General features: G+C 73.8%; 57 protein-coding genes and 1 pseudogene (1 of these 58 cut by a window edge). 31 read left to right on the top strand and 27 right to left on the bottom strand.

The genetic code is table 11. The features are described from left to right. The 3 genes from ACFSHS_RS04655 to ACFSHS_RS04645 all read left to right on the top strand — a co-directional run. A protein-coding gene (locus tag ACFSHS_RS04655) for a class I SAM-dependent methyltransferase (protein WP_376872371.1) crosses the window boundary here: on the top strand, window positions 1-234 show its final stretch. Its footprint begins 891 nt before the window's first position; 234 of the gene's 1,125 nt are visible here — the last part of the coding sequence; the start codon falls outside the window, past its left edge; the stop codon is at window positions 232-234. A gap of 42 nt (window positions 235-276) precedes the next feature. Further along, window positions 277-1,377, top strand: coding sequence for a class I SAM-dependent methyltransferase (locus tag ACFSHS_RS04650; RefSeq protein ID WP_376872368.1), 1,101 nt, complete (start codon window positions 277-279; stop codon window positions 1,375-1,377). 321 nt (window positions 1,378-1,698) lie between these two features. Further along, complete coding sequence (locus tag ACFSHS_RS04645; protein WP_376872473.1) at window positions 1,699-3,246, top strand: methyl-accepting chemotaxis protein; 1,548 nt, start codon at window positions 1,699-1,701, stop codon at window positions 3,244-3,246. A 430-nt stretch (window positions 3,247-3,676) separates the two neighbouring features. Here ACFSHS_RS04645 and ACFSHS_RS04640 read toward each other — a convergent pair whose 3' ends face one another. Next, entirely contained in the window at window positions 3,677-3,835 is a 159-nt protein-coding gene (locus ACFSHS_RS04640) for a hypothetical protein (RefSeq protein WP_376872365.1), read from the bottom strand. Between the two features lie 68 nt (window positions 3,836-3,903). Here ACFSHS_RS04640 and ACFSHS_RS04635 point away from each other — a divergent pair, with 68 nt between their 5' ends. After that, the gene (locus tag ACFSHS_RS04635; RefSeq protein ID WP_376872362.1) at window positions 3,904-4,362 is read left to right on the top strand and encodes a hypothetical protein; all 459 of its coding nucleotides are present in this window, start codon (window positions 3,904-3,906) and stop codon (window positions 4,360-4,362) included. 2 nt (window positions 4,363-4,364) lie between these two features. Here the strand turns inward: ACFSHS_RS04635 and pucL are convergent, their stop codons facing one another. Genes pucL through uraD form a run of 3 tightly spaced genes read right to left on the bottom strand, consistent with a single transcriptional unit; the run spans window position 4,365 to window position 6,127 of the window. Further along, window positions 4,365-5,270, bottom strand: coding sequence for a factor-independent urate hydroxylase (gene pucL / locus ACFSHS_RS04630; protein WP_376872359.1), 906 nt, complete (start codon window positions 5,268-5,270; stop codon window positions 4,365-4,367). A gap of 45 nt (window positions 5,271-5,315) precedes the next feature. Continuing rightward, entirely contained in the window at window positions 5,316-5,633 is a 318-nt protein-coding gene (uraH, locus tag ACFSHS_RS04625; RefSeq protein WP_376872356.1) for a hydroxyisourate hydrolase, read from the bottom strand. Next, the gene (uraD, locus tag ACFSHS_RS04620; RefSeq protein ID WP_376872353.1) at window positions 5,630-6,127 is read right to left on the bottom strand and encodes a 2-oxo-4-hydroxy-4-carboxy-5-ureidoimidazoline decarboxylase; all 498 of its coding nucleotides are present in this window, start codon (window positions 6,125-6,127) and stop codon (window positions 5,630-5,632) included. The genes uraH and uraD overlap by 4 nt, the downstream gene beginning before the upstream one ends. Window positions 6,128-6,199: 72 nt before the next feature. Here uraD and ACFSHS_RS04615 point away from each other — a divergent pair, with 72 nt between their 5' ends. The 5 genes and pseudogenes from ACFSHS_RS04615 (at window position 6,200) to ACFSHS_RS04595 (ending at window position 10,712) form a co-directional block, all read left to right on the top strand. Then, window positions 6,200-7,468, top strand: coding sequence for a DUF6986 family protein (locus ACFSHS_RS04615; RefSeq protein ID WP_376872350.1), 1,269 nt, complete (start codon window positions 6,200-6,202; stop codon window positions 7,466-7,468). Window positions 7,469-7,533: 65 nt separating this feature from the next. After that, a pseudogene (locus ACFSHS_RS04610) lies at window positions 7,534-8,180 on the top strand (DUF5701 family protein). Window positions 8,181-8,277: 97 nt separating this feature from the next. Further along, window positions 8,278-9,285, top strand: a complete 1,008-nt coding sequence (locus tag ACFSHS_RS04605) for an anti-sigma factor RsbA family regulatory protein (RefSeq protein WP_376872347.1) — start codon at window positions 8,278-8,280, stop codon at window positions 9,283-9,285. Window positions 9,286-9,336: 51 nt separating this feature from the next. Next, window positions 9,337-10,194 carry an SDR family oxidoreductase gene (locus tag ACFSHS_RS04600; RefSeq protein WP_376872345.1) on the top strand — a complete coding sequence of 286 codons (858 nt, stop codon included), beginning with the start codon at window positions 9,337-9,339 and terminating at the stop codon, window positions 10,192-10,194. Window positions 10,195-10,199: 5 nt separating this feature from the next. Beyond that, the gene (locus ACFSHS_RS04595) at window positions 10,200-10,712 is read left to right on the top strand and encodes a MarR family winged helix-turn-helix transcriptional regulator (protein WP_376872343.1); all 513 of its coding nucleotides are present in this window, start codon (window positions 10,200-10,202) and stop codon (window positions 10,710-10,712) included. Here the strand turns inward: ACFSHS_RS04595 and ACFSHS_RS04590 are convergent. From ACFSHS_RS04590 to ACFSHS_RS04570, 5 genes are all read right to left on the bottom strand, one after another. Then, window positions 10,709-12,577 carry a diguanylate cyclase domain-containing protein gene (locus tag ACFSHS_RS04590; protein ID WP_376872340.1) on the bottom strand — a complete coding sequence of 623 codons (1,869 nt, stop codon included), beginning with the start codon at window positions 12,575-12,577 and terminating at the stop codon, window positions 10,709-10,711. The genes ACFSHS_RS04595 and ACFSHS_RS04590 overlap by 4 nt on opposite strands. Before the next feature lie 75 nt (window positions 12,578-12,652). Beyond that, window positions 12,653-13,666, bottom strand: a complete 1,014-nt coding sequence (locus ACFSHS_RS04585; RefSeq protein WP_376872338.1) for an ATP-dependent DNA ligase — start codon at window positions 13,664-13,666, stop codon at window positions 12,653-12,655. Between the two features lie 72 nt (window positions 13,667-13,738). After that, window positions 13,739-14,137: a MerR family transcriptional regulator gene (locus tag ACFSHS_RS04580; RefSeq protein ID WP_376872336.1), complete on the bottom strand. Its 399-nt coding sequence runs from the start codon at window positions 14,135-14,137 to the stop codon at window positions 13,739-13,741. Further along, entirely contained in the window at window positions 14,137-15,615 is a 1,479-nt protein-coding gene (locus ACFSHS_RS04575; protein ID WP_376872334.1) for a SulP family inorganic anion transporter, read from the bottom strand. The genes ACFSHS_RS04580 and ACFSHS_RS04575 overlap by 1 nt, the downstream gene beginning before the upstream one ends. Window positions 15,616-15,753: 138 nt before the next feature. After that, on the bottom strand, window positions 15,754-16,299 hold the full coding sequence (locus ACFSHS_RS04570) for an NUDIX domain-containing protein (RefSeq protein ID WP_376872332.1): 546 nt from the start codon (window positions 16,297-16,299) through the stop codon (window positions 15,754-15,756). 38 nt (window positions 16,300-16,337) lie between these two features. On the opposite strand from ACFSHS_RS04570, the gene ACFSHS_RS04565 reads away from it, so the two are divergent. The 3 genes from ACFSHS_RS04565 (at window position 16,338) to ACFSHS_RS04555 (ending at window position 18,927) form a co-directional block, all read left to right on the top strand. Continuing rightward, window positions 16,338-16,823, top strand: coding sequence for a DnaJ family domain-containing protein (locus ACFSHS_RS04565; RefSeq protein ID WP_376872329.1), 486 nt, complete (start codon window positions 16,338-16,340; stop codon window positions 16,821-16,823). A 185-nt stretch (window positions 16,824-17,008) separates the two neighbouring features. Next, window positions 17,009-17,869 carry a hypothetical protein gene (locus ACFSHS_RS04560; protein WP_376872327.1) on the top strand — a complete coding sequence of 287 codons (861 nt, stop codon included), beginning with the start codon at window positions 17,009-17,011 and terminating at the stop codon, window positions 17,867-17,869. A 41-nt stretch (window positions 17,870-17,910) separates the two neighbouring features. Then, window positions 17,911-18,927: a hypothetical protein gene (locus ACFSHS_RS04555; protein ID WP_376872325.1), complete on the top strand. Its 1,017-nt coding sequence runs from the start codon at window positions 17,911-17,913 to the stop codon at window positions 18,925-18,927. A 33-nt stretch (window positions 18,928-18,960) separates the two neighbouring features. Here the strand turns inward: ACFSHS_RS04555 and ACFSHS_RS04550 are convergent, their stop codons facing one another. Both ACFSHS_RS04550 and ACFSHS_RS04545 read right to left on the bottom strand, forming a co-directional pair. Further along, a complete protein-coding gene (locus tag ACFSHS_RS04550; protein ID WP_376872322.1) occupies window positions 18,961-19,329 on the bottom strand; it encodes a nuclear transport factor 2 family protein in 369 nt (122 codons plus the stop codon). Between the two features lie 29 nt (window positions 19,330-19,358). After that, a complete protein-coding gene (locus tag ACFSHS_RS04545) occupies window positions 19,359-19,757 on the bottom strand; it encodes a hypothetical protein (RefSeq protein WP_376872320.1) in 399 nt (132 codons plus the stop codon). A gap of 87 nt (window positions 19,758-19,844) precedes the next feature. Here ACFSHS_RS04545 and ACFSHS_RS04540 point away from each other — a divergent pair, with 87 nt between their 5' ends. After that, the gene (locus ACFSHS_RS04540) at window positions 19,845-20,624 is read left to right on the top strand and encodes a helix-turn-helix domain-containing protein (RefSeq protein ID WP_376872318.1); all 780 of its coding nucleotides are present in this window, start codon (window positions 19,845-19,847) and stop codon (window positions 20,622-20,624) included. Between the two features lie 88 nt (window positions 20,625-20,712). Next, complete coding sequence (locus tag ACFSHS_RS04535) at window positions 20,713-20,889, top strand: hypothetical protein (RefSeq protein WP_376872316.1); 177 nt, start codon at window positions 20,713-20,715, stop codon at window positions 20,887-20,889. 62 nt (window positions 20,890-20,951) lie between these two features. Here ACFSHS_RS04535 and ACFSHS_RS04530 read toward each other — a convergent pair whose 3' ends face one another. From ACFSHS_RS04530 to ACFSHS_RS04515, 4 genes are all read right to left on the bottom strand, one after another. Beyond that, the gene (locus ACFSHS_RS04530; protein ID WP_376872314.1) at window positions 20,952-22,847 is read right to left on the bottom strand and encodes a hydantoinase B/oxoprolinase family protein; all 1,896 of its coding nucleotides are present in this window, start codon (window positions 22,845-22,847) and stop codon (window positions 20,952-20,954) included. Further along, window positions 22,844-24,916 (bottom strand): hydantoinase/oxoprolinase family protein, encoded by a 2,073-nt coding sequence (locus ACFSHS_RS04525; protein ID WP_376872312.1) that lies wholly within the window; start codon window positions 24,914-24,916, stop codon window positions 22,844-22,846. The genes ACFSHS_RS04530 and ACFSHS_RS04525 overlap by 4 nt, the downstream gene beginning before the upstream one ends. Window positions 24,917-24,962: 46 nt before the next feature. Beyond that, complete coding sequence (locus ACFSHS_RS04520) at window positions 24,963-25,394, bottom strand: DUF1707 SHOCT-like domain-containing protein (RefSeq protein ID WP_376872310.1); 432 nt, start codon at window positions 25,392-25,394, stop codon at window positions 24,963-24,965. A gap of 110 nt (window positions 25,395-25,504) precedes the next feature. Then, window positions 25,505-27,838, bottom strand: coding sequence for a transketolase-like TK C-terminal-containing protein (locus ACFSHS_RS04515; RefSeq protein ID WP_376872308.1), 2,334 nt, complete (start codon window positions 27,836-27,838; stop codon window positions 25,505-25,507). 151 nt (window positions 27,839-27,989) lie between these two features. On the opposite strand from ACFSHS_RS04515, the gene ACFSHS_RS04510 reads away from it, so the two are divergent. Further along, window positions 27,990-28,484, top strand: coding sequence for an Lrp/AsnC family transcriptional regulator (locus ACFSHS_RS04510; RefSeq protein WP_376872305.1), 495 nt, complete (start codon window positions 27,990-27,992; stop codon window positions 28,482-28,484). A 140-nt stretch (window positions 28,485-28,624) separates the two neighbouring features. Here the strand turns inward: ACFSHS_RS04510 and ACFSHS_RS04505 are convergent, their stop codons facing one another. Genes ACFSHS_RS04505 through ACFSHS_RS04475 form a run of 7 tightly spaced genes read right to left on the bottom strand, consistent with a single transcriptional unit; the run spans window position 28,625 to window position 34,308 of the window. Continuing rightward, window positions 28,625-29,992 (bottom strand): FAD-binding oxidoreductase, encoded by a 1,368-nt coding sequence (locus ACFSHS_RS04505; protein ID WP_376872303.1) that lies wholly within the window; start codon window positions 29,990-29,992, stop codon window positions 28,625-28,627. Beyond that, window positions 29,989-31,008: a glycerate kinase family protein gene (locus ACFSHS_RS04500; protein ID WP_376872300.1), complete on the bottom strand. Its 1,020-nt coding sequence runs from the start codon at window positions 31,006-31,008 to the stop codon at window positions 29,989-29,991. The genes ACFSHS_RS04505 and ACFSHS_RS04500 overlap by 4 nt, the downstream gene beginning before the upstream one ends. 13 nt (window positions 31,009-31,021) lie before the next feature. Continuing rightward, window positions 31,022-31,789: a dihydrodipicolinate synthase family protein gene (locus tag ACFSHS_RS04495; protein WP_376872298.1), complete on the bottom strand. Its 768-nt coding sequence runs from the start codon at window positions 31,787-31,789 to the stop codon at window positions 31,022-31,024. Window positions 31,790-31,822: 33 nt separating this feature from the next. Continuing rightward, the gene (locus ACFSHS_RS04490) at window positions 31,823-32,728 is read right to left on the bottom strand and encodes a U32 family peptidase (RefSeq protein ID WP_376872296.1); all 906 of its coding nucleotides are present in this window, start codon (window positions 32,726-32,728) and stop codon (window positions 31,823-31,825) included. After that, entirely contained in the window at window positions 32,725-33,129 is a 405-nt protein-coding gene (locus ACFSHS_RS04485; RefSeq protein WP_376872294.1) for a MaoC/PaaZ C-terminal domain-containing protein, read from the bottom strand. Before ACFSHS_RS04485 ends, ACFSHS_RS04490 begins: the two co-directional genes overlap by 4 nt. Next, window positions 33,126-33,551: an FAS1-like dehydratase domain-containing protein gene (locus tag ACFSHS_RS04480; RefSeq protein WP_376872292.1), complete on the bottom strand. Its 426-nt coding sequence runs from the start codon at window positions 33,549-33,551 to the stop codon at window positions 33,126-33,128. The genes ACFSHS_RS04485 and ACFSHS_RS04480 overlap by 4 nt, the downstream gene beginning before the upstream one ends. After that, window positions 33,535-34,308 carry a GntR family transcriptional regulator gene (locus ACFSHS_RS04475; protein WP_376872290.1) on the bottom strand — a complete coding sequence of 258 codons (774 nt, stop codon included), beginning with the start codon at window positions 34,306-34,308 and terminating at the stop codon, window positions 33,535-33,537. Before ACFSHS_RS04475 ends, ACFSHS_RS04480 begins: the two co-directional genes overlap by 17 nt. 182 nt (window positions 34,309-34,490) lie before the next feature. Here ACFSHS_RS04475 and ACFSHS_RS04470 point away from each other — a divergent pair, with 182 nt between their 5' ends. Genes ACFSHS_RS04470 through ACFSHS_RS04435 form a run of 8 tightly spaced genes read left to right on the top strand, consistent with a single transcriptional unit; the run spans window position 34,491 to window position 42,236 of the window. Further along, the gene (locus ACFSHS_RS04470; RefSeq protein ID WP_376872288.1) at window positions 34,491-35,756 is read left to right on the top strand and encodes a CaiB/BaiF CoA transferase family protein; all 1,266 of its coding nucleotides are present in this window, start codon (window positions 34,491-34,493) and stop codon (window positions 35,754-35,756) included. Window positions 35,757-35,767: 11 nt separating this feature from the next. Next, window positions 35,768-36,163 carry a thioesterase family protein gene (locus ACFSHS_RS04465; protein WP_376872286.1) on the top strand — a complete coding sequence of 132 codons (396 nt, stop codon included), beginning with the start codon at window positions 35,768-35,770 and terminating at the stop codon, window positions 36,161-36,163. A 41-nt stretch (window positions 36,164-36,204) separates the two neighbouring features. After that, a complete protein-coding gene (locus ACFSHS_RS04460; RefSeq protein ID WP_376872283.1) occupies window positions 36,205-37,191 on the top strand; it encodes a Bug family tripartite tricarboxylate transporter substrate binding protein in 987 nt (328 codons plus the stop codon). Next, window positions 37,188-37,853, top strand: coding sequence for a tripartite tricarboxylate transporter TctB family protein (locus ACFSHS_RS04455; protein WP_376872281.1), 666 nt, complete (start codon window positions 37,188-37,190; stop codon window positions 37,851-37,853). Before ACFSHS_RS04460 ends, ACFSHS_RS04455 begins: the two co-directional genes overlap by 4 nt. A gap of 1 nt (window position 37,854) precedes the next feature. Beyond that, complete coding sequence (locus tag ACFSHS_RS04450) at window positions 37,855-39,393, top strand: tripartite tricarboxylate transporter permease (RefSeq protein ID WP_376872279.1); 1,539 nt, start codon at window positions 37,855-37,857, stop codon at window positions 39,391-39,393. Further along, entirely contained in the window at window positions 39,386-40,162 is a 777-nt protein-coding gene (locus ACFSHS_RS04445; protein ID WP_376872277.1) for an enoyl-CoA hydratase/isomerase family protein, read from the top strand. The genes ACFSHS_RS04450 and ACFSHS_RS04445 overlap by 8 nt, the downstream gene beginning before the upstream one ends. After that, the gene (locus ACFSHS_RS04440; RefSeq protein ID WP_376872274.1) at window positions 40,159-41,352 is read left to right on the top strand and encodes a CaiB/BaiF CoA transferase family protein; all 1,194 of its coding nucleotides are present in this window, start codon (window positions 40,159-40,161) and stop codon (window positions 41,350-41,352) included. The genes ACFSHS_RS04445 and ACFSHS_RS04440 overlap by 4 nt, the downstream gene beginning before the upstream one ends. Further along, window positions 41,349-42,236: a fumarylacetoacetate hydrolase family protein gene (locus tag ACFSHS_RS04435; RefSeq protein ID WP_376872272.1), complete on the top strand. Its 888-nt coding sequence runs from the start codon at window positions 41,349-41,351 to the stop codon at window positions 42,234-42,236. The genes ACFSHS_RS04440 and ACFSHS_RS04435 overlap by 4 nt, the downstream gene beginning before the upstream one ends. Window positions 42,237-42,352: 116 nt before the next feature. Here ACFSHS_RS04435 and ACFSHS_RS04430 read toward each other — a convergent pair whose 3' ends face one another. Continuing rightward, complete coding sequence (locus ACFSHS_RS04430; protein WP_376872270.1) at window positions 42,353-42,583, bottom strand: hypothetical protein; 231 nt, start codon at window positions 42,581-42,583, stop codon at window positions 42,353-42,355. A gap of 425 nt (window positions 42,584-43,008) precedes the next feature. Here ACFSHS_RS04430 and ACFSHS_RS04425 point away from each other — a divergent pair, with 425 nt between their 5' ends. The 6 genes from ACFSHS_RS04425 to ACFSHS_RS04400 all read left to right on the top strand — a co-directional run bounded on the left by ACFSHS_RS04425 (window position 43,009) and on the right by ACFSHS_RS04400 (window position 49,628). Beyond that, complete coding sequence (locus tag ACFSHS_RS04425) at window positions 43,009-44,091, top strand: alkene reductase (RefSeq protein ID WP_376872268.1); 1,083 nt, start codon at window positions 43,009-43,011, stop codon at window positions 44,089-44,091. A gap of 146 nt (window positions 44,092-44,237) precedes the next feature. Further along, window positions 44,238-45,137: a GGDEF domain-containing protein gene (locus ACFSHS_RS04420; RefSeq protein WP_376872265.1), complete on the top strand. Its 900-nt coding sequence runs from the start codon at window positions 44,238-44,240 to the stop codon at window positions 45,135-45,137. A gap of 262 nt (window positions 45,138-45,399) precedes the next feature. Next, entirely contained in the window at window positions 45,400-46,020 is a 621-nt protein-coding gene (locus ACFSHS_RS04415; RefSeq protein WP_376872263.1) for a dihydrofolate reductase family protein, read from the top strand. Window positions 46,021-46,264: 244 nt separating this feature from the next. Next, window positions 46,265-46,984, top strand: coding sequence for a DUF4386 family protein (locus ACFSHS_RS04410; protein WP_376872261.1), 720 nt, complete (start codon window positions 46,265-46,267; stop codon window positions 46,982-46,984). Between the two features lie 284 nt (window positions 46,985-47,268). Next, window positions 47,269-48,990 (top strand): sensor histidine kinase, encoded by a 1,722-nt coding sequence (locus ACFSHS_RS04405; protein WP_376872258.1) that lies wholly within the window; start codon window positions 47,269-47,271, stop codon window positions 48,988-48,990. Next, on the top strand, window positions 48,981-49,628 hold the full coding sequence (locus ACFSHS_RS04400) for a response regulator transcription factor (protein ID WP_376872255.1): 648 nt from the start codon (window positions 48,981-48,983) through the stop codon (window positions 49,626-49,628). The genes ACFSHS_RS04405 and ACFSHS_RS04400 overlap by 10 nt, the downstream gene beginning before the upstream one ends. 59 nt (window positions 49,629-49,687) lie before the next feature. On the opposite strand, the gene ACFSHS_RS04395 is transcribed toward ACFSHS_RS04400, so the two are convergent. Together ACFSHS_RS04395 and ACFSHS_RS04390 are read right to left on the bottom strand one after the other, a co-directional pair. Beyond that, on the bottom strand, window positions 49,688-50,347 hold the full coding sequence (locus ACFSHS_RS04395) for a response regulator transcription factor (RefSeq protein WP_376872252.1): 660 nt from the start codon (window positions 50,345-50,347) through the stop codon (window positions 49,688-49,690). Continuing rightward, window positions 50,344-51,477 carry a sensor histidine kinase gene (locus ACFSHS_RS04390; protein WP_376872249.1) on the bottom strand — a complete coding sequence of 378 codons (1,134 nt, stop codon included), beginning with the start codon at window positions 51,475-51,477 and terminating at the stop codon, window positions 50,344-50,346. Before ACFSHS_RS04390 ends, ACFSHS_RS04395 begins: the two co-directional genes overlap by 4 nt. Window positions 51,478-51,668: 191 nt before the next feature. Here ACFSHS_RS04390 and ACFSHS_RS04385 point away from each other — a divergent pair, with 191 nt between their 5' ends. Together ACFSHS_RS04385 and ACFSHS_RS04380 are read left to right on the top strand one after the other, a co-directional pair. Next, entirely contained in the window at window positions 51,669-52,544 is an 876-nt protein-coding gene (locus ACFSHS_RS04385) for an ABC transporter ATP-binding protein (RefSeq protein WP_376872247.1), read from the top strand. A 53-nt stretch (window positions 52,545-52,597) separates the two neighbouring features. Further along, on the top strand, window positions 52,598-53,374 hold the full coding sequence (locus tag ACFSHS_RS04380; protein ID WP_376872245.1) for an ABC transporter permease subunit: 777 nt from the start codon (window positions 52,598-52,600) through the stop codon (window positions 53,372-53,374). On the opposite strand, the gene ACFSHS_RS04375 is transcribed toward ACFSHS_RS04380, so the two are convergent. Further along, on the bottom strand, window positions 53,349-53,612 hold the full coding sequence (locus ACFSHS_RS04375; protein ID WP_376872471.1) for a hypothetical protein: 264 nt from the start codon (window positions 53,610-53,612) through the stop codon (window positions 53,349-53,351). The genes ACFSHS_RS04380 and ACFSHS_RS04375 overlap by 26 nt on opposite strands. Before the next feature lie 29 nt (window positions 53,613-53,641). Further along, window positions 53,642-53,923 (bottom strand): DUF3291 domain-containing protein, encoded by a 282-nt coding sequence (locus tag ACFSHS_RS04370; protein ID WP_376872243.1) that lies wholly within the window; start codon window positions 53,921-53,923, stop codon window positions 53,642-53,644. Between the last annotated feature and the right edge of the window lie 186 nt (window positions 53,924-54,109).

Here is a 54,109-nt window from a genome sequence, read left to right as displayed (position 1 = left end):
AGCGTCGACCTGGTCGTCTGCAACCCGCCCTTCCACGTGGGGGCGGCGGTGGCGACCACCGCGGCCGACCGGTTGTTCGTCGCCGCTGGGCGGGTGCTGCGCTCCGGCGGGGAGCTGTGGACCGTCTACAACAGCGCGCTGCGCTACAAGCCGACGCTGTCGCGGCTGGTGGGCCCGACCCGCGTGGTCGCGCGCAACCCGAAGTTCACCGTCACGGTGTCGACCCGCCGCTGAAACCCTTGCCGGTCACTTCCCGCCGGGCCACGGTCAGGGGGCATGACCGACACCATCCCCCCTCCTCTGGCGGATCGGCTCCTGGCGGCCGTGATCGGCGCCTTCGAGGCGGCGGCGGTCGACCTGGGGGACCGGCTGGGCTGGTACCGCGCCCTCTCGGAGCGGCCGGCCACGCCGTCCGAGCTGGCGTCACGTACCGGGACCGACGCGCGGTACGCCCGCGAGTGGCTGGAGCAGCAGGCCGTCGCGGGCTATCTCACGGTGGATGACGCGGACGCCGCTGCCGACGAGCGGTGCTACGCCCTCCCGGCCGAGCACCGCGCCGTCCTCGTCGACGAGGTCGACCCGATGTACACGACGCCGCTGGCCCGGATGGCCATGGTGCTCACCCGCAACGTCCCCCGCCTCGCCGAGGTCTACCGCAGCGGCGGAGGGCTGAGCTGGGCGGAGCTGGGACCCGACGCGCGTGCAGCCCAGGCGGCCGCGAACCGGCCCTTCTTCGTGGGCCCGCTCGTCACCGAGGTCCTGCCCTCCCTGCCCGACGTGCACGCCGCCCTCCGCGCGGGTGGGCGGGTGGCCGACGTCGGCTGCGGGATGGGCTGGTCCTCGATCGGCATGGCCTCGGGGTACCCGACCGCCCAGGTGGACGGGTTCGACGTCGACGTCCCGTCGGTCGACCAGGCCCGGCTCAACGCGGAGGAGTCCGGCGTCGCCGACCGCGTCCGGTTCGAGGTGGCCGATGTGGGCGACCTGGCCGAGGACCGCGGGTACCACCTGGTGACGGCGTTCGAGTGCGTGCACGACATGCCCGACCCGGTCGCCGTCCTCTCGGCGATGCGCCGGATGGTCCGGCCGGAGGGGACGGTCCTGGTGGTCGACGAGAAGGTGGCCGAGACCTTCACCGCACCCGGCGACGAGATCGAGCGGCTGATGTACGGCTACAGCATCACCTGTTGCCTGGCCGATTCGCTGTCCACCCGGCCCTCGGTCGCCACCGGCACGGTGATGCGACCGTCGACCCTCGAGTCCTACGCCCGGGCGGCCGGGTTCGACGGCGTCGACGTCCTGCCGGTGGCACACGACTTCTTCCGCTTCTACCGCCTGCGCCACCGCCCTCAGGCGCACCCCGCAGCGGCTCCGTGACGGCGTTCCTCGAGTCGGTGCGGGGTCCCCGGTGGACTCCCCGCGATCGGTGGCACCGCCCGGTCTCGTTCCTCTGCCGTTTCCGGCTCGGTCTGCGCCTCCTCGGTCTGTGCCTCGGCGCAGCGTTCGGGGCGGTTCTGGTGCTCTTGGCTTCCGTGCTGCGGAACGGGTGACGGCAGCGGTGGATGTGGCCGGTTTCGGACGATTTGAGCCTCTTAAGTTGATGCTCGTGCGATCAGGCCGAAAGAACAGCGCCCTACCCGGTCGCTCACCACAGAGGTTCCCGTGTCATCTGCACTCTGGTCGGATCGCCCCTTGGGCGTGAAGCTCGCCGCGCTGGTCGGCGCCGGGGCGCTCAGCCTCGGCGTCTTCGGCGTCATCGCCGTGGGGGAGATCGTCGACACCGGCGGTTCCGAGGGAGTCCTGCTGGCGTCCACGACGGCGACGGCGGCGGCGCTGGAGGCCGACATGATGCACGACGCCGTCCGGGCCGACGTCCTGCAGGCATTGCTGGAGGGGCAGGGGTCCCAGTACGACTCCGCCGTCACGGACCTGGCCGAGCACGCCGAGAACCTGCACGCCACCCTTGCTGCCGTCACCGAGTCCGGCCTGGGTCCCGACGTGGCCGCGGCCGTGGACGGCGTCAAGCCCGCCGTCGACGGCTATCTGTCCTCGGCCGAGCAGATCGTCGCGGCCGCCGGGCGCGACGCCACGTCGGCCCGCATCGCCTACCCGGATTTCTTGCAGGCGTTCAAAGCCCTGGAAGAGGAACTGCCCGCTGTGGGCGACGCGATCGCCGCGGTGGCCGAGCGGGCGGACCAGGAGAGCGCTGCGGAGCGGAACTCGGCGGTCACCGCGCTGGTCCTGGTGGCCGGCACGGGGATCCTGCTGCTGTCCGCTCTGGGCTGGGTGATCACCCGCTCGGTGGTCGGTCCGTTGCGGGCCGTCGAGTCGGTGGTAGGCCTTCTGGCCGGCGGCGACCTGCGGGGGACCACCGGGGTCACCAGCAAGGACGAGGTCGGTCGCATCGCCGCGGCACTCGAGGCCTCGATGTCGGACATGCGCTCGGTGATGGCCGGCATCGGCCACACCACGACGACGTTGGCCTCGGCGACCGAGGAGCTGACCGCGACGGCGGAGGACCTGGCGCGGCTGGCGGTGGAGTCGTCGGCACAGAGCGAGGTGGTGGCCAGTGCGGCCGGGCAGGTCTCGACGAACGTGCAGACGGTGTCGGCGGGGTCGGAGCAGATGGGCTCGTCGATCCGGGAGATCGCGCAGAACGCCACCGAGGTGGCCCGGGTGGCCGCGCAGGCGGTGACCGTCGCAGACCACACCAACTCGCAGGTCGCAAAGCTGGGTGAGTCCTCGCTGGAGATCGCCAGTGTCGTCAAGGTGATCACCAGCATCGCCGAGCAGACCAACCTGCTGGCGCTCAACGCCACCATCGAGGCCGCGCGGGCCGGGGAGGCCGGCAAGGGCTTCGCCGTCGTCGCCAACGAGGTCAAGGAGCTGGCTCAGGAGACCGCCAAGGCGACGCAGGACATCACCGCCCGGGTGGAGGCCATCCAGTCCGACACCGACGGGGCGGTGCAGGCCATCACGGAGATCTCCTCCATCATCGGCCTGATCAACGACTCGCAGAGCACCATCGCCGCCGCCGTGGAGGAGCAGACCGCGACCACCACGGAGATGAATCGCAACGTGTCCGAGGCGGCGCTGTCCGCCGGCCAGATCGCCGAGAACATCGAGTCGGTGGCGAGAGCCACGGCTTCCACCACGCGGGCGATGTCCGAGGCCCGCGGTGCGATCGACGACGCCGCCCGGATGGCCGCCAGCCTGCACAGCGCGGTGGCGAAGTTCCGGTACTGACCCGCTACCGGAGCGGCCCGAGGAGGCGGCGGCGGTGGGGCCTCCACCGCCGCCGCGCTCCCGGGAGCTCCACAGCGGCAGGGCGTGGGCGTCCTCCTCGCCGTCGATGGCCTCGCCCGTGGCGACGGGACCCGGTGACTCGGAGAACGGCCCGGTGCGCCCTCGCCCCGGTGGGCGCTGACCTTCAGCTGCGTCGCGCGCGGCCGGGCGTGGGCGTACTCGGCGACCCGCTGCACCACCTGGCGACCGAAGCCCTCCGCCCTGAGACCGCGCGTCGGTCATGAGCCGCGAGGGCATGCAGCCCGGATCGTCCCCGAGTCGTGCAGCATCACGGACCACACGAGCTCTGGTCCTCGTATACGGCCCGGTTCGGGCACCGCGTGGACGTAGGCCTCGGCCAGCGAGATCGCGTTCGGTGCCCGAAGGACGCCTACGGGGGCGCCACCCGCAGGTCGCACACCGCACGCACGTCCTCGGGAGTCACCGGCTCGAGGCGGACGGTGTGGTCGTGCGTCACCAGTGGACCGGCCGGCTCGCGGTCCGCCGTCCCGAACAGCTCGTGGGTCGGCGTCTCGCGCTCGTCGGTCACGGTGGCCTCTGGTGTCAGGACGACGAGCGCCCTGGCCGTCGGCCCCTGGGCCGGGCAAGCTCGGCGTCATGAGGACGTCCCCCGCGTTCCGGAGGCTGGTGCCGTGGCTGGTCGGCTGGATCGCGTTCCAAGCCGTGGTGGCGCTGACCGGCCTGGCGGCGCGGCGGAAGAACCTCGGCGACGAGAGCTCGACCAGTATCCGGCGCGTACTCACCCACAACGGCCTGGAGCTGCACCCGAGGAACCCGGCGCTGTCCCGGGTCCGCGTCGACCTCGCCATGGCGGGGGCGGAGGTCGACCTGACCGCCATCCCGCGGCCGGAGAAGGGGATCGACCTGACGGTGCGAGCCCTGATGGCAGGGATGGCGGTCCGCGTACCCCCGGACTGGCGGGTGTGGTGGCGCTTCCGCGGTGTCGGCGGCATAGGCGCGGACGGAGTCGTCCAGCGAACCCATGACGAGCACGCCGCCGACCTGCGGGTGCACGCCCGGGTGCTCTTCGGCGGCATCGGCATCGAGGCCGGCTGACCTCAGCAGAAGCCCGGAGTGCCCTGCCAGGCGATGTCGGCGGGCGCCGCGTCGTCGCGCAGCACCGTGCCCTCGATGAGCCCGTAGGGACGGTCGTCGGCGTGGTAGACGACCGGGCCGGATCCATCGGGGGCGTTGTCCAGCCCGAAGGCGGACAGATCCTGCAGGAAGTGGTGCCTGTTCGGCATCGACATCCGGATCTCCGCCACGCAGGGGTTCTGCTCGAGCACCGCCTCGCCCATGGCGTAGAGGGACTGCTGGAGGGCGAGCGAGTGGGTCGCGGCGAACGTCTCGAGCAGCGCCGTCCGGACGCGGGCGAACGTGGCGTCGAAGTCGACGTCGGTGGCCGTGTACCGCCAGCGCGCGGTGACGGCCGTGGCCAGGATCCGGTCCCGCGTCTCGGCCAGGGTCGTGTATCGGTCGCGGGGGAAGCCGCGGAACTCCGAGCCCGTGGTCTTGAGGACGACGAGGTCGCCGAGCCCGGCCAGCACGTGCGCGTGGTCGCCGTCGACGGTGACCACCGCCGTTCGCACCTCGCTCCCCGCCCGGCGGAAGGAGTGGTCGTGCTCGGCACCCCCGACGGAGATCCGCTCCCAGCCGTAGGACTCGACCGCCACCCGGGCACCGGTGATCCAGTCGTAGGAGCCGGCGAAGTGGCGGGCCAGTCGCAGGCCGAAGTCCTCCGGGGATCCCACGCCCTGCCGCGCGAAGGCGAACACGGTGTTCTTCTGGGTGTCCGTCGTCAGGACGTGGCCGTTGTCACCGGCCGTGTGCGCGGCGGTGAAGTCGCCCCGCAGGCTGGAGCTGACATTGAGGTCGACCAGGGAGTGCCGGGAGGACCTGCGGTCGACCGCGACGACCCGGACCTCCGCCTTCCCGTACTGGTTGGGCCCGAGCAGGATCGCCATGCGGGGCACTGTTGCACGTGGAACCTTGCGGGAGTGGGTCCTTCTTCAGCTCCCGCGGTACGTCGAGTACGCGAAGGGCGCCAGCAGCAGCGGCACGTGGTGGTGCTCGGCGGGCTCCTGCACCACGAAGGCGACCACCACCTCCGGGTAGAAGGCCTCCCGCCCCTGCTCGGCGAACCATGGCCCGGTGGCGAACACCAGCCGGTGGGTGCCCACGCCGGTCGCGGCCTCCACCAGCCGGCAACGGCCGTCCCGGTCGGTGACGCCGTCGGCGAGCAGGTCCTCGCCGGCGAACAGCCGGACGGCGATGCCCGCGGCCGGCCGGCCGAGCACGGCGTCCAGCACGTGGGTGCTGACGCTCATGACACCAGCTCCCGCACCCGGATCGCCGAGATCTGCGCCAGCTGCTCGGTGACCTCGGCCCGCTCGGCGTCCTCGTCGTTGCCCAGCCGGCGCCGCAGCTCGGCCAGCATCTCGTCGGGTGTGCGGCCCGAGGCGCGGATCAGGAACACGTGGTCGAAGCGCTCCTCGTAGCGGCGGTTGCCCTCCAGCAGGGCCGCACGGGTGCCGGCGTCGGCGTTCGCCATCGAGCTCTGCTCCCGGCGCGAGGACTCAGCCTCCGCCGACGTCCCCTCCACGCGGTCGCCGATCCGCGGATGCGCGGCGAGGGCGACCACGACGTCGTCCCACGGCAGCGCGCGGGCGACCTCCTCGGCGCGGGCCACGAGCGTCTCGACGTCCCGGTAGGGCCGGCCGGCCACGATCTCCGCGGCGAAGCGCGGCGCGGCGTTGCACGTGCGCAGTGCCTGGACGGCCCGGTCGGCGGGCTCGTCGTTGAACTCGTCGAGTGCGGCCACGGTGAGAGGATGCCAATCCGGCGGAGCAACGGCGAGGGACGGCGGAATGGCTGACGTGCGGGTGGCGGGGCCGTGACCGTGCCCGAGGAGGTCTACGCCGAGCTGGACCGGCGGCTGGGGCCCGTCGACGACGCCCGGCTGGCCGCGTATCCGGGGGAGCGGCCGGACCGGCAGCCGGTGCACACCTGCTACGTGCCCGCCGACGCCGTCGTCCCCGGGCTCGCGGGGGAGTGGGGCGCGGCCGCCCTGGCCGCCCTCGAGGAGCACGGCCTGCCCGACCTCGGGCTCGACCCGGCGCTGGTCGAGGAGGTCCTCCCACGGGTGCGGGCCAAGCTGGCCACCGAACCGGTGGAGGACCTGCGGGTCGACGCCGAGGACGGCTACCGCCGCGGCCCCGAGTCCGAGGACGACGACGTCCGTCGCGCGGCGGAGGCGCTGCGTGGCGACCTGCGCGCGGGCACGGCCCCGCCCTCCGTGGGCATCCGGGCCAAGTCCCTGGAGGGCCCGACCCGGCGGCGCGGCGTCCGGACCCTGGACCTCTTCCTGGCGACCCTGGCGCCGCTTCCTGTACCGGAGGCTGCGCGGGGGCCCGCCGCTTCCGGTACGGGAAGCGGGACGTCGGTCGCCGTGACGCTGCCGAAGGTGACCGCCGTCGAGCAGGTGCGCGCCTTCCTGCCCGTGCTCGACGCCCTGGAGGACGCCCACGGGGTCCGGCTGGCGCTGGAGCTGCAGGTGGAGACGCCGCAGGCGGTCCTCGGCCCGGACGGCGCGGCCACCCTGGCGCGGATGGTGCACGCCGCGGGCAGCCGGCTGACCGGCCTGCACTACGGCACCTACGACTACAGCGCGTCGCTCGGGATCGCCGCGGCCCACCAGTCCTCCGACCATCCGGCCGCCGACCACGCCAAGCAGCTCATGCAGGTCGCCGTCGCGGGAACCGGCGCGCGGGCCGTCGACGGCTCGACGAACGTGCTGCCGGTCGGCCCCCGGGCGGAGGTGCACGCCGCCTGGCGACGGCACGCCGGCCTGGTGCGCCGAGCCCTGGAGCGCGGCTTCTACCAGGGGTGGGACCTGCACCCCGCCCAGCTGGTCACGCGGTACGTCGCCACCTACGCCTTCTTCCGGTCGGCGCTGCCCGCCGCCGCCGGCCGGCTGGCCGCCTACCTGGACCGGCGGGACGCGGGCGTGCTCGACGAGCCGGCGACGGCACGGGCCCTGGCGTCCGTCGTGCTCCGCGGCCTGGACTGCGGCGCCGTGGACGAGGAGGACCTCCGCGTCGCCGGCGGACCGGAGCGGGGGGTGCTGGACAGGCTGGCCGGCCGGTGGCCGGGGGGAGCCTGAGCGGCCGCCGATCGTCGCCCGGCCCGCCGACGGACGTCGGCGGGGCCCGCACGAGAGGGTCCGGAATGACCACGCTGCCCGCGGCCGTCTGCTCGACCGAGGCGGAGCTCGAGTTCGACCGTCAGGTCGACGCGCTCGTCATGACCGGTCTGCCGGAGGAGCTCGACCTGGCCGAGTCCTGCTTCCGGGCACTGGTCGAGCCGCTGCGCGACCTGCTGCCGGAGGTGCGGGGGACGGAGGACGGCATCCCGTTCGTCGTCGTCGTCCCGAACCTGCCCGCCGTGACCGTGCTCGAGGCCGTGCACACCCTCGGTGGCGCCGGCTTCACCACGATGGCCGACGACGACCTGGCCGGTTTCCGGCCGCTGCCCGAGCTCGGCGTGCCGGCCGGCCCCTACCTGGTGCTCGACGTCGACCCCGGCGGCGGCACCCTCGGTGTCCCGCCCCGTGACGTGCTGCCCCGGATGACGGCGGCGGGCCGCAGCCCGCTCACCGTCGCCGAGGGCCTGGCCGTGCTGGTGTCCGACCCGGCGTGCTGCGAGGGCGCAACTGCTTCTCGCTGGCCGGCTCACGGGCCGGTGACGAGCGCGTGCCGGCGCTGTGGACGAGCGCCCGCCGTCCGCGCCTGGGGTGGTGCTACGAGGGTGCACCACACGGCTGGCTGGGGACCGCCTCCTGCGCCGGCCGGCGGTGCGCACCTCCCCTGATGTGAGCGCTCACGCCCCGGTGGGGGGTCGCCGACCTGCATGTCTCAGAATGGACCCTCACATCGACCGGCCGGGCCGGTCCCGGAGCACTGCGGAGGCCTGGTGGAGGGATCCGCGACGGAGTGCTCGTCGCCGGCGTCCCCGGGCCGGCGTGCCGGCACCGGCGCGCGGCCGGTGACCCACGGCCACGCCGCGGCCGTCGTGGGCAGCGAGGCGGAGCTGCTGGCCGTCGCGCTGCCCTTCCTCGACGCCGGGCTGCGCGCGGGTGATCTCGTGGTGCTGACCTGCCCGTCCGCGACGGCCGAGCTGGTGTCCCGCGAGCTGGGCGAGAAGGCGGGCGCAGTGGAGTCCGACCTCCGCATGAGCCTGCTGGGTGCCCGCGCGCCGGACGCGCTCACCACGTGCCGCCGCTACCTGGAGCGCGCGCAGGAGGCGGGGTCGGGGCGGCTCCGGGTGCTGGCCGACGTCGACTTCGGGGAGGATCCGGCCAACTGGCGTGAAGGTCAGCGCTTCGAGTCGATCTTCAACCGGTTCATGGGTGATGCGCCCGTCGACGTGGTCTGCCTCTACGACCGCCGCCGGCTGCCCGCTCCCGTCGTCGACAGCGCCCCCCTCACCCATCCGCTCCTCGCCGACGGCTCCGGCCGGACGGCCAGCCCGTCGTTCCAGGACCCGGGCACCTACGTCCCGTCGCTGCCCCTGCCGCGCGCGCCGGTCGAGGACGGTAAGCCGGTGTTCGCCGTCGACGACGTCCGGACGCTCGCCGGCCTGCGTCACCAGCTCGGCGCGGTGATCGCCTCCCTCGTGCCCGACCGGGACCAGCAGGAGGACCTGCACCTGGCGGCCAGCGAGATCGCCGCCAACGCGTTCCGGCACGGCGCACGGCCGGTGTCGGCCCGTGTCTGGGGCGACGGCGATCGCATCGTCTGCGTGATCTCCGACGGCGGCACCTCCTACGGCGATCCGCTGAGCGGCTTCGTCCCGGCGCACGGGCTCGATCTCTCCCGCGGGGGCATGGGTCTGTGGCTGGCCCGCAAGCTGTGGGACCACGTCGACGTCCTGCCCGGGCCCGCCGGCCTGAGCGTGCGGCTGAGCACCCGGCTGCGCTGACCGTCGCGGGTCGTCCTTGACGGGCCGATGCCTCACTGCTGAGGTTCCCGGGTGATCGTGGTGACGGCCGCCGGTGGGCGGACCGGCGCCGCCGTGGTGCACGCCCTGTGGGCACGGCGGAAGCGAGTGCGCGCGCTCGTGGGACGTACCGCGCCCCGGCCGGAGCTCACCGCCCTGAGCGCCGAGGTGGCGGCCGTCGACCTCACGGACGCGGCGACGGTGGAGCCGCTGCTCGCCGGTGCCGACGCCCTCTACCTCATCTGGCCGAACTTCCACCCGCAGGAGACCGCCGGTGCGGTCGCGCTGCTGGCCGCTGCCCGCCGGGCCGGGGTCGCCCGGGTGGTCTACCACTCGGTGCTGCGGCCGCAGGCCCGGGCGATGCCGCACCACGCCGCCAAGGACCTGGTGGAGGAGGCCCTCGACGCGAGCGGGCTGCGCTGGCGGGTGCTGCAACCGTGCGCCTACGCCCAGAACCTGGACGGGCAGCTGGCCGACGCGGCGACCGCCGGGGTCCTCCGCAGCCCGTGGGGGCTCCGGCAGGGGCAGTCCCTCGTCGACCTCCGCGACGTCGCCGACGCGGCGGCCGTGCTGCTCACCGAGGACGGGCTGGACGGCGGCACCTTCGAGGCGGCGGGACCCGAGCCGCTGACCGCTCCGCAGATCGCCGCGGTCATGGGGACGCGTCTGGGCCGGGAGGTGCGGGCGGTCGACGTCGTCCCGGACGGACCGGTCCCACCACCGGAGCAGTACGCCGCGCGCTGCCGCCGGCTGATGTTCGACCACTACCGGGCGCACGGCTTCGCGGGCAGCCCCCGGGTGCTGGAGGCGCTCCTCGACCGGCCCCCGCGCATCTTCGCCGACCACGTGGCGTCACTGGAGCTGCCGGGCGGAGCGGGCGAACTACCGTGAGCGACGTGGAGGACGCGGTCGACCGGATCCTGGCGCAGTGGGAGCGGGAGCGACCGGACCTCGACTGCTCGCCGATGGGGGTGATCGGCCGGATCACGCAGCTGCAGCGCGAGGTGTTCCTGGCCCAACGGGCGACGTTCGCGCGGCACGGTCTCGATGCGCCGTCCTTCGACGTGCTGGCGGCCCTGCGGCGCGCCGGCCCCCCGTACCAGCTGACCCCGACGGCGCTGATGCGCACCGCGCTGGTGACCTCCGGGGCGATCACCCAGCGGCTGGACCGGCTCGAGGAGAAGGGCCTCATCACCCGGGAGCGCAGCGAGGCCGACGGTCGCGCGGTGGTCGTGACCCTGACCGACGCCGGCCGCGCCGCGCTGGACGCCGCGCTCCCCGATCACCTGGAGACCGAGCGGGAGCTGCTCGACGGGCTCTCCGAGGCCGATCGCGACCAGCTCGCCGACCTGCTGCGGCGGCTGCTGGTGGCCCGCGGACGGGTTCCGCAGGACCCCCCGGGCCGCTAGCCCCGCTGGCGGGGGAGGCCGTCGAGCAGCGTGCGGGCGTCCTTGCCCCCGCGCTTGGCGCCGTACATCGCGGTGTCCGCGCTGTGCAGCAGCCGCTCCGCCGTGTCCCCCGGCGCCCCGAGCGAGCCACCGATGCTCGCGGTCACCGACACCGTCGTCCCGGTCAGCTCCATCGGGGCCCGCACGGCGGCCAGCAGCCGGTCGGCGACGTCCCGCAGCCGGTCGCCGTCGGCCTCGGCGAGCAGGACGGCGAACTCGTCGCCACCGAGCCGGGCCACGACGTCGTCGGCGCGCACGTCGGCGGTCAGCCGGGCGGCCACGGTGACCAGCAGCTCGTCGCCGGCGGCGTGGCCGAGGGTGTCGTTCACGGTCTTGAAGTCGTCGATGTCGACGAAGAGCACGGCCGGCGGCGCGGCCGGGTCGATCGTCGCCGTGGCGGCGGCCAGCCGGTCGGAGAAGGCCGTCCGGTTCAGCAGCCCGGTCAGCGGGTCGGTCGTCGCCTGGCGGCGCAGCTCCTCCTCGAAGAGCTTGCGGTCGGTCACCTCCCGGAAGTTGACCACCCAGCCCTCGACGCCGACCGCGTCGATCCGGCCGCTGATGCGCACCTCGACCCACCGGGTGCCGCCGGAGCTGTGCTGCACACGGATGTCGGTGTCGACGAAGCCCGCGCCCATGCTCCCGGCCTCACCCGCGGCGGCGACGGCCGCGCGCAGCCGGGGCTGGTCGCGAGGATCGGCCAGCGCGATGGCGTGGCGGCCCACGTACTCGGCGGGGGGACGGCCGAGGAGCGACTCCACGGCCGGGCTGATGTAGGTGATCGCGCCGCGGCCGTCGACGATGGCGATCACGTCGGCGGCGTTGTCGAGCAGCAGCTGGAGGCGGGCCTCGCTCGCGGCGGCGGCGGCCCGGGCGCCTTCCCGCTGGCGGTTCATCGAGGCGAGCCGCCACAGCGCCACGGTGGTGAGCAGCGTGCTGCCGGCGGCGAGGACGTAGCCGACACCGCCGTCCCGGACGCCGACGAGCAGCAGCAGCACCGGACTGATCAGCAGCGCCGCGCAGAGGCCGAGGAGCCGGCCGGTCGTGACCTGCTGGGCCGACGCGGCCGGCAGCCCCAGCCGGGCCACCGAGGGGTGCCGGCCGGCCAGGACGAGCCCCGCGACGGCGAGCTGGGGCAGCTCTCCGACGAAGGGCAGGTCCGCGAAGACCCCGGAGAGGAAGGGTCCGCCGTAGCCGACGGCGGTGAGAGCCCCCGCGGCGAGGAGCGCCAGGGCGCTGACCGAGCGCCCGTTGTCGGGCATGGCCAGCGGGATGCACACCACGAGGACCAGGGCGGTGAACAGGGGAGCACCGACCCCCTTCTCGCTGAACTGGCCGCCGACGCCGTCGGAGAACGCGAGGACGAGCAGGCCGGCTGCCAGGAGGAGGGAGGTCGTGTCGGCCCACGCCTCGCCGTCCCGCCGGCGGCGGCCGGCCGCGAGCTGGCCCAGGGCCGCGACCACCAGCGCGCCGTAGGCGGCGATGTCGAGCCACGACTCGATCCGAGCGAAGGTCCCGGAGCCGATCCCCAGGTTCGGAGGTATCTCGGCCGCGGTGCTGACGGCGAAGAGCGCCAGCGTGGCCGCGAGCCCGCGCCAGGCGAACGCACTGATGACGCGGTGCCGGTTCAGCGCGCAGGACACGGCAGCGAGTCCCAGCCCGAACAGCATGATCTCCGTGGCGGAGCGCGCGACGCCCGCGGGGACGACGGTCGCCATGAGGACCACGACCGCTGCCGCGACGGACGCGTGACCCCAAGCCCGTGCCGCGGTCGCCGGCGGCTCCGGCTCCGCGCCCTCGGGACGGCGTCCGGCGTCGGCGGTGGTCACCTCCTCCCATCGACACCCGCGTCACGGTCCTTGATCGGCTCACCCGTGCGGGGGATGCGCCCGTGGCCTGGGCGTTCAGGGGATCGGCGGGAGGTCCTCCGGGCGCAGGTCCGGGCGCACCCGCAGGAACCGCAGCGGGTGGCGGAACACCCCGGCCTGCAGTGCGGCGTCGGCGCTCACCTCGACGACGACGGCCGGCTCCACCCGGGTGAGCGCCACCGACAGCCGGCCTCCGCCGAAGCGTCCGGTGCCGATGCGGTCGGGCCACGGGTGATCACCCCGGGCGGGGGTGAGGACGGCGGCCAGCTCCGCGGCCTGCCGCGGCGAGAGCGGGCTCGTCCGCCCCACGACGACCAGCCCGCCGTCCCGGTAGCGCCCGGCGACCAGCTGGCTGGGCCGCTCGATCGGTCCGATGACCCCGCCGGCGAGCACCTCGGTGGTCTCCCACGACTTGACCTTGAGCCACTCGCGGCGTCCCGGGGCGTAGCGGGTGCCCAGCCCCTTGGCGACCAGCCCCTCCACCCCGGCTGGGCGGTAGTCGTCGAACCACGTGCGTGCCTCCGCCGGATCGGTCGTGGCCGGCGAGAGCTGCAGAGGCGGCGCCCAACGGGTCGCCAGGTCCTCCAGGGCGGCGCGGCGCCGGTTCAGCTTCCGGTCGCGCAGGTCGGCGCCGCCCGCGGCCAGCAGGTCGAAGGCGACGTAGGAGGCCGGGTGCGCGGCGGCCAGGGCCGGGATCCGCCCGGCCGGGCTGACCATGCGCTGCTGCAGGAGGCCGAAGTCCAGCCGCGAGCCGTTCCAGATGACGACCTCGCCGTCGAGGACCGTGCCCGCCGGCACCTGGGCGACGGCGGCGGCGACGACGTCGGGGAAGCGGTCGGTCAGGTCCCGGCCCTGCTTGGACCACACGCGCGTGGACGCGCCGGTGCGGACGACGACCAGCCGGTAGCCGTCCCACTTCGGCTCGTACAGGCACCCGCCGGGCAGCGCCGTCGCGGAAGGGATGGTCCGCACCGGCTTGGCCAGCTCCACCGCCACCGGCCCGGCCAGCTCCGGCGGCAGGCCGGGCAGGCCGGGGACGGACAGAGGCACCCGGACAGCCTGCTGGGTGCCCCGGGCCGGTGCAGCCCGCAGGCGGTCGCCGTCACCCGAACGAGACCTGGGTCAGCGTGCCGCTGACTCCAGGTGACCGGCGAGCGTGGCGGCGAAGCCCTCGGCCACCGCCAGCTGTTCGCGCAGCGCCCGCACGCGGGCGGTGGCCGCTTCGTGGAACATCCGCAGCCGGTCGGTCGCTCCGGCGTCCCCGGGAGCGGCCGCGAGGTCGGCGAGCAGGGTGAGCAGCTGCTGCATCTCCTCCAGCGAGAAGCCGAGCGGCTTCATCCGCTTGATGAGCCCGAGGCGGGCCACGTCGTCCTCGCTGTAGAGGCGGAAGCCACCTCCGGTGCGGCTGGTGGGCCGCACCAGCCCGTTCTCCTCGTAGAAGCGGATGGTGCGCAGGCTCAGCCCGGTGCGTTCCGCGACCTGGCCGATCTGGAGCAGTACCTCCCGCTCGGCGCGGTCCATCAGTGCGCGCCCGCCAGCTGACCGGTGTGCCGCTGGTACCGGTCGAAGGAGTTGTCGTTGAGCCCGACGATCTCCACGTGCTTGCCCCGGGTCGCGTACTTGTGCGTGATGGCGTCCAGCGCGGCGACGGTGGAGGCGTCCCAGACGTGGGCGCTCGACAGGTCGACGACCACGCGCTCCGGGTCGTCGGCGTACTGGAACTGGGTGTACAGGTCGTTGCTCGACGCGAAGAACAGGGCTCCGTCGACCGAGTAGCGGACGGTGCCGTCGGGCTCCGTGACGCGGGTGACCTGGACGAGGTGGGCGATGCGCTGGGCGAACAGGACGCAGGCGACCAGCACGCCGACGCCGACACCGATGGCCAGGTTGTGGGTGGCCAGCGTGACCGCCACCGTCGAGAGCATCACGGTGGTCTCGCTCTTGGGCATCCGGTGGAGGGTGCGGAGGCTGTGCCAGTCGAAGGTGGCGATCGACACGAAGATCATGACCGCGACCAGGGCGGCCATCGGGATGATGCTCACGACGTCGCCGAGCGCGACGACGAGGACCAGCAGGAACGCGCCGGCGAGGAAGGTCGAGAGCCGGGTACGTGCGCCGGACTTCACGTTGATCATCGTCTGGCCGATCATGGCGCAGCCGCCCATGCCGCCGAAGAAGCCGGTGACGATGTTGGCCACACCCTGGCCCCAGGACTCGCGGGTCTTGTCCGAGTGGGTGTCGGTGATGTCGTCGACCAGCTTCGCCGTCATCAGCGACTCCATGAGGCCGACGAAGGCCACGCCGAGGGCGTAGGGCGCGATGATCCGGAGCGTCTCGAGCGTGAGCGGTACGTCGGGCAGGACCAGGAACGGCAGGCTGTCGGGCAGCTCGCCCTCGCCGCCGACGTCGGGCAGGTCCCAGCCGACCGCCACGGTCAGCGTCGTCAGCACGATGATCGCCACCAACGGCGCCGGGACGGCGGTGGTGAGGCGGGGCAGCAGGAAGATGATCGCCAGGCCCGCGGCCACCATGGGGTAGACCAGCCACGGGACGCCGATCAGCTGAGGCAGCTGCGCGCTGAAGATCAGGATCGCCAGGGCGTTGACGAAGCCCACCATGACGCTGCGCGGGATGAACCGCATCAGGCGCGCGACGCCCGCCGCGGCCAGCAGGATCTGGAAGACACCACCGAGGACGACCGCGGCCAGCAGGTACTCCAGCCCGTGCTCGGCCGCCAGCGGCGCGATCACCAGGGCGATCGCGCCCGTCGCGGCGCTGATCATGGCCGGCCGGCCGCCGGTGAAGGCGATGACCACCGCCATCGTGAAGGACGCGAAGAGGCCGACCCGGGGATCCACCCCGGCGAGGATCGAGAAGCTGATCGCCTCGGGGATCAGCGCCAGCGCGACGACGAGACCGGCGAGCATCTCGGTGCGGGCCACGGCCGGGGACAGCCAGGCCGGACGGGTCGGACGGGGAAAGGGCAGAACTCGGGACATACCACCGGATTCCGTCGATCGCGCTCGGCGCGGGCGGGCGGTCCCCGGCGACGGTGGCGGGGCGGTCCCTGTCAGTCTCCCGGCGACTCGACCCTCACGTAAGGGAAGAGTGGCGAGTCCTTGCTCACCTCCGCCGGATCAGCGGGCCGGGACGCCGGCGTCCCGGCTCACCATCAGCAGGCTGTAGGCGGCAAGGGACGGCGCGTCGGTGAACCGGCCGTCGCCGATCATGGCGCGCAGCTCCGCCTCCGCGACATGGGCCGTGCGCATGTCCGCCTCCGAGGCCTCCCGTGCGGTCGGCCCGGCCAGCAGGTCCGTGGCGAACCACACGTCGAACCGCTGGGTCACGAGGCCCGGGGCGAGGTCCAGACGGCCCAGGTGGCGCAGCCCGGCGGCGCGCAGGCCGGTCTCCTCGGCCAGCTCCGTCCGGGCCAGCTCCTCGGGGGTGCCGCTGCTGCCCGAGGTCCAGGTGCCCTGGGGGAACTCCCAGGTCCGCCGGCCGACCGGGTGCCGGTACTGCTCCACCAGCCAGAACCCGTTCCGTTCCGCCGGCAGGACCAGCGCGAAATCGGGTCGCTCGACCACCCCGTAGACGCTGGTCGACCCGTCCGGGAGCTCCACGACGTCCTCGCGGACGCGGGTCCACGGGTTCCGGTAGACCTCTCGGCTGCTCGTCGTCCGCACCGCCCGAGCCTGCCAGACCGGTGTCACGATGGATGGCGATGACCGAACGGAAGCCGCCCGGGATGTCCTTCCGGACGTGGGTGGACCACCAGATCTCGCGGGGGATCGAGCGGGGCGACTTCACCGCGCCGGAGGGCACCGGCCAGCCGCTGCCCCAGCGGTCGGCCGCCGATGACGCCTACGAGTGGGTCGTCCAGAAGGCGCGGCGCGAGGGCATCGACCCGGCGGACATGCTGCCGCCTGGCCTCGCCCTGAGACGGGAGCGCGACGGGCTGCCCGACCGCGCGGCTCGGCTGGCCTCCGAGGCGGAGGTCCGGGCGCTGGCCGAGGACTACAACGCCCGCGTGGAGGCATTCTGGCGCCGGCCGCAGGAGAGCCGCTGGTCGCCCGTCCCCGGGCTGGCCGACGTCGAGGCGCTGGTCGCCGGCTGGCGGTCGGCCCGTCCGGAACCCCCGCCGGTCCCCCCGGGACCGCCCGCGCCGGCCCGCCGCCGTCGGTTCCGCCTCTTCTCCCGACGATCATGACTTCTCCCGGTCATGACGGTGCGGTGGCGACGCCCCGCTGACCGGCGGGTGTCGCCGCGGCGAGGTCATGATCGGCCCGGTCGGCCGGAGCCGGCCGTATCCGCGGAACGCTCCCGGCTCTCTTGACCCGTGCACCGGTCGGGAGAACCGTGAGTGCGCCCGGCCATCGGCCGCAGGAGGTCGTCATGACCCGCTCGACGCTCGTCCGCTCCGTGTTCGGTGCCCTCCTGGCGGTGCAGCTCACCGCCTGTGGCGGGGGCGACACCGGCGTCGACGAGGCGGCGGCCGCGGCCGGGGCGTCCTCCGAGCAGCAGACCGAGGAGGAGTCGTCCCCGTCCGCCGACGAAGAGGACGACGGCGCGGGCGAGGGCTCGGGCGGCGGCACGGGCGATTCCGGCGGTACGGACGGTGACGGCGGGGGGAACCCGGGCGGTCCGGGTGACGGCGGGGACGGCGACGGGGACGGCGGTGCACAGGGCGGCGGCAACCCCGGCGCGCCCGGTGACGTCGCCGTCTTCGAGGAGGGGGGCGTCCCCTTCAGCGTCCTGAAGGCAAGCGCCGCGACGAAGTGCGCGGGCGGGGTCTGCCGCCTCCTGCCCCCGGTGGTCGTCGCCGGCGATCCCGATGACGTCGGCGGCGTGGATCAGTGCCTGATCCGCGAGCAGTCCGACATCTCCTACGACCCGCCGGCGCAGGACGGCTTCTTCCAGCGGGGGGCCAGCGTGACCGCGCGGGTCGACTGCACCGGGGACGACGGTTCGGGCGGCGACGAGTCGGACGGCGGCGACGGCTCCGGGGGTGACGGGACGGACGGCGGCGACGGCTCCGGTGGCGACGGCTCCGGTGGCGACGGCTCGGGTGGCGACGGCTCGGGTGGCGACGGGTCGGGTGGCGGCGGGTCGGACGGCGGCGACGGCTCGCAGGGCGGTGACGGCTCCGGTGGTTCCGGCGACGGCTCGGACGACGGCTCGGACGACGGCTCCGGTGGGGACGGCTCGGACGGGGCCGACGAGCCGAACGGTTCCGACGACCAGCAGCAGCCGTAGCCCGCGGACATGGCACCTCAGGCCGGGAACGCGTCGGCCCCGTGACCGCGACGGAGGCCGGGCCGCACGCCGAGGCGCCCCGCCATCCCCCGGCCCGTCCCCCGGCGGTGGACTCGGAGGACCGGGCGGTCGCCGCCGACACCGCCGCACCGCCGCCGGAGGAGCTGGGCGCGGGCGACGCCCTGCCACGGCTGCTCAAGGTGGTCGGCGGGGTCGTCGCCCCGACGTCCCTGCTGACCGCCCTGCTCTTCTACTTCGGCCGCAGCCGGAGCGCGGGCTACTACCGCTATTTCCGGGTGAACTCCACCGTCCTGGACCTCACCACCAACGACTACCTGTTCTCCGGCGTCGACGGCCTGTTCGTGCCCATCGCGGTGACCTGCCTGCTCGCGCTGGTCTGCGTCTGGCTGCACCGCCTGCTGCTGACCCGGGTGCCGGGGGAGGCCCGCCGCCTCGCCGTGCGGGTGCTCGTCCCTGCGGCCGCGCTGTCCGGGGCGGTGCTGGTCACCCTGGCGTTCCTCGACCTGCTCACCGAGGGGGACCTCTTCGGCGCCAACTCGCCGACCGGCGGGGTCTGCCTGGCGGTCGGCGTCGTCCTGCTGCTCTACGCGGTGCGGCTGTTCCGGCTGTCGCTGCCGCCCGTCGGTCCGGTGGTCCGGCGGCGCTCCGAGGCGACCGGCCTGGCCGAGTGGGGCGCCGGCTTCCTGCTCGTGAGCATCGGGCTGTTCTGGGCCGCGGACGGATACGCGTTCGGCGTCGGCACGGGCGGGGCCATGACGCTCCACCGGGCGCTGCCCACCGTTCCCGAAGCCGTCGTCTACAGCGAGCGGAGCCTGAGCCTGGGCATCGAGGGGGTGACCGAGGTCCGCTGCGCGGATCCGGAGGCCGCCTACCGCTTCCGGTACACGGGGCTGCGGCTGGTGCGCCAGGCCGGCAACCAGTACCTGCTGCTGCCGGCGACGTGGACCCGCGACGAGGGCACCGCCGTGCTGATCCCGCGCAGCGCCGGGGTGCGGCTGGAGTTCCGGGCGCCGACGACGGCCGGCGACGGCTGCTGAGCCCCGGAGGACCCCGCAGCCGTCGCCATCGGATCAGGGCTGGGCGGGCACCCGGTCCAGGAAGCCGAGGACCGTACGGATCCGTCCCTCGTCGTCGACCACGGCGACGTCGGACCCGGCGACGGGGGCCTCCAGGCCGTCCGGGCCGAGCTCCCAGGTGAACCGCACCTGGTCGTGGTGGGCGTCCACCGGCCCGGCGAGCCGGAAGCGGAAGCCGGGGAACTGCTCCTGCACGGCGACGATCACCGCGTCGAGCGCCGGGCGGCCGTCGACCGCGACGAGCGGATCGGTGTAGCGGACGTCCGCGCTGAAGAGCGCTTCCATCGCCGCGGCCCGCGCCGCGGGGTCGGTCTCGTTCCAGGCGGAGAGGTAACGGTCGGCGAGGTCGGTGGTGGCGGGCACGGCAGGTCTCCTGTTCGGATCGGGCGGGATCAGGACCGGCGGCGGAGGCCGGCGATCTGGAGGGCGGCGAAGGCCGCGACGACCGCGGCCTGGAGGTGGATCCAGACGACGCCCACGACGCTGGGCGACCCCAGGTCGGCGACGGCGACGGCGACGCTGGCGGCGACCCACAGCACGTTGAGGCAGATCACGGCCTCGACCCCGGCGACGGGCACGCGGCCCCGGGAGCCCACGGCCCACACGCCGACGGCGAACAGCACCAGGAAGGCGCCGACGCCGCGCAACGGGCCGGGAGCGAGACCGAGGAGCTCCCCGAGGAACGGGGCCAGAGCCAGGTAGGCGGCTCCGTTGAGGCCGGTGACGACGGCGTCCAGACGGAGCGCGAGCGTCAGGAGGGGCGGGGCGGTGGGGGCGGTGGTGGTGGTCATGGCGACCACCGTGCTGCCGCTACCGCGGCCCGTCGATTACCTCTCGGGTAAGCGACGGCGGGACCGGCGGTGGCTAGCGTCCACGCCATGACCGCCGTGGAGACCCGCCCGCACGTGGGCGAGCTGCTGCGCACCTGGCGGCAGCGTCGCCGCCTCAGCCAGCTGGACCTCGCCAGCGATGCCGGCGTCTCCAGCCGGCACCTCAGCTTCGTCGAGACCGGCCGCGCGCGCCCCAGCCGGGAGATGCTGCTGCACCTGGCCGAACAGCTCGACGTGCCGATGCGGGCCCGCAACGAGCTCCTGCTCGCGGCCGGCTTCGCCCCCGTCTTCGGGCGGCGCGGGCTGGACCACCCCGACATGGCCGCCGTCCGGGCGGCACTGGACCTGGTGCTGGTCGCCTACGAGCCGTATCCGGCGGTCGTCATCGACCGCTCGTGGAACCTGGTGTCCGGCAACGGCAGCGTCGCGCTGCTGACCCAGGGCGTCGCACCGGACCTGCTGGCTCCGCCGGCCAACGTGCTCCGGCTGAGCCTGCACCCCGACGGCCTCGCGCCCCGGATCCTCAACCTGCCCGAGTGGCGCCGCCACGTGCTGCACCGGCTGGCCCGCGAGGCCCAGCTGACCGGCGACGCCGAGCTGGCCGCCCTGCACCGGGAGCTCGCCGCGCTGCCCGGCGGCACCGACCGCACGCCGCCGAACGGCATCGCGGTGCCGCTGCGGGTACGGGCCGGTGACCGAGTGCTCAGCTTCCTGAGCACGGTGACCACGTTCGGCACGGCCGTCGACCTCACCGCGGCCGAGCTCAGCATCGAGGCGTTCCTCCCCGCCGACGCCGGCACGGCTGAGGCGCTGCGCCGACCGGCCTGACCTGCTGGTCCCCTGTTCGCCCCTGGCGTAGCGGGGGTCGGCGGGGTCGGGCCCGGGTACGGGGCGGACCTGCGGAGAGGAGGTCGACATGACCGAGGTACCAGGGACCGACCGCGACCAGGCGCGGGAGAACGTCCTCGAGGAGACGCCGTACGCCCCGGAGGACGTCGAGGGTGCCGGCGACGACACCGACCGGCCGGGGGACGAGGGCGTGACCGGCGACGACGCCAAGCCCACCCCCGGCAGCACCGACCCCGTCACCTGAGAGGATCCCGCTGGCCTCCCACCGCTCGCGAGCTCGCGGCGGCCCCTGCAGCGGGGCCTCCCTCAGAGGACGTCGAACTCGTTGAAGGCCGCGCCGCCGGACAGCACCGCATAGCCGGGGCCGCGGTCGAAGAACGGCTTCTCGCCGGTGCGCGCGGCCCGCATCGACGACCGCAGGGCGCCGGTGGCCTCGTCGTCCGCCGTGCCGTCGTCGCGGACCACGACCCCGTAGTCGTCGCGAGCGCCGGCGACCGACACCTTCCGCCAGGCGATGTCCCGCAGCACCTCGTCGACCGGGCGGTCCAGCGGGTCGCCCCAGCCGCCACCGCCCGTCGTCCGGATGCGGACGACCGTGCCCGCGTTCAGCGGCTCCGCGTCGGCGAGCGCGTCGACGTCGTGCTCGCCGGGGCCGCCCGGGTCGACGGTGATCCGGAAGGGACGGCCGGCCTTGCCGCCCTTGACGCCCCAGCAGGACAGGATCGAGCGGTCGGCGATCGACATGAAGTGCGCGTCGCGCAGCACCCGGATGTGCTTCTCGTAGCCGCAGCCGCCGCGGTAGCGCCCCGGGCCGCCGGAGTCGACGGCGAGGCCGAGGCGCTCGATGCGCAGCGGGAACCGGCCCTCGGTGAACTCCGTGGGCAGGTTCCGGGAGTCGGGGACGACGTGGATGGTGTCCTCGCCGTCGGCGTAGTACCGCCCACCCGAGCCCCCGCCGAGCACCTCGCGCATGAGGTACGGCCGGCCGTCGACGTCGGTGCCGTAGACGCCGGTGTAGCGGATCGTCTCCTGGTCCGCCGGCATGCGCCCGCCGGTGGCCTTGGCGAGCACTCCGGCGAGCACCCCGAGCAGCCGCAGGATGACGAACGTCCGGGCGTTGGTGGGCGCCGGGAAGATCGGCGTGAGCAGCGTGCCCTTCTCCGGGAACCGCATCTCGATCAGCGGGACCACGCCCTCGTTGACGTCGAGCTGGGCCATGCGCTCGGGCGTCTCGGCGAGGTTGCGCAGGATCGGCGCCAGCCACTTCTTGAGGAAGTTGCCGTCGGCGTAGTCGCCGCAGTGGTTGATCGGCCCCTTCGCCTGCGGGCCGGTGCCGGTGAAGTCGATGACCAGCGGCGTCTCCTTCGAGGAGTCCATGGTCAGGGTGATCCGCTGGCGGTGGAGCTTGGGCTCCTCGACGCCGTCGTGCTCGGCGTAGTCCTCCCACGCGTAGGTCCCGTCGGGGATCTGGCTGAGGATCTCCCGCCGGTAGACCTCCGTGGAACTGGCGAGGATCGCGTCGAAGCAGGCCTCGACGGCGGCGACGCCGTACCGGTCGAACAGCTCACCCAGCCGGCGGGCGCCGGCCAGGCAGGCGGAGCACTCGGCGTCGAGGTCGGCGGCGAGGGAGTCGGGCATCCGCGAGTTGCGGGTCATGATCTTCAGCGCGCTCTCGTTGGGCACGCCGCGGTCCCACAGCTTGATCGGGGGGACCATCAGGCCCTCCTCGTACACGCTGGTGGCGGCCGACGGCATCGAGCCGGGCACGGCGCCGCCGATGTCGTCGTGGTGGCCGAACGCCTGGATGAAGGCAACCACCTCTGGCCGGCCCGTCTCCACGTCCGCCGCGAACACCGGCACCGTCACGCACAGGTCGGGCAGGTGGCCGATGCCTCCTTCCGACAGGTAGACGTCGTTGTGGAAGTAGACGTCGCCGACGTTCATCGTCCCGATCGGGTAGTCCCGCACGACCGGGTGCACGAGCGCCGAGTACGAGCGGCCGGTGAGCTTGCGCAGCTTCCGGTCGTGGATGCCGGCGCGGAAGTCGTGCGCGTCGCGGATCATCGGGGAGCGCGACGTCCGGCCGATGCGGGTCTCGACCTCCTTCTCGATGGCCGCGAGCGTGCCGGCGACGATCTCGACGAGGACGGGGTCGGCCTCGACCTTCCCGCCGGTCAGGCTGCCGCTGGGAAAGGCGGTCATCGGCCGGTCTCCTTCGTGAGCAGCAGGTTGCCGTAGGCGTCCACGGTCGCGGCGAAGCCCGGGTGCACCGGCACGGTCGAGCCGAACTCCTCGACGATCGCCGGGCCGCGCACCACGTCGCCGGGCGCCAGGCGCGGGCGGTCGTAGGTCGGGGTGTCGACCCAGTCGTCGAAGAAGACGCGGCGCGAACCCGTGACGGCCCGGTCCGTCCCGCCCTCGCGCGGCGGGAGCTCCACGATGTCGGGACGGCGGATCGGCCCGATGCCGCTCACGCGGAGGTTCACCCACTCGACGGCCTGGCGCGGGTCGTCGGCGAAGTCGTAGCCGTAGAGCCGGCGGTGTGCGGCGTGGAACGCCTGCGCCACGTCGTCCGCCGCGGCGGCGTCGAGGTCCCCGTCCGCCACCGGGACGCGCACCTCGAAGGCCTGGCCGACGTAGCGCAGGTCCGCCGTCCGCTGCATGCGCTGCACCGGCCGCTCGAACCCCTCGCTGTCCAGCGCCGCGCGGGCCTGCTCCTCCAGGGCGGCGTAGACGCCGCGCACCCGGTCGCGATCGAGGTCGGCGTGCCTGCTCACGACCGTCTGCACGTAGTCGTTGCGGACGTCGACGGTCAGCAGCCCGAACGCGCTGACGTTGCCGGGGTTGGGCGGCACCAGCGTGCGCGGCAGGTTCAGGATGTCCATGAGCCGGCAGGCGAGCAGCGAGCCCGAGCCGCCGAAGGTCGTGAGCGTGAAGTCGCGGACGTCGAGCCCCCGGGCGACGGTGACCTGCCGCAGCGCGTTGGCCTGATTCCACGCGGAGATCTCGAGGATCCCGGTGGCGGTGCGTTCCAGCGACAGTTCCAGCTTCCCGCCCAGCTGCTCGAGGCCGCTGCGGGCGGCGTCGACCGACAGGGGGATCTCGCCGCCGAGCAGGTGCGGGGGGATCCGGCCGAGGACGACGTGCGCGTCGGTGACCGTGGGCTGGTCGCCGCCGTCCGGGTAGCACATCGGGCCCGGGTCGGCGCCGGCCGACCGCGGCCCCACCTTGAGCGTGCCCTCGGGGGAGAGCCAGGCGATGGAACCACCGCCGGCGCCCACCGTGACGACGTCGATCATGGGGATCTTCGACGGGTACTCGCCGACCGAGCCCTCGGTGGTGAGCGTGGGCTCGCCGTCGATGACCACGCTGACGTCGGTCGACGTGCCGCCGCCGTCGCAGGTGAGCACCCGGTCGAACCCGGCGGTGCCGGCGATGAGCGCCGCGCCGAGGGCACCCGCGGCCGGGCCGGAGAGCATGGTCGTGATCGGCTGGTGCACGACCTCGCCGGCCGACAGCACGCCGCCGTTGCTCTTCATGACGTAGAAGGGCACCCGCGGCGCGATCTCGTCGAGCCGGGTGCGGATGCTGGAGACGTACGCGCCGACCTTCGGCTTCACCGCGGCGTCGACCAGCGTCGTCACCGACCGTTCGTACTCGCGGTACTCGCGCAGCACCTCGCTGGAGATGCTGACGACGGCGCCGGGATGTTCCTCGAGGATCACCTCGAGCATCCGCCGCTCGTGCGCGTCGTTCGCGTAGGCGTGCAGGAAGCAGACGCCGATGGTCGTGATGCCGGCGTCGCGGAAGAAGCGGGCGGCAGCGCGGGCGTCGTCCTCGTGGAAGGGGCGCACCTCGTCGCCGGAGTGGTCGAGCCGTCCCCGCACGGTCCGCACCAGGTCGGCGGGGACGATCCGTGGCGGCTTGACCCAGAAGTAGCTGTTGCCGTAGCCGTCGGGCACCGACTGCCGGGCGATCTCCAGCACCGACTCGTAGCCCTCGGTGGTGACGAACCCGATCCGGTCGAGCCTGCCCTCGAGCAACTGGTTGGTCGCGACCGTGGTGCCGTGGCTGACCGCGGTCACCGATCCGCCGTCCAGCCCCATGAGGTCGAGGACCTTGCGGACGCCGGTGAGAAAGCCCTCGGCCGGATCCGCCGGGGTGGACGGCGTCTTCGTGGTCGTCGTGGCCCCGGTGGCCTCGTCCACGGCGACGACGTCGGTGAACGTCCCGCCGGTGTCGATGCCGATGCGGACCCGGCGCGCGCTCATGCCAGAAACCTTAGCGGTGAGATACCTGACCGGAAAGGCGCACAGGTCACGATTGGGGGCGGCCGATGCCGGCGGCGTACAGGACCCCCAGCACGGCACCGGGCGGACCCGCGACGTACAACCACCACGGGTGCAGGAACTCCCCTGTGGCCAGCGAGACGGTGGCCCAGACGACCAGGTTCACCGCCACGGCGCAGGCCCAGACGATGGTCAGGACCCGCATGGCCGTGCCGCCGTCGGTGTCGGAGAACACCGGACGGCGGCCCGGTGCCGGCGGGGGTGGCGGCGGCTCGGGCAGGTCGGCGGTCACGCGGAGCAGCTCGCCTCGCGTCTTCGACGCCCAGACCGACTGCACGCGGGCGTCGAAGTCGTGCAGGTCCAGCTGGCCGTCGCCGACCGCCCGGCGCAGCCGCTCCTGGACGGCGGCCCGCTCGGCGTCCGAGACGCGCATCTCATCGGGGAGGACGGGCTCGCTCACGTCGCCGATCGTCGCATCGCGCGCCGCGGTTGTGCGCTCGTCGTGATGTCCCGACACGCATGGCCACGATCTGCGCACGACCGTCCGGCTCCTGGTGCCGGGTGGCGCCCTCAGTCCACGAGGTCGAGCGCCGCCCCCACGATCGAGTCGGCGTCCAGACCGTGGTAGCGGTAGACGCTGGCCAGGTCACCGCTCTGCCCGAACCTCGTCACCCCGAGATGGGTCCCTGGCACGCCGTTCACGCCGGTGAGGAACGCCAGCGTGTGCGGGTGGCCGTCCAGCACGGTGACCAGCGGGGTCGCCCGGTCGCGCGGGAAGACCGTGTCGAGGATCCACGTCTCGGCGGTGTCGAGGCCGCGTCGCGCCTGCAGCGCCCGGAACAGCAGCCCGGGACTGGTCACGCAGACCACGTCCGCGCCGATCCCGAGCGCTTCGAGGCGGTCGGCCGCCTCCAGCGTCTCGGGGACGACGGCGCCCATGGTGACCAGCGTGACCACCGGCCGTCCGGTGCGCCGGAGGGCGTAGGCCCCGGCGGTGACCTGGCGACGGCGGCGTTCCCGGGCGGCGGGGTCGGCGGGCACGGCGGCGAGCGTCTGGTCGACCGGCCGTGTCGACAACCGCAGGTAGGCCGAGCTGCCTTCGGGCCGGCCCAGCCGCGCCAGGGAGGCGAGCAGGCACCACTCGGTGTCCAGGACGAACGCCGGCTCGTAGGCCACGCAGCCGGGCTGCTCCAGCCCGATGGACGGCGTCTTGATCGACTGGTGGGCGCCGCCCTCGGGAGCGAGCGTGACGCCGGACGGCGTCCCCACCAGGATCGACTGGCCGCCGGCGTACATCCCGAAGGACCACGGCTCCAGCGCGCGCTCGACGAACGGGTCGTACATGACGCCGATCGGCAGCAGCGGCTGCCCCCAGCGGTTCCAGGTGGTGCCGAGCTCGCCCATCAGCCCGACCAGGTTCGTCTCGGCGATGCCGAGCTCGATGTGCTGGCCGCTGGGCCGCTCCCGCCAGTGCAGGATCGTCTCGGCGTCGTCGGCGAACCAGTCCGCCCGCTCGGAGGACGACCAGACGCCGACCTTGTTGACCCAGCCGCCCAGGTTCGTGCTGGAGCTGACGTCGGGGCTGACGGTGACGACGCGGCTGCCCGCCTCCGGCGCGGCCCGGTTGAGGTCGAGCAGGGCGCGACCCAGGGCGGCCTGCGTGGTGGCCGTCCCCGTGGGTGTGCGGCCCAGGTCGGCCGGGATGTCCGGCACCTGCGCGGCGGTCTCCTCGGTGCGCCGCAGCCGGTCGGCGGCCTCGGCGAGCAGGCGGGCGGCCGCGCTGCCGGGCGGGAACACCGCCCAGGGGTCGGCCGGGTCGACGCCCAGGCTCTTGGCGAGCTGGCCGATCTGGACCTCGTTGAGCAGGGCGGAGTGGTTCTGCGGATGCCCCTCGGTGGCCAGCCCGTAGCCCTTCAGCGTGTAGGCGAGGATCACCGTGGGCCGGGTGTCGTCGATCCGGTCGAACGCCGAGCGCAGCGCCGAGAGGTCGTGGCCGCCGAGGTTCCGCACGGCGGCGCGCAGCTCGTCGTCGGGCACGTCCGCCACCAGCCGGGCGATCTCGGCCGCACCGGGACCGTCGCCGGGCAGCACCTCCCGCAGCTCCGCCGCCGTGCGGCGCAGCATCCGCTGGTACTCGGGGTTGGTCATCTCGTCGATGCGGTCGCGCAGGTGCGCGCCGCCCGGACGGGCGAAGAGCTCCTCCAGCAGGCGGCCGTACTTCACGGTCAGCACCTGCCAGCCGGCGGCGGCGAACATGCCCTGCAGCCGGGTGGCGCCCATCGTGGGGACGACGCGGTCCAGCGACTGCCGGTTGAGGTCGACCACCCACACGACCTCGCCCAGTTCGGCGACCATCGGGTCGAGGACGGCCTCCCACACCGCCCCCTCGTCGAGCTCGGCGTCCCCGACCAGCGACCACTGGCGCCCCGTGCCGGCGGTGGCGCCCGGGCCGAAGTGGGCGCCGACGTAGCGGCGGGCCAGCGCGCCCCAGATCGGCGCGGTCGCCCCGATGCCGACCGAACCCGTGGAGTAGTCGGCCGGAACCGGGTCCTTGAGGCGGCTGGGGTAGCTCTGCAGGCCGCCGAACTCGCGCAGCCGCGGCAGGTAGGACGCGTCGAGCTGGCCGAGCAGGTACTCCAGCGCGTGCAGCACCGGCGAGGCGTGCGGCTTGACCGAGACCCGGTCCTGGGCGTCCAGCTGCTCCAGCCAGAGCGCGGTCATGATCGTGACCATCGAGGCGCTCGACGCCTGGTGGCCGCCTACCTTGAGGCCGGCCGGGTTGGGACGCAGCCGGTTGGCGTGGTCCACGATCGAGGTGGCCAGCCACAGCACCCGCTGCTCGATCTGCCGCAGCGCGCGGTCCTGCTCGGTCTCCTGGTCCGCCTGCAACGCCGTCAGGCTCATCCCTGCTCCTCGGTCATGGCCGTCGGGTCCTCCGAGCCGGCCGGGTCCAGCACACTGCACGGTCAGACGACCATGCACGGAAGGGGTGCACAATCTCCCGGACGCCCGGTGAGCAGAGTGCGAAGCGGTGGGCGCTCGGGGGAGGCCTTCGGTGGGCACTGTGCACGGTCCGCGGACCGTCGACCGCACCGACGCCCGCCTGCTGCGGGCGCTGGAGGACGACCCGCGCGCCACCGTCCTCGCCCTGGCCGACCGCCTGGGGCTCTCCCGGAACACCGTCCAGGCGCGGCTGGCCCGGCTGGAGCGCGACGGCGTCCTGCTGCCGTTCCAGCGCCGCATCGATCCCGCGGCGCTGGGCTACCCGGTCACTGCCTTCATCACCGTGCGGGTGCGCCAGCAGATGCTCGAGGAGGTGTCCGGCGCCCTGGCGGGCATCCCGGAGGTGATCGAGGTGCTCGGCCTGAGCGGCCCGGAGGACCTGCTGGTCCGGGTGGTCGCCCCGGACGCCGACGACCTCTACCGGATCGCCGGGCGGGTGCTGGCCACGCCCGGCATCGAGCGCACCGAGACCGCCGTCCTGATGCGCCGCCTCGTCGAGCACCGCGTCGACCCGCTCCTCGCGCGGCTGGCCGACGAACCCGCCTGAGGACGGCGCGCCGGTACGGGTCGGAGCGCCCTGCCTCGGAGCGCCCTGCCTCGGAGCGCCCTGCCTCGGAGCGCCCTGCCTCGGAGCGCCCTGCCTCGGAGCGCCCTGCCTCGGAGCGCCCTGCCTCGGAGCGCCCTGCCTCAGAGGACCTTGCCGGGGTTGAGGATCCCCAGCGGGTCGAACACCGACTTGATGTTCCGCTGCAGCGCGTAGGACGTCTCGCCCAGCTCCTCGCGCAGCCACGTGCGCTTGAGCAGGCCGACGCCGTGCTCGCCGGTGATGGTGCCCCCCAGCCCCAGGGCCAGCCGCATGATGGCGTCGAAGGCCACCTGGGCGCGCTCCGCGGCCGCGGCGTCGCCCCGGTCGAAGACGACCGTCGGGTGCATGTTGCCGTCACCGATGTGGCCGGGGCAGACGACGAGCGTCCCGGTCTCGGCCGCGATCCGCTCCATGCCGGTCAGCAGGTCCACGAGCCGGGCGCGCGGCACGGCGACGTCGTCGACGAGGGTGGCGCCCAGCTCCTCGACCGCCGGGTTCACCAGCCGCCGGGCCTGGGTGAGCATGGCCGACTCCGCGGCGTCCTCCGCGACCGCCACCTCGGCGGCGCCGAGCTCCTCGCAGATCGCTCCCATGGCCGCCACGTCGGCCGCGGCGAGGGAGCCCCGGTCGGACTGCGCGATGAGCATGGCCTCCGCGTCGAGCGGCAGGCCCATGTCGCGGTAGTCCTGCACCGCCCGGATGGAGGGCCGGTCGAGGAACTCCATCATCGAGGGACGCATGCCGGATGCCATGATCCGCGCGACGGCGGTCATCGCGTCGGGGGTCTTGTCGAAGATCGCCGCCATGGTGAGAGCCGGCTCCGGCGCCGGGCGCAGGGCCAGCGTCGCCTCGGTGATGACGCCGAGGGTGCCCTCCGAGCCGACGATCAGGCGGGTGAGGTCGTAGCCGGCCACGCCCTTGGCGGTGCGGCGTCCGACGCGGACGGCCGTGCCGTCGGCGAGCACCACCTCCAGCCCGCGGACGAAGTCGGCCGTGACTCCGTACTTGACGCAGCACAGGCCGCCGGCGTTCGTGGCCAGGTTGCCCCCGATGGTGGACAGCTCCCAGGAGGAGGGGTCCGGCGGGTAGAAGAGGCCGGCGGCCGCCACGGCGCGGGACAGGTCGGCGTTGATCACGCCCGGCTCGACGATGGCGACCTGGTCGACCTCGTCGATCTCCAGGATCCGGTTCATCCGCACCATCGACAGCATCAGCGCGCCGTCGACCGCGTTCGCGCCGCCGGACAGCCCGGTGCGGGCGCCCTGCGGCACGACCGGCACCCGGTGCGCGGACGCCCAGCGCAGCACGGTCTGCACCTGCTCGGTCGTCGTGGGGCGGACGACGGCCAGCGGGGCGCCGGCGGCGCAGAAGCTCGCGCTGTCGTGCCGGTAGCTGTCGCTGGTGGCCGGATCGGTGACGACGGCGCCCTCGGGTAGCTGCCGCGCGAGCTCGTCGATGGGTGCGGTCACACTCGTGCCTCTTCTTCCTTCCGCAGCCACGCCGTCGTGGCTCGTTCGATGCAGCCCAGCGGATCGCCCCAGGCGGCGTCCGAGCCGAATTCCTGCAGCAGGGAGACCGCCGTCGCCCGCCCGGCGACGTCGGCCTCGACCGCGCCGGCGACGACCAGCGCCGGGACCCCGTGCGCAGCGGCGCGGTCCAGGACGCCGCCGACGACCTTGCCGTTGAACGACTCGGCGTCGAGCTTGCCCTCACCGGTGACCACGGCGTCGGCCGACCGGAGGGCCGCGTCCAGCCCAGCCTGGCTGCTGATGAGCTCGAAGCCGGGCACCAGCCGGGCGCCGAGCGCGGCGAGCCCGCCACCGAGCCCGCCCGCCGCGCCGGAGCCGGGAATCGTGGCCAGGTCGACGCCGTAGCGCCGCTGGTACACCGAGGCGAGCCGGTCCAGGCGCGCGGTGAGCTCGACCACCTGCTCGGGGGTGGCGCCCTTCTGCGGCCCGAAGACCACCGCGGCCTCCCGGAACGGCGTCCGGACGTCGCAGGCGACCAGCACCTCGGCGCGTCCGTCGCGGCCGTCGAATGGGGCGAACGCCTCGAGGACCTCCACGGTGTCGAAGCCACCGTCGGTGGTAGCGGAGCCACCGAGGCTCACGATCACCCGGCGGGCGCCCTCGGCGAGGGCGGCGGCGACGAGCTCGCCGGTGCCCCGGCTCGTCGCCGCCACGGGGTCGTTGCCCTCAGCGCCGCCGGCCAGCTCGAGACCGGACGCGCGTGCGCTCTCCACGACCGCGACCCCGTCGTCGCCCATGCGCCACGGCGCGTCGACCGGCGTGCCCAGAGGACCGGTGACCCTGGTCGAGCGGTTGGGGCCGCCGAAGGCGTCGAGCGTGCCCTCCCCGCCGTCGGCGAGCGGGAGCCGCACGCAGGCCCAGCCCGCCGCCTCGGCGGCGGCCGCGATCGCCGCGGCCACCTCCGGGGCGGAGGCCGAGCCGCGGAACTTGTCCGGCGCGGCGAGGAGGGTCTTCATCGGACGGCCGCGCTCATGCACCGATCCGGGCGACCGCCGAGACGCCGAAGCGCTCGGCGACCAGGTTCTTGATGCCGGCCGGGAAGCCGACCATCGAGGCGCGGTGCGGAGCGGCCAGCTCGACCTGGGCCTTGCCGTCGCCCGCGAACGCGGCGATGCACCGCTCCGGCTCGGCGTTGGCGAGCACCAGGATCGCGCCGGTGGCGCCCACCGCGCCGCCCATGGTCAGCACGGTGGTCGCACCGACGTAGATGTCGCGGTCGAACACCTCCAGCTCGTCCAGGAGCCGGCCGGCGTCACCGGAGGAGTCCTTGAGCCCGGTCACCGGCAGCTCCGGGAGCACCTCGACCGGGATCCCGGGCGAGGCGGCGAAGGGGAAGTGGTAGGCCAGCATCGGCCGGTCGGCGGCGGCCTGCGCGACCCGGTCGAAGTACCGTCGCGGGTCGGCCACCGCGGGCGGCGAGAGGACCAGGGCGGCGTCGGCGCCGGCGTCGAAGGCCCGCGTGGTCAGGTCGGCGGCCTGCGCGCCGGTGGGCGCGCCGGTTCCCGCGAGCACCGGCACGTCGGCCGGGACGGCGGCCCGGACGGCGCTGATGAGCGCGCTGCGCTCGTCTGCCGTCAGGGACATGGCCTCACCGGTCGTGCCGGCGACCAGGACCGAGCGCATGCCCAGACCGGTCAGCTGGACGGCGAGATCGGCGGTGGCGGCGGTGTCGAGGCGTCGGTCGTCGTCGAACAGCGTGACGAGGGCGACGCCGACACCGGTGAACAGCGGGGGCATGGGTTTCCTCTCGGGTGGTGGGCGAGGGCCGGATCAGCGGGCGAGCGTGGCCGGCTCGGCGACCAGCTCCGGGGCGAGTTCGGTCAGCAGGCGCAGGACGAGCTCCGCGCGGCGCACGCGCTCACGGCCCAGGTTCTGGGCCATCGCGCCGATGTGCGCTCCCACGGGGTAGATGTTCGGGGCGTTGCGCAGCCCGAGCTTCAGGTAGACCGGGGACGCCACGCGCACGACCTCGGGGACGTCGTAGAAGCGCACCGCGCCGCCCTGGTCGTCGGGGACCTCGACGTACATGTCGATGGGCACCGTAGTCGCCGCCCGGATCTCGGCGATCTGGGGCACCGTGAGGTCGGTGGAGATGTTGAGGCTCGTCGCGCCGAGCTCCTCGTACAGGGCCGCGCTGGGGCCGTTCGACAGCGGCATGAGCACCGAGGTCTTCAGCACGAGGTCCTCGGGCATCCGGCCGTCGCGCTTCATCCGCCCGAGCAGCTGCAGCACCCCGAGGTCACCGATCAGCAGGCTGCGCACGCCGAGCCGCACCGCGCGCTCGGCGTCGCAGAGGGAGGCGGCCACGGCGGCGTTCCCGCGGGCGGCGGCGCCGACGGCGGCGGAGACCTTGGTCTGGCCGCCGATGTCCCAGGCGCTGCGCGGACCGAGGAACAGGTTGACCTCGATGTCGTGCTCGGCGCCCAGTGCCACCATCCGCTCGATCTCGGCGTCGGTCAGCATCATGACGCCGCTGCCCTGCGAGATCCGGTGGATCGGCACGCCACGCCGATCGGCCTCGTCGAGGACGGCGGCCATGACGTCCGGGCCCTCGCAACTGGGGATCTCGACCTTGTAGCGCGAGCCGTCGGGGAACCGCCCGGCCGAGTCGGCGCCGTCGGTGAGCACCGGGTGCCCCAGGCCGGCGCACAGGTTGTTGATCCGTTCCAGGGTCATGACCCGCCCTCCGTCAGTGCGACCTCGGCGGTTCCGATGGTCGTCGGTGTTCCCTCCGCGCTCGCCGTCCAGACCTCGAGGGCGACGCGGTCGCCGTCCCGCCCGGTGACCCGGGCCCCGCAGGTGACCGGCTCGTCGCGGAAGTCCATACCCCGGTAGCTCACGTCCAGGACGGTGATCCGGCCCCGTCCCGCGAACCACTCTTCCACCAGTCGGCCCAGCCAGGCGGTCTTGAGCAGCCCGTGCACCGCCAGCTCGCGGTGGCCACGCTCGTGGGCGAAGGGCAGGTCGTAGTGCATCTCGTAGAAGTCGCCGCTGGCGCCGGCGTACTGCACCAGCGTGCGCAGGCTGGCCGTCTCGACGCGGATGATCTCGTCGGTCTGCTGCTCGGTGGCGCTCATCGCCGCACCCGCGTCCCGACGTGGCGGACGGCCAGGGTGCCGTCGGGCAGCCGGAAGTCGGTGACGAAGGTGAGCAGGGCCAGGGTGCCCGACCGCCCCGTCTTCTCCTCCACGCCGGTGAAGGTCAGCTGCGAGGTGACCTCGTCGCCCAGCTGCAGCGGGCGGTGCACCTCGAACCGGTCGCCACCGTTGATCCAGCCTCTGCCGTAGGCGAGCGCCTCAGGCATGGTCGGCGGCTCGGTGAGGAAGCAGGCGGTGATGGTGGCCGGCACGTCCGTGCCGTTCTCGTCCGCGCCGATGGCGCGGCGGTAGTCGCGGAGGTGCCGACGCTCGACGACGTCGACCCGCTCCGGCCCGGTCCAGCCGACGGCGCGCTCCAGCGCCTCCAGCGGTGTGGTGGCCCCGTCAGGCGTGTCCGTCACGCCGCATCGCCTCCTCTTCCTCCTGGCGGATCCGGGCGAACCACGCCCGTGACTCGGGCGAGTGACCTTCGGCGTCGTCCTCGATGCTCAGCAGGAAGGTGCGCTGGCCGTGGTGGGCGAGCGCGTGCGCCATGCCCTCGACGTCGCCGGCCTCGACGAGGTCCATCAGCGGGCGGTGGCGGGCGGCGTCCTGGCGCGCGGTCTCGATCTCCGCGCGAGCCCGCCGGTTCATCGCCATGCACATCCGCATCTGCAGCGACAGCGAGCGGTAGACGTCTTCGAGGCGCCGGTGCCCGGCCAGGCCGACGATCGCCAGGTGGAAGGCGAAGCTCGTCGCGACCACCCGGGGCGCGCCCTCCTCCTCGGCGGCGGCCTCCAGGTCGGCGAACGCCTGACGCAGGCGGTCGAGCCGCTCCTGCGACCGGACGGGGACCCCCAGCCGGACGGCGATCTGCTCGATCTCCTCGCGCAGCGACACGATCTCGTAGATGTCGTGCGGGGTGACGGGTGCCACGACGGCACCCTTGCGGGGCACCTGGACGATGAGCCCCTCCTGCTCGAGGACCCGCATGGCCTCGCGCAGCGGGGGCCGGCTCACGCCGAGCGCCTCGGTCAGCCGGTTCTCGATGACCCGGTCGCCGGGCCGCAGGTCACCGTTGAGGACCATCTCCCGCAGCGCCTCGGCGGCGAGGGCGGACATGCTCGGGGGCGCCGCGATGCGGCGCACGGAGGCCCCGTGCGCGGGCTCTGCCGTCACGGTGCTCCTCCCTTCCTGACGCCGGGGTGATGCCCGGGCGGCTGGGCCCGGTGTCGACATCTCTCCGTAACGGATTGGCCTGTGAGGCTTGTCATATCGACTTGGCTTTTGTAGACAGTAGTCCACGAGCTGTGAGGAGCACCACCCTCCGGCACCGCAAAATCTCGGAACGGAGGCTGCTGATGGCGGTCGAAACAACCGGCCCGCTGGCCGGCATCACGGTGCTGGAGGTGGGCGCCTTCATGGCGGCTCCCTTCGCCACGATGCAGCTCGCCGACCTCGGGGCGCGGGTCCTCAAGGTCGAGAACCCGACCGGCGGCGACCCGGTCCGGGCGACCGGGCCCTTCCTGGACGGCGAGAGCTCGCCGTTCGTCCGGCTGAACCGGAACAAGGAGTCGGTGGCCCTCGACCTGAAGGCGCCCGAGGGCAAGGAGGCCTTCCTCCGGCTGGTCGCGCACGCCGACGTCCTGGTGGAGAACCTGCGACCCGGCGCGATGCGCGGGCTCGGCTTCGGCTACGAGGCGCTGCGGGAGGTCAACCCCCGGATCGTCTACGCGTCGGCGTCGGGCTGGGGGCAGGACGGCCCGCTCGCCGCGCTCCCGGGGCTGGACATCATGGCCCAGGCGCGTGGCGGCCTCATGAGCATCACCGGCACGCCCGACGGCGACCCGGTCAAGATCGGCGTCCCGATCTGCGACCTGGTCTGCGCCATGTACGTGGCCCTCGGCGTGACCGCCGCCCTCAAGGAGCGGGACCGCTCCGGCGAGGGCCAGTACCTGGACGTGTCCCTGCTGGAGAGCGGCGTCTCCTTCGCCATCTGGGAGGCCGGCAAGTACTTCGCCACCGGCGAGGTGGGCCGGCCCCTGGGCTCGGCGCACCAGAGCACCGCGCCGTACCAGGCGCTGAAGACCGCGGACGGGTACATCACCGCGGGCGCCGTCACGCCGAAGACGTGGAAGGGGTTCTGCTCGGCTCTCGGCCTGGAGGAGCTCGTCGACGACGAGCGCTACGCCACCGGGTCCACCCGGCACGCGCACCGCGACACGCTCATCCCGGCGATCGAGGCCGTGACGACCACCCGCACCACCGACGACCTGGTCGCGGCGCTCGACGCCGCCGGGGTGCCCTGCGCCCCCATCGCCGACTACGGCCAGGTCTTCACCGACGACCACCTGAACCAGCGCTCCTACTTCTGGGACGCGCCGCACCCGACCCTCGGGCCGGTCCGTCAGCTGGGCTCGCCGATGCGCCTGTCCCGCACGCCGGCGCGGCAGGACTCCGCCGGCCCCCAGCTGGGTTCGGGAACCCGCGCCGCCCTCGAGTGGGCGGAGATCCCCCCGGCCGAGATCGACGCGCTCATCGAGTCGGGGGTCGCCGCCGACCCGGCCCACACCTCCGCGCCGACCCCCGACGCCGCCCCCCTGCCCGCCGACGACCGACCCCTCTGAGGAGCCATCCCGTGACCAGCACGCTCGAACCCGGTGTCCAGGGAGTCCTGGAGCGCACCGTCGAGGCGCAGCACTGCACCCGCCGTGGGGAGTACGACATCTTCTCCACGCCCAACCTCGTCCTCCTCCTGGAGGAGGCGGCCATCGAAGGGCTGGCCCCGCACATCCGGGCGGACCAGGCCAGCGTCGGCAGCAAGGTCGACATCGCGCACACCGCCCCGACGCTCCTCGGCCAGACGGTCCGGGCCACCGCCACGGTGACCCAGGTCGACCGCCGTCGCGTCGTCTTCGACATCCGTGTCGAGGACGACACCGAGGTCATCGGCACGGGCACGCACGAGCGCTTCGTCATCGACCTGCCCGCCTTCGAGGACCGGCTCGCCGCCAAGGCGAAGCAGGTCCGGTGAACCACCGCCGTTCCCGTCGCCCCACCGACAAAGGAGTCCCTGTGAAGCGCACCCGTTCCACCGTCCTCGCCACGACCTCCGTCCTGGCCCTCTCCCTGGCCGCCTGCGGAGGCGGTGACAGCGGCGGCGGTTCCGGCGGCAGCGGCGGCGGCTTCACGCCGCGCGGCGACGTCACGATGATCGTGCCCTTCGGCGCCGGCGGCGGCAGCGACCTCGCCGGCCGCGCGACCGCCACGATGATCGAGGCGGCCAACGGGGACGTGAACGTCAACGTCGAGAACCGTGAGGGCGGCTCCGGCGCCGTCGGCTACTCCCACTTCCTCGGCCAGGCGGGCAACGCCGAGACGCTGCTCGCCACGGAGACCGCGCTGCTGGCGCTGCCGATCAGCGGCGAGGTGGAGTTCGACTACACCGACTTCACGCCGATCATGAAGCTGGGCGACGACTACACGCTCATGATCGTCCGCGCCGACAGCCCGTACGAGACCTGCACCGACGTGGTCGAGGCCGCCAAGGCCGAGCGGGTCACCGCCGGCATCAGCGGCATCACCGGCCTGGACAACATCGTCTTCACGCTCACCGAGCAGGAGACCGGTGTCGAGTTCGACCGGGTGCCCTTCGAGTCCGGCGGCGAGCTGACCGCCGCGCTGCTCGGCGGACAGATCGACATCGCCTCGCTGAACCCGGGCGAGATCATCGGCCAGCTGGAGGCCGGCGAGGTCAAGGCGCTGTGCGCCTACTCCGAGGAGCGCTACAGCGACTACGAGGAGCTCGCCGACATCGAGACGGCCAAGGAGCAGGGCATCGACGTGGCCTTCGCCCAGTTCCGCGGCGTGCTCGCCCCCGGCGGCATCGACGAGGCGGCCCGCCAGTTCTGGATCGAGACCATGGAGGCCGCGGTCGAGACCGACGAGTACCAGAAGTACATCGAGGAGAACTACCTGCAGGCCAACACCGCTGCCGGTGACGAGTTCGTCGAGTACCTCGAGGGCAACAACGAGCTGCTGAAGCAGGTCCTGGGCGGATGAGCGGCTCCCCGGCCAAGCGGGGCATCCCGGTCGAGGAGGCCGTCGTGTACGGCCTCCTCACCGCCCTCGGCCTCGCGGCCTTCGTCATGGCGATCGACTACGGGCTCTTCCTCGAGGAGTCCCGCGTCGGGCCCGGGCTGGTGCCCGCGGTCGTCGGCGGCCTGATCGTGCTCATCGCCGGCTGGGAGCTGATCGCCACCCTGCGCGGTCATCGGACCGCGCACGACCGCGGACTGGCGGAGGTCGTCGCCGCCGCCGCGGTGGACTCCTCCCCGGGCGGCGCCTCCTCGGAGAGCGCCGCCCCGGGGGGCGTCCCCTCGGACGAGCCCGGCACGATGTCCCCGGACGACGGCCCGGTGGACATCCCGGGTGCCGGGCCCGGCCCGGACGACGTCGACATCTTCGGGCGCACCCCCAGGGAGCGGACCCGCCAGCTCTGGACGGTGGCCGCCGCGCTGCTCGTCGCGGCACTGCTCGTCCCGGTGCTCGGGCTGCTGGTCTCCTTCTTCGTCCTGTCGGTGTTCATCTCCGCAGTGGTGGAGCGGCGGGCCTGGATCCCGTCGCTGGTCGTGTCGTTCCTGGCGGTCGCCGCCGTCTACGGCATCTTCGTCGGGTTCCTGGGCGTGCCGCTGCCCACCGGGCTGATCGGCATCGGAGGCTGACGTGCTCGACAACCTCGTCCTCGGTTTCTCGACGGCGCTGAGCCTCGAGAACCTGCTGTGGTGCTTCGTCGGCGTGCTCGTGGGCACGGTCATCGGCGTCCTGCCGGGGCTCGGGTCGACCACCGGCGTCGCGGTGCTGCTGCCGCTGACGCTCTCGCTCGAGCCCGTGACCGGCCTGATCATGCTGGCCGGCATCTACTACGGCTCCCAGTACGGCGGAACCATCACCTCGGTCCTCATCTCCACGCCCGGTGAGGCCTCGAGCGTGGTCACCACGCTCGACGGCTACCAGATGGCACGGCAGGGACGGGCGGGCGCGGCGCTGGCGATCTCGGCGATCGGCTCGTTCGTCGCGGCGATCATCTCGCTGGCCCTGCTCGTGGCGCTGGCCCCGCCGTTCGCGCAGTTCGCGCTCGACTTCGGGCCGCCGGAGATGCTGGCCGTGATGATCCTCGGTCTCGCCACGATCATCAGCTTCGCCGGCGACAACCGGATGCTGGGCCTGCTCATGGCGCTGGTCGGCCTGCTCATCGCGACCGTCGGCGTCGACCCCGGCAGCGGCACCTCGCGATTCACCTTCGGGTCCATCTACCTGCTCGGTGGCATCCCGTTCGTCGAGGTCATGATCGGCCTGTTCGCGGTGGGGGAGGTGCTGTACCAGATCCGGCAGGGGGCCGCGGCCCCGATCCGGGCGGGGTTCCGCGAGCTCATGATCGGCCGCGAGGACCTCCGCCGCTCCGGCGGGCCGATCGTGCGCGGCAGCTTCCTCGGCTTCCTGTTCGGCATCCTGCCCGGGGCCGGCTCGACGCTGGCCTCCTTCATGGCGTACGGCATCGAGAAGCGGGTGTCCAAGCGGGGCAAGGAGTTCGGCAAGGGCGCCATCGAGGGCGTGGCCGCGCCCGAGGCCGCGAACAACGCCGCCGCCAACGCCAACTTCGTGCCCACCCTGACGCTGGGCATCCCGGGCGGCGCCACGACGGCCGTCCTGCTGGGCGCGTTCATGATCTACGGCATCCAGCCCGGTCCCCTGCTGTTCGACGAGCAGCCGGCCCTGGTCTGGGGCCTGCTGGCGTCGTTCTTCATCGGCAACGTGATCCTGCTGGTGCTCAACCTGCCGCTGGCCCCGGTGTTCGCGCAGCTCCTGCGGGTGCCCTACGGCTACATGTACCCGATGATCCTGCTGACCAGCCTGGTCGGCGCGTACTCGATCACGAACGGCATGTACAGCGTCTGGGTCGTGCTGATCTTCGGGCTCATCGGCTACTTCATGAAGCGGCTGGACCTGCCCATGGCGCCTCTCGTCCTCGGCCTCGTCCTGGGCCCGCTGTTCGAGAAGGCACTGGTGCAGACCTCGGCGATCGGCGACGGCAACCTGCTCATCGTCTTCACGCGGCCGCTGGCCCTCGTCGTCATGGCGATCGCCATCCTGCAGCTCGCCGCGCCGACCATCATGGCCCGGCTGCTGCGGCGCCGCGCCACTTCCCGTTCCCGGCGGCCCGAGCCCGCCGACAGCACCCCGGAGGGTTCCACCCGTGGATGAACCAGAGCTGCTCGTCTCCCAGGACGGCGGCGTCCTGACCGTCACCTTCAACCGCCCGCGCCAGCGCAACGCGATGACGTGGGGGATGTACGAGGGCCTCTACGAGGCCTGCGAGAAGGCCGACGCCGACGACGACGTCCGCGTGCTCGTGCTGAAGGGGGCGGGTGACAAGGCGTTCGTGGCCGGCACCGACATCAGCCAGTTCGCCGACTTCCGCGAGGGGTCCGAGGGCGTCGCGTACGAGGAGAAGATCGCCCGGATCGTCAACCGGCTCGAGGACGTCGACGTGCCGACGGTCGCGGCGATCCGCGGCTTCTGCGTCGGCGGTGGGCTGGGGATCGCCTCGGTCTGCGACCTGCGCATCGCCACGCCGTCGGCGCGGTTCGGCATCCCGATCGCGCGGACGCTGGGCAACTGCCTGTCGATGAACAACTACTCGCTCCTGCTGAGCCACCTCGGCCCGGCGCGGACCCTCGACATGCTGCTGCGGGCGCGGCTGTTCACGGGGGAGGAGGCCGCGGCCGCCGGCTTCGTGGCCGAGCTCTGCGCGGAGGACGAGCTCGACGCGGCCACGGACGCGGTCGTGACGACGCTGCTCGGGCACGCGCCGCTGAGCATGTGGGCGGCGAAGGAGGCGGTCCGCCGCATCCGGCGGGCCACCCTTCCCGACGGGGACGACATCGTCAGCCGGGTCTTCGCCAGCGACGACTTCCACGCCGCGGTCGCCGCGTTCGCCACCAAGCAGCCCGTCGTTTGGCAGGGCCGGTGACCGCACCGACCGTCTCCGGCCCGCTGGCCGGCACCCTCGTCGTCGACCTGTCGCGGGCGCTGGCCGGACCCCAGGCGACGATGATGCTCGGCGACATGGGGGCCCGCGTCGTCAAGGTGGAGACGCCCGGCACCGGCGACGACTCCCGCTCCTGGGGTCCGCCGTTCGTCGGCCCGGAGGACGACCCGGTGTCGACGTACTTCCTGTCGGCCAACCGGAACAAGGAGTCGCTCCAGCTGGACCTGAAGTCCGAGGCCGGGCGCGAGACGCTCACCCGGCTGCTGGAGCGGGCCGACGTGCTGGTCGAGAACTTCCGGCCCGGGGTGCTCGACCGGCTCGGGTTCGGCATGGCGCGGCTGGAGGAGCTCAACCCCGGGCTCGTGGTGCTGTCCATCAGCGGCTTCGGGCACGACGGGCCCGAGGGCGGGCGGGCCGGCTACGACCAGATCGCCCAGGGCGAGGCCGGGCTGATGTCCCTCACGGGGCCCTCACCCGACCAGCCCACCCGTGTGGGCGTCCCCATCGGAGACCTGCTGGCCGGCATGTACGGGGCCTTCGGGGTCGCCGCCGCGCTGGCCGACCGGGCCCGGACCGGCCGCGGAACCGTCGTCCGGACCTCGCTGCTGGCGGCGATCGTCGGGGTGCACGCCTTCCAGGGCACCCGGTGGACGGTGGCGAAGGAGGTGCCGCAGGCCAGCGGCAACCACCACCCCGCCATCGCTCCCTACGGCGCCTTCCGGGCGCAGGACGGGATCATCCAGGTGGCCGTCGGCAACGACGCGCAGTGGCGGGCCATGGCCGCCGTCCTCGGCCTGGACGCCGCCGACCCGCGGTTCGCCACGGGCCGGGACCGGGTGGCCCGGCGCGCCGAGCTGATCGAGGCCATGGAGGAGCGGCTGACCGGGCGACCGGCCGCCGAGTGGCTCGCGCTCCTGGCCGAGGCCGGCGTGCCCTCGGGCAAGGTGCGCACGCTGGACGAGGTCTACACCTGGGAGCAGACGCTCAGCCAGGGGCTGCTCGTCGACGTCGACCACCCGACGCTCGGCACCGTGCAGCTTCCCGGGCCGCCCCTGCGGCTGGAGACTCTGACGGGCGCCCCCGCCGGACGGCGCGAGCACACGGCACCGCCGCTACTGGGGCAGCATGACCAGCAGATCCTTCAGGAGCTCCGAGACGGGGGAGATCGTTGACCCACATCGTGCGGTACGAGTCGGGCGGGCAGGTGCGCGTCGGCGTCCTCGACGGGGGCGCGGTGCGCCCCGTGCCAAGGGTGGAGACGATGGCCGGACTGCTCGGGAGGGATCTCGCCTCGGCAAGATCCGCGGTCGAGGCCGCGGCCGGGGAGCCGGCCGTGCCGGTCGACGAGGTCGTGCTGCTCCCGCCGGTCGACGGGCTGACCGAGGTCTGGGCGTCGGGTGTCACCTACGAGCGCTCGATGGACGCGCGCGTCGAGGAGAGCCAGGTCCAGGACGTCTACTCGCGGGTCTACGCCGCCGAGCGGCCCGAGCTGTTCCTCAAGTCCGTGGCCTGGCGGGTGGTCACCGACGGGGAGCCGATCGCCGTCCGGCCCGACTCCGCGGTGACGGTGCCCGAGCCGGAGCTGGCCGCCGTCGTCACGGCGACCGCCGAGGTCTTCGGCTACACCGTGTGCGACGACGTCTCCTCGCGGGACATCGAGGGCGAGAACCCGCTCTACCTGCCGCAGGCCAAGATCTACGCCGGGAGCTGTGCCCTGGCCCCCGGCATCCGGCCGGCGTGGGAGGTGCCCGACCCGGCCGCGCTGGCCATCGACGTCCGGGTGACCCGCGACGGTGCCACGGCCTTCGAGGGGTCGACGACGACGGCGCGGATGCGCCGGTCGGTGCCCGAGCTGGTCGACCACCTCGTGGCGGCGCAGGACTTCCCGGCCGGAGCGGTGCTGTCCACCGGGACCGGGATCGTGCCGGACCTGGACTTCACCCTGCGGGAGGGGGACGTCGTGGAGGTGGCCGTCGAGCAGGTCGGGACCCTCACGAACCCCGTCGGCTCGCTGGAGGCCGCCCGCGCGGCCGGGGCACGGCGCGTCCCCGCCTGACCCGACGGCCGACCGGTCCCAGGGACCCGATGGTCCCCGGGACGACGACACGCCGGTGGCCGTGCCCGCGGGTGCGGGCGCGACCACCGGCGTGCGGTGGAGTTCGTCCGGGCGGCTCAGGCGGCCGCGCGGCCCGCGTCGCGCGTCGTGTCGGCCGCGAAGCGGTCGAGCACGGCCCGGCGGTCCACGGTGCTGTGGGCGGAGCCGATGGCGCGGGTCGCCTCGATGGCGTCGAGCACGATGGCGCCCACGGAGGCGACGGAGCGGGTGAACCGCTGCTTCCGGGCCTGGAACGCGGCGCCGGCGTCGGCGGTGTGGTCGCCGTGGCGGGCGATGAAAGTCGTCATGGGATGCGTCTCCTCTTTGCTGCCGCGGCGTCCGGTGGCGCCTTTTCCAGGATATCGACGCCTGTTCGCAGGCCTCACTGCTGCGGCCTGTGACCCCGCGCACGAATGCGCCATCTGCCGGTGACGTCGGCCACCATTCCGTGCGGAATGTGACGTGGTCCACGGCTCCCACCTCGGCCGTCGCGCTCCCCGGCGACCGGCCGGCCGCACCACGGACCACGGCGAAGAGCTGTACCGGGGTGCTCCGCCAGGCGGCGGAAATGGCGTCAGGAATGGCGTCCCCGCATTCGCCCCCGACCATTGTCGGATCCCGGTCGGAGAGTGGTGACCGGCCGGTACGACGGGCGGCGGCGCGCCCCACGAGCGTGACGATCGCCGCATCCCCGCCCGGAATCGATGCACAGCACAACCGGGTTGGCTTGGGCATGGATCTGTTCACGCCTGTCCGGCTCGGAGACCTCGAACTCGCCAACCGCGTCGTCATGGCGCCGCTGACCCGGATGCGGTCGGGACGCTCCGGCGTGCCCGGCGACATCGTCGTCGAGCACTACGCGCAGCGGGCCGGCGTGGGGCTCATCATCAGCGAGGGCACCTACCCGAACCGCGAGTCGCAGGCGTTCGCCGGGCAACCCGGGATCGTGACCGAGGAGCAGGCCGCCGGCTGGCGCCGGGTGGCCGACGCGGTGCACGCCCGCGGTGGGCGGATCGTCATGCAGGTCATGCACGGCGGGCGGGTGTCCCATCCCGAGCTCACCGGCAGCCGCGTCGTGGGCCCCAGCGCGATCGCGATCCGCGGCGAGGTGCACGTCGGCGGCGGGCGCAAGGAGCCGTTCCCGGTGCCCCACGCGCTGACGACCGAGGAGGTCGAGGCCACCGTGGCCGACATCGTCGCGGCCTCGCGGCGCGCCGTCGAGGCCGGCCTCGACGGTGTGGAGATCCACAGTGCCAACGGCTACCTCCTGCACGAGTTCCTGTCGCCGGCGTCCAACCGTCGCGAGGACCGGTACGGCGGCAGCTCCGAGAACCGCGCCCGGTTCGTGCTGGAGGTGGCCACCGCCGTGGCCGAGGCCGTCGGAGCGGGCCGGGTGGGCATCCGCATCTCGCCCGAGCACAACATCCAGGACGCCCTCGAGACCGACCCGGCGGACCTCCGCGCCACGTACGGCGCCCTGGTCGACGGCCTCCGCCCCCTGGGCCTGGCGTACCTGAGCATCCTGCACCAGGAGCCCGCCGGGGAACTGGTGCAGGAGCTGCGCCGGCGCTTCGGTGGTCCGCTCATCGCCAACAGCGGCTTCGGCACGGTGACCACACGCGAGGAGGCCGTGCAGCTGATCGAGGACGCGCACGCCGAGGCCGTCGCCGTGGGGCGTCCCGTCCTGGCCAACCCCGACCTGGTCGAGCGCTGGGCCGGCGAGCACCCGGAGAACACGCCGGACCCGTCGACCTTCTACGCCTCGGGTCCCGCGGGATACATCGACTACCCGACGCTGGTCGGACTCCGCTCCTGATCCGTACCCGCGCTAACACTTGCGGCCTCCTGCCAACATGACCGGAGAATCCTCGGGAGGGAGGCGCGCAGCGTGCGGAAGCACCGTTCCGTCCGTCCTCCGGGTGCACGAGGAAGTGCCCCGGTCCGACGGCGGGAGATGCCGCGATGACCGTGCAGCCCGAGGCAGGTCTGCTGCCCGACCAGCTGCTGCGCGACTTCGTCGAGGCCAGTGACACGCTGCTGTGCATCGTCGACGGCGGCGGGCGGATCCTCCTCACGAACCCGGCGCTGCAGCGGTTCACCGGCCGCACCGGCGAGGACCTGGTGGGCCGGCGGTTCTGGGAGGTCTTCGTCGTCCCCGAGCACGTGGCGCTGGCCCAGGACGCCGTCACCCGCGCCATGGCCAGCGGCATCGCCCATCCACAGGAGGGCGACTGGCTGACCGGTGCCGGCGAGCGGCGGCGGGTGGCGATGCGCAACACCGTTCTCACCGACGGCGAGGGCCGGCCCTACGCCGTCGGGTGCGTCGGCCTCGACGTCACCGACGAGCGGCGGCGCGAGGCCCTGCTGCACCTGCGGGCGCAGACCGATCTGCTCACCGGCATCCCCAACCGCGGCGCGTTGTTCGACGCCATCCGGGCCCGGCTCGAGGACGGACACGGCTGCGCATTGCTGTTCTGCGACCTGGACCGGTTCAAGTCGGTGAACGACGAGCACGGGCATGCCGTCGGGGACGCGTTGCTGGCCGAGACCGCCCGCCGGATGGCCGCGCTGGCCGGCCCGGGTGACCTCGTGGCCCGGTTCGGCGGCGACGAGTTCGTCATCCTCTGCCCCGGGTGCGAGCAGGCGGACCTGGAGACCCTCGCCGAACAGGTGGTCGCCGAGGTGTGCGCGCCCTTCCCGGGACCGGAGGGGCCCTTGTCGATCGGCGTCAGCGTCGGCGTCGCGGTCGGCCGGCCGGGCGACACCGCCGACGACCTGATCGGCCGCGCCGACCGGGCGATGTACGGCGCCAAGGCCCATCCCCACCGGCGGGCGAGCCGCCCCCGCCGGGCCGGCGGATGAGGTCGCCGGTCAGCCGGTGAGGCCGCGGGCTCCGCTGCGCGACTGCGGGGCCGGCACGGGGATCCGCAACGGCTCCTGCCCGGTCCAGCGGCTCGCCGGCGGACGGTCGGGAGGAGTTCCATGGCGCGATGTCATGGCGCGATGTCATGGCGCGATGTCATGGCGCGATGTCATGGCGCGATGTCGATGAGCGGCGCTGCCGTTCGACGTCCATGTGAGGGGCGCTCACCCGGAGCGGCCCGCAGCCACGGAGGAGTTCGCCATGCGCCCGCTCGTCGTCACCACGTTCCTGACCCTCGACGGGGTCATGCAGGCCCCCGGCGGACCGGGGGAGGACCCGTCGGGCGGGTTCTCGTACGAGGGCTGGCTGGTGCCCTTCTTCGACGACGCGATGGGCGCCCAGATGGACCAGTGGTTCCGCGGCGCCCAGGACTTCCTGCTCGGCCGACGCACCTACGAGCTCTTCTACGCCGCCTGGCCGCAGATGATCAGCGACGACCCGGTGTCGCAGGGCCTGAACTTCAAGAAGAAGTACGTCGCCTCCCGCACCCTCACCTCGGTGGAGTGGGAGACCGCCGAGCTGCTGCGCGGCGACACCGGCGACGCCGTCCGTGCGCTCAAGGCCGAGGACGGCGGTGAGCTGCAGGTGCACGGGTCGGCGGGGCTGGTGCAGACGCTGCTGCGCGAGGACCTCGTCGACGAGCTGCGGCTGATCGTCTTCCCGGTGGTGCTGGGCCAGGGCAAGCGGCTCTTCGGGGACGGGGCGGTGCCGCGCACGTGGCGGCTGTCCACGCAGGCCACCACGCCGTCGGGCGCCGTCATGCTCGGCTACCAGCGGGTCGGAGGGGTCCGGACCGGCGCCGTCGGCCCCGAGTACGGGTGACCGGCGCACCGAGCACGGGATTCCGGACCCCCCGGGCCGCCCGGACCGGTGCGGATCCCCGCCTCGGCGGTCATGCCTGCGCGCCACGCGCGGCGCGGGGAACGGTCGTCCGGTGCGCCGGACGGCGCGCACCGGGCACCACCACCGACGCCGGGACGGTTCCACACTTTCGCTGGGTCACGCCGTGCGGCTGACCCGTGGAACCGGAAGGGGTGTCGTCATGGAAGCCGGCTATGGATCCGGGATGAATGGCCCGGCGGTCGCGGGTCGGGGCGCCCACGGCGGGGTGGACACCGCGATGCGGTGGGACCGCATCGCCGCCGTCGCGGGCCTGCTGTACGTCGCCCTGATCGTGGCCACCTTCTTCACGCCGGAGACGCCGGATTCCGGGGCCTCGGCGCAAGAGCTGGCCACATCGCTCACCGAGAACCGTGCGGGGCACCAGCTGTCGCTGCTGCTCGGGTTCCTGGCCGGCATCGCGTTCCTCGTCTTCCTGGCCGGGCTGTGGAGCCGGTTCCGGCGGTACGAGGGCGTGGGCGGCATGATGGCCGGTCTCTTCGGCCTCGCCGGTGCCGCGTTCGCGGCGACGATCCTGGTCTCCGAGGGCCTCTACCTGACCCTGGTCCAGGCCGCCGAGACCGCGGACGCGTCGGTGCTCCCCACCCTCGCGACGCTCGACTACTGGGTCGGTATCGGCACCGTGCCCGCCGGGATCGCGATGATGATCGGTGCGACCGGCGCGATCCTGAGCACCCATGCCCTCCCGGCCTGGCTCGGCTACCTGTCCGGCTTGATCGCCGTGCTGCTGATGCTCACCCTCGGCGCGGTGTTCGAGACCGACGAGGAGACGGTGCTGGTCGCCATCGGCGGGTTCGGCGGCTTCCTGCTGTTCATGGTCTGGGCGCTGGCGACCAGCGTGATGCTCCTGACGCGCTCCACGCACCGCGAGCACGCCGTCGCCTGACCGCGGGCGGAACCGGCGTGGTGCGGGCCGGTGCCCACCGACGGGAGAGTCGGTGGGAACCGGCCCGGCTTCCCGCGGCGGGATCAGGGCCGCGGGCGTCGGGGCCCGTCCAGCAGCGGTGCGGGCACGGTCGAGCCTGGCGGCCGGACCGCCCGGGCGGATCAGGGATATCCCTCGATCCGGGGCCGACGCCGTGCCGTTCCTTGCCGCCGCGGGCGCCGGTGACCACACTTCGGCCGACGAGCGGGGCCGGGGTCCACCGGGTCCCGGGATGGTCCGAGGCGGTGAACGTGGATCGGGTGGGTGCGCTGCTCGCCGGCGCCGTCCTCGCGCTGTTCATCCAGTGGCCGATCTGGGACCGGACACCCGCGCTGGCCGTGGTCAACGGCGTGGTCACGGTCGCCTTCGTGCTGACCGGCGCCCTGATGGCGCAGTACCCGGAGCAGCGGGCCAACGGGCGGCTGCTCGCCGCCACGGGCGTCGCCTGGTCGGGCGTGTGGCTGGACGGCTGGGACCAGCCGGTCCTGTCGACGGTGGCCCTCTTCTGCCCGGCCGTCTACGTCGTCACCGCCGGCACCGTGCTGCTCCGCTACCCGGCCGCCCGGCTGCCGTCGGCCCGCGAGCGGGCGTTCGTCGTCGTCCTCTGCGGCTGGCTGCTCGCGATCTACCTCGGCACGGCCCTGACCCCCGGCATGGAATCGCTGGGCACGCTCGGGCAGCGGCCGTACCGGCCCCCGCCGCTGTTCCCGCCCGAGGCCGCGGGCGTCATCCGGACGGCGGACTGGCTGGGCGCCGTGCTGCTCGGGGCGACCTTCGTCCTCCTGCTGGTCCGCAAGGCCCGGCGTGCGCGAGGGCTGGACCGCGGCGAGCTGGTGCCCGTGCTCATCGGCGCCGTCGCGACGGGGGTGTCGATGCTGAGCTACCGCGTCGGGAAGGTGCTGGCCGAGTCGGACGAGTCCGTCACGGCGCTGCGGCTGGTGCACGCCATCGTGCTGCTCGCCGTCCCGGTGGCCTTCGCCGGTGCGGCGCTGCGGCGGCGGCTCGAGCGGGGTGCGGTGGCCGACGTGGTGGCCGGACTCTCCGGGGCGGCCACGGTCGAGGAGGTCCGCGACCGGCTCCGGCGGGCGCTGCGCGACTCCTCCCTGGAGGTCCTGTACTGGGTGGCCGAGGAGGAGTCCTACGTCGGCACGGAGGGGCGTCCGGTCGAGCCACCCGACGAGCACGACCCGGGCCGCCTGGTCGTGCCGGTCACGGCCGGGGACGGCGGCCGGCTCGCCCTGGTGCTGGCCGATCCCGCGCTGCGGCGGCACGGCCGGCTGGTCGAGGCCGCGGTGAGCGCCGCCGGCCTGGCCCTGGAGAACGCGCGGCTGCAGGCCGGCATCCGGGCGCAGCTGGAGCAGGTGCGGGCCTCGCGGGCGCGGATCGTGGAGGCCGGCCTGGCCGAGCGGCGCCGGCTGGAGCGGGACCTGCACGACGGCGCCCAGCAGCGGCTGTTGGCCCTGACGATGCAGCTGGGGGCGGTGCGGACCGCGGTCACGGACGAGGACACCCGCGCGCTGGTCGACACCGCCCGGGCCGGCCTGCGCCAGGCCGTGGCCGAGCTGCGCGACCTCGCGCGGGGTCTGCACCCGGCGGTGCTGAGCCAGGCCGGGCTGGGGCCGGCGCTGGAGTCGGTGGCCGAGCGGCTGCCCGTCCCCGTGCGACTCGACGTCCCGGCGGAGCGGTATCCCGCGACGGTGGAGACGGCCGCATACTTCCTGGCCTGCGAGGCGATGACCAACGCGGCCAAGCACGCCGACGCCGGGCAGGTGCGCGTCACCGTCCGCGCATCCGGCGGCCGGCTGCACGTCGAGGTGGTGGACGACGGCGTGGGCGGAGCGACGCCCTCGCCGGGCGGCGGGCTGGCCGGACTGCACGACCGCGTCGCCGCCCTGGGCGGGACGCTGGTCGTCGACAGCCCCCAGGGTTCGGGCACGCGGATCGTGGCGAGCATCCCGTGCGCGTAGCCCTGGCCGACGACTCGGCCCTGTTCCGCCGTGGCCTGGCGACCCTGCTGGAGGCCGCGGGGGTCTCCGTGACCGCGCAGGTGCCGACGGGGACCGAGCTGCTGCGGGCGGTGTCCCTCGATCTCCCGGACGCGGTGGTGCTGGACCTCCGGATGCCGCCCACCTTCACCGACGAGGGCCTGGTCGCCGCCGAGCAGCTGCGTGCCCGTCATCCGTCGCTCGGCATCCTCGTGCTCTCCACCTACGCCGAGGTGGCGTACGCCGCGCGGCTGCTGGAGACCGGCGCGGCGCACGTGGGCTACCTACTCAAGGACCGGGTGGAGGACAGCGAGTCCCTGTGCGACGCGCTCGCCCGCATCGTGGCCGGGGAGGCGGTGGTCGACGCCGACATCGTCCGGCGGCTGCTCGGCCGGCAGCGCACGACGGCGGCGGTCGACCAGCTGACCGCGCGCGAGCGCGACGTCCTCCGCCTCATGGCCGAGGGGAGGTCCAACCAGCGCATCGGCCGGGAGCTGTACCTGAGCCCGAAGACGGTCGAGACGCACATCGCCGCGGTGTTCAGCAAGCTGGGCCTGCCGCCGAGCTCGGACGACAACCGCCGCGTGCTCGCCGTCCTCACCTATCTGCGCGGCGGCTGACCCGTTCGCCCCCGTGCCCGTCCGCCATGAACCGGGTTGCCGGCGCGGTCGCACCGGCCTCAGCTCTCCAGCAGGCCCGCCTCGTGGGCGAGGATCGCCGCCTGCGTGCGGTTGGCCAGGCCCAGCTTGGCCAGCAGCCGGGAGACGTAGGTCTTCACCGTCGCCTCGCTGACGTACAGCCTCCTGGCCAGTTCGGCGTTCGACTCGCCGCTGCCCAGGAGCCTCAGCACCTCGCGCTCCCGGTCGGAGAGCCCACGGATCCGGCGCAACGCCTGTGCCTTGCGTGGAGCGGCTCGCCTGTCCACGTAGGACTCGATCAGCTTGGTGGTCACCGCGGGCGAGAGGGTCGCGGTGCCGTCGGCCACCGCCCGCACCGCGGCGGCGATCTCCCGCGGCGGGGTGTCCTTGAGCAGGAAGCCGGCCGCTCCCGCGGCCAGCGCCGCGTACACGTACTCGTCGGCGTGGAAGGTGGTGAGGACGGCGACCTGAGGCGGATGCGGCAGCGCGAGGATCTCCCGCGTCGCGGCCAGCCCGTCCTTGACCGGCATCCGGATGTCCATGAGCACCACGTCGGGGCGCAGCTCCTGAACCGCGTGCACGGCGGCCAGCCCGTTCGACGCCTCCCCCACGACCTCGAAGTCGCCGGCCGCCTCGAGCACGGTGCGCAGCCCGAAGCGCACCAGTTCCTCGTCGTCCACGAGCAGCACCCGGATGGTCATGCCGGCAGCACCGCCTCCACGAGGAAACCACCGTCCAGCCGGGCCTCGGCGCGGAACCGGCCGTCGAGCGTGCGCACGCGCTCGCGTAGGCCGACCAGCCCGTAGCCGCCGGTCATCTCCTCGACCGGTGCGCCGCCGGGCCCGTTGACCACGCGGACGACGACGGCGTCCCGCGGCCGCTCCACCTCGACGGTGACCCGTGCGCCCGGTGCGTGCTTGCCGGCGTTCGTCAGCGCCTCCTGCACGATCCGGTACGCGGCCCGGGACACGACGGCGTCGACCGGCGACGCGTCCGGCGGAGGACCGTGCAGCTCGACGGTCATCCCGGCGGTACGCCATTCCTTCACCAGTCGCTCGAGGTCGTCCAGACCCGGCTGCGGGGCGAGCGGAGCGCCGTCGTCCTCACCGGCCCGGAGCACGCCGACGGCCTGCCGCAGCTCGTCCAGCGCTTGGCGCCCCGCCGTCTGCACCTGGGCGGCGAGCTGCTCGACCGTGGCGCGGTCGCCGGCCGCCATCTCGATCGCGCCCGCCTGCAGCACCATGAGACTCACCCGGTGCCCGACGGCGTCGTGCATCTCGCGGGCGATGCGGGTCCGCTCGCTGATGACGGCGTCGCGAGCGAGGAGCTCCCGCTCCGCCTCGGCCCGCTGGGCCCGCTCCTCGAGCGCGGTCATCAGGTCGGCCCGGGTGAGCACCCAGGCACCGACGGCGCCCGGCAGCAGGACGACGAAGGCGGCGCCGACCACCGCGCCCGCCGCCTGGTTGACCGAGTCGACCGCCCACGGCTGGGCGACGGCGACGAACCCCAGAACCGCGGCACCCGCCCGCACCGGCCACCGACGCTCGTAGCGGCCGACCGCGTAGGAGGTGACCAGGGCGGCCGACGACACGGCCGGCTCCAGGAGGGTCAGCACGGCTCCGGCGACGAACGGCAGCAGTGGTGCCGTGCGACGGAACAGGAAGAGCAGCACCGCCAGGAGTGCCGTTCCGGCGACGGCCAGGGACAGGGGTGGCCGGACCGCGTCCGTGCCCCCGATGTTGATGCCGATGGTCAGTGCGCCGAACACCGCGAGGGCGAGCTCCAGCGCGATGCCGCGCCGGGGCAGCTGCAGCGACGTGCGGAGGCGCATGGCGCGAGCGTAGGACGCGGCCCGTCGTCCCCGGGTCGGCCGGCGGATGACGGCCGCGGTCAACTTTCGGATGACCCGCGATAGACCTCCGACCAGGGAATTCGCTGCTCGCGACCGACGCGTGCCGGGGGCCGGTCCGTGTTCTCTGTGCCGTGACACCGGACAGACCGGTACGGAGAAGGAGAACCGAGATGATCACGGTCAGCGGACTGACCAAGAAGTACGGCGACCGGACGGTCGTCGACCAGGTGTCCTTCGAGCTGGAGCCAGGCACGGTGACCGGCTTCCTCGGCCCGAACGGCGCCGGTAAGAGCACCACGATGCGGATGATCACCGGGCTCGTCCCGGCGTCCGCCGGACACGCCCTCGTGGCCGGCCGGCCCTACACGGAGCTGCCGAATCCCGGCGCGGTGATGGGCACGCTGCTCGACGCTGCAGGCGTCCACCCCGGCCGCACCGGGCGGACGCACCTGCGGCTGCTGGCCGCCACCCTGGGCGTCCCCGACCGGCGCGTCGACGAGGTGCTGGAGATGGTGGATCTCACGGGCGCCGGCGGACGGCGGATCGGTGGCTACTCGCTCGGCATGCGCCAGCGGCTGGGCATCGCGGCGGCACTGCTGGCCGACCCGCCGGTGCTCATGTTCGACGAGCCGGCCAACGGCCTGGACCCCGAGGGCATCCGCTGGATGCGTGACCTGCTCCGCGGGCACGCGGCCCGCGGCGGGACGGTGCTGCTGTCCAGCCACCTGCTCGGCGAGGTCGAGCACACCGTGGACCGGCTGCTCGTCATCGGCTCCGGCCGGATCGTCGCCGACGGTCCGATCCGCGAGCTGTTGGCCGGCTCCGGCACCGAAGTGCGGGCGCTCGACCCGGCGTCCTTCGCCGCCGCCCTCACCGAGGCAGGGCTCGAGGTCCAGCACCGCGACGGCGACGTCCTCGTCGTCCCGGGTGTCGATCCCGAGCACGTCGGCGCGCTGGCCGCGGCGGGCGGTCACGCGCTGATCGACCTCCGACGGTCGGGGCGGGGCCTCGAGGAGCTCTTCTTCCAGCTCACGGAGGCGTCATGACCACCACCACTCCCACTCCGGCCTTCGCCACGTCGCCCCGAAAGGCAGCAGTCATGAGCACCACCGTCACCACCACCTCCCCCACCACCGCCGCTTCCCCGGCGGCCGGCACGACCGCCCGACGGACCGGTCCGTCCTTCGCGCGGCTGACCGCCCTGGAGATCGGCAAGTCCCTGTCCACCCGCTCCGGGAAGGCCGTGGCCGGCCTCGCGGTGCTGGTCGGCCCGCTCGGCGTCGTGCTGGGCACCGTGACCAGCGAGAGCGGCGTCCCCGGTGTCGTCGTGCTCGGCATCATGGGCATGCTCATCGCCCTGGTCCTGCTGGCGCTCGGTGTCCTCTCCACCGCGGGGGAGTGGACGCACAAGAGCGTGCAGACGACGTATCTGCTCGTTCCCCGGCGGGTCCGGGTGCTGGCGGCGAAGGCGCTGGCCATGGCGCTGCTCGGCCTGGTGCTCGCCACCGTGGGCGTCGGCCTGGCGGCCGGCGCGCTCGCCGCCTTCACGCCGGACGTCGACTGGACCGCCGTCGGCCAGGCCGTGACCGCCGGCATCGCCTCCGGAGCGGCGTTCGCCGTCATCGGCGCCGGGATCGGCGCCGCGGTCGGCAACTCCGCGGCGGCCATGACCGGGACCTACCTCACGATCCTCGGCGTCCTGCCGGTCGTCTACTCGGTCAGGCCCGAGATCGCGGAGAAGCTGGACCCGGCCAGCGCGATCGTCACCCTGGCCCAGCACGGCGCGGCGACCACGCCCATCCTGGTGATCGCCGGCTGGGTGGTCGTCTCCACGATCGCCGGCATCCTGGTCACCCGCCGCCGGGCGGTGGCGTGACCGACCTGCGACAGACGAAAGGCCCCCTCCCCAACCGGGAGGGGGCCTTTCTCCGCTGTCGCGAAGGCGGTCCGGCCCGGCAGAACCAGTCGTCGTCGCTGGGGCGCCCGACGACGTCGCCGGGCGCGGGGAAGGCACGCCGGACGGTGAAGGCGTACGGGGTCGGCCCGTGGTGCCGGAGGGCGGTGAGCCGGACGCCGGCCGGGAGCCACCACAGGACGGTGTGGGCCTCCCGCATGTGGGCGAACCACTCCCGACGGCGGCGCATCACCTCCGTGTGGAAGAGCCGCCGTAGACGTAGGCGGCCAGGTGCTCCAGGGACTCCCAGAGGCTCAGGTCGGCGATCAGCCGGTCGTCGCCGAGCCCACGGACCGCCGTGGCGTCGCCGTCCTCGGTCTGCAACCGCCAGACGGATCCGGGGAAGCGGTCGGCCAGGGCGTTGACCGGCTCGAGCAGTTCGACGAAGCCCGCCAGGCGGTCCGACGTCTGGGGTTCCAGCGGGAGGGCGATGGTGAGCTGCGCGAGGTGGTGTGCCGGCGCGAGGGGCATCGCCGGAGGCTGGCCTGAGGCGGGCCCACGGAGGCGACCGAGCGTCGGGCGATCGGCAGGCGATGATCCGCATCCACCCCCGCACGATTATCTCCGAGGGGCTGGACTGACAGACTCGCCGTCAGTGTCAGGGTGCTGGCACCGCACCGGCTGGTTGCGGTGGTTGGGATCCTGGCCAGCGGTGGT

The organism is Blastococcus deserti, from assembly GCF_042682525.1.
GTDB classification, from domain to species: Bacteria; Actinomycetota; Actinomycetes; order Mycobacteriales; family Geodermatophilaceae; genus Blastococcus_B; species Blastococcus_B deserti.
Note: the sequence above shows the minus strand (reverse complement) of the source record. Positions and strands in the feature narration are given on the sequence as shown.

What these genes read in the sequence shown, in the direction of transcription:
- ACFSHS_RS04650 (WP_376872368.1), top strand. Translation starts at nt 277, where the DNA reads ATGACCGACACCATCCCCCCTCCTCTGGCGGATCGGCTCCTGGCGGCC.
- ACFSHS_RS04635 (WP_376872362.1), top strand. Translation starts at nt 3,904, where the DNA reads ATGAGGACGTCCCCCGCGTTCCGGAGGCTGGTGCCGTGGCTGGTCGGC.
- pucL (WP_376872359.1), bottom strand. Translation starts at nt 5,270, where the DNA reads ATGGCGATCCTGCTCGGGCCCAACCAGTACGGGAAGGCGGAGGTCCGG.
- uraH (WP_376872356.1), bottom strand. Translation starts at nt 5,633, where the DNA reads ATGAGCGTCAGCACCCACGTGCTGGACGCCGTGCTCGGCCGGCCGGCC.
- ACFSHS_RS04580 (WP_376872336.1), bottom strand. Translation starts at nt 14,137, where the DNA reads ATGGACCGCGCCGAGCGGGAGGTACTGCTCCAGATCGGCCAGGTCGCG.
- ACFSHS_RS04575 (WP_376872334.1), bottom strand. Translation starts at nt 15,615, where the DNA reads ATGTCCCGAGTTCTGCCCTTTCCCCGTCCGACCCGTCCGGCCTGGCTG.
- ACFSHS_RS04565 (WP_376872329.1), top strand. Translation starts at nt 16,338, where the DNA reads ATGACCGAACGGAAGCCGCCCGGGATGTCCTTCCGGACGTGGGTGGAC.
- ACFSHS_RS04560 (WP_376872327.1), top strand. Translation starts at nt 17,009, where the DNA reads ATGACCCGCTCGACGCTCGTCCGCTCCGTGTTCGGTGCCCTCCTGGCG.
- ACFSHS_RS04545 (WP_376872320.1), bottom strand. Translation starts at nt 19,757, where the DNA reads ATGACCACCACCACCGCCCCCACCGCCCCGCCCCTCCTGACGCTCGCG.
- ACFSHS_RS04540 (WP_376872318.1), top strand. Translation starts at nt 19,845, where the DNA reads ATGACCGCCGTGGAGACCCGCCCGCACGTGGGCGAGCTGCTGCGCACC.
- ACFSHS_RS04535 (WP_376872316.1), top strand. Translation starts at nt 20,713, where the DNA reads ATGACCGAGGTACCAGGGACCGACCGCGACCAGGCGCGGGAGAACGTC.
- ACFSHS_RS04530 (WP_376872314.1), bottom strand. Translation starts at nt 22,847, where the DNA reads ATGACCGCCTTTCCCAGCGGCAGCCTGACCGGCGGGAAGGTCGAGGCC.
- ACFSHS_RS04525 (WP_376872312.1), bottom strand. Translation starts at nt 24,916, where the DNA reads ATGAGCGCGCGCCGGGTCCGCATCGGCATCGACACCGGCGGGACGTTC.
- ACFSHS_RS04515 (WP_376872308.1), bottom strand. Translation starts at nt 27,838, where the DNA reads ATGAGCCTGACGGCGTTGCAGGCGGACCAGGAGACCGAGCAGGACCGC.
- ACFSHS_RS04500 (WP_376872300.1), bottom strand. Translation starts at nt 31,008, where the DNA reads ATGAAGACCCTCCTCGCCGCGCCGGACAAGTTCCGCGGCTCGGCCTCC.
- ACFSHS_RS04495 (WP_376872298.1), bottom strand. Translation starts at nt 31,789, where the DNA reads ATGCCCCCGCTGTTCACCGGTGTCGGCGTCGCCCTCGTCACGCTGTTC.
- ACFSHS_RS04490 (WP_376872296.1), bottom strand. Translation starts at nt 32,728, where the DNA reads ATGACCCTGGAACGGATCAACAACCTGTGCGCCGGCCTGGGGCACCCG.
- ACFSHS_RS04485 (WP_376872294.1), bottom strand. Translation starts at nt 33,129, where the DNA reads ATGAGCGCCACCGAGCAGCAGACCGACGAGATCATCCGCGTCGAGACG.
- ACFSHS_RS04470 (WP_376872288.1), top strand. Translation starts at nt 34,491, where the DNA reads ATGGCGGTCGAAACAACCGGCCCGCTGGCCGGCATCACGGTGCTGGAG.
- ACFSHS_RS04455 (WP_376872281.1), top strand. Translation starts at nt 37,188, where the DNA reads ATGAGCGGCTCCCCGGCCAAGCGGGGCATCCCGGTCGAGGAGGCCGTC.
- ACFSHS_RS04430 (WP_376872270.1), bottom strand. Translation starts at nt 42,583, where the DNA reads ATGACGACTTTCATCGCCCGCCACGGCGACCACACCGCCGACGCCGGC.
- ACFSHS_RS04425 (WP_376872268.1), top strand. Translation starts at nt 43,009, where the DNA reads ATGGATCTGTTCACGCCTGTCCGGCTCGGAGACCTCGAACTCGCCAAC.
- ACFSHS_RS04420 (WP_376872265.1), top strand. Translation starts at nt 44,238, where the DNA reads ATGACCGTGCAGCCCGAGGCAGGTCTGCTGCCCGACCAGCTGCTGCGC.
- ACFSHS_RS04415 (WP_376872263.1), top strand. Translation starts at nt 45,400, where the DNA reads ATGCGCCCGCTCGTCGTCACCACGTTCCTGACCCTCGACGGGGTCATG.
- ACFSHS_RS04410 (WP_376872261.1), top strand. Translation starts at nt 46,265, where the DNA reads ATGAATGGCCCGGCGGTCGCGGGTCGGGGCGCCCACGGCGGGGTGGAC.
- ACFSHS_RS04395 (WP_376872252.1), bottom strand. Translation starts at nt 50,347, where the DNA reads ATGACCATCCGGGTGCTGCTCGTGGACGACGAGGAACTGGTGCGCTTC.
- ACFSHS_RS04390 (WP_376872249.1), bottom strand. Translation starts at nt 51,477, where the DNA reads ATGCGCCTCCGCACGTCGCTGCAGCTGCCCCGGCGCGGCATCGCGCTG.
- ACFSHS_RS04385 (WP_376872247.1), top strand. Translation starts at nt 51,669, where the DNA reads ATGATCACGGTCAGCGGACTGACCAAGAAGTACGGCGACCGGACGGTC.
- ACFSHS_RS04380 (WP_376872245.1), top strand. Translation starts at nt 52,598, where the DNA reads ATGAGCACCACCGTCACCACCACCTCCCCCACCACCGCCGCTTCCCCG.
- ACFSHS_RS04375 (WP_376872471.1), bottom strand. Translation starts at nt 53,612, where the DNA reads ATGCGGGAGGCCCACACCGTCCTGTGGTGGCTCCCGGCCGGCGTCCGG.
- ACFSHS_RS04370 (WP_376872243.1), bottom strand. Translation starts at nt 53,923, where the DNA reads ATGCCCCTCGCGCCGGCACACCACCTCGCGCAGCTCACCATCGCCCTC.